This window comes from Halogranum amylolyticum (assembly GCF_900110465.1).
Lineage (GTDB): Archaea > Halobacteriota > Halobacteria > Halobacteriales > Haloferacaceae > Halogranum > Halogranum amylolyticum.
In genome coordinates this window covers 227,250-281,406 of sequence record NZ_FODV01000001.1, presented here as the reverse complement: position 1 = coordinate 281,406, position 54,157 = coordinate 227,250, and the positions used below count along the sequence as shown (strand labels likewise).

Here is a 54,157-nt window from a genome sequence, read left to right as displayed (position 1 = left end):
TGAACCCCGCCGTCGGGTTGACCTCGAGGACGTACCAGCCGTCGCTACCCTCGATGAGGTCGACGCCCGCGTAGTCGAGACCGAGCGCCGCCGTGGCGCTGCGAGCGACGGCGAGGAGGTCGTCAGTGACGCGGTCGCTCGCGTCCTCGACGTCGCCACCGAGGGCGACGTTGGTACGCCAGTCGCCCTCCGGCGCGTAGCGGAACATCGCCCCGACGACGTCGTCGCCGACGACGTACACCCGGAGATCTCGTGGACGATCTCTCGTTCCGATGAACCGCTGGAGGAACGCCCGGCGGTTGCCCACCTTGGCCGTGTAGACGTCTCGGTCCTCGACTCGCCACGCCCCGCCGCCGTTGGTTCCGACAGCCGTCTTGTAGACCGCGTCGGGACCGAAGTCGGAGCGGAACTCGGACAGACGGTCGCCACCGAGAGCGAACACCGTCTCCGGCGTCCTGATACCCGCCCGGGCCAACGCGGCAGCCGCTGCCGTCTTGTGGGTCGCCCGGATCGTCGAGTCGGGAGCGTTGAGCGTCGGTCGGAGCGCTTCGAGCGTGAGCGCGACGCCGTGGTCCTCCAGCGGCTGGTCGGTCTTCGAGAGGAGCAGTCGGTTGACGACGACGTCGATGTCCGGCCGCAGGTCGACGCCCTCGTCGGCGAAGTGGAAAACCAGGTTCTCCTCCCGGAGCCAGACGGGGGTGTGACCGAGCGCTTCGACCGCGTTGAGGATCGCCTTCGTCTCCTTGCTGCTGTGCAGGCTCAACACCCCCACTCGAACGCGATTTCGTTCCATCCTATAAGTAGTCGACAGAGCGTAGAAAGGGTGTCGCTCGCCGAGCGGGGTCGTCTCGCCTCTCGAATCAGTGGGCCGCCTCGACCAGTTCGACGAGTTCCTCGGTCCCGTGGTAGCCGAACCACTGTTCGACCAGTTCCCCGTCGCGGTAGAGCAGGAGGGTCGGGACACCTTGCATCTCCAGCTCCTCGACCAGATCGAGCGTGTACGAGGCGTTGATCATCGCGACCGTGACGCCGGTCGCACGGGCGACGTTGCCCAGGATCGGCTCCTGCATCTTGCACTTGCCACAGCCCTCGGTGTAGAACTCGACGAGGAGGTCGTCGTGTTCGTCGATGGCGGCGTCGAGTGCGGTACGGTCGTCGAGGCGGATCGGTTTGGAACTGAGGCGGGTGTCGCTCATGGTGTCTCGTATCGGCGGTAGTGGGTTAGCTGTTGATGGGTCGTGCGCGGTGCGCTCACGACGGGTGTCGTCGCGTCTCTCGGCCCGAAAGACGGCGACTACGCGTACTGGCGGATGAGGGCGGCGTACTGGTCGGCCTGTTTGACGCCGACGAGCGACTCCTGGGGTTCGCCGTTCGCGTAAAGAACCGTCGTCGGGATGCCGCGGACGCCGTGTTGGGCGGCGAGCTGCTGGAACTGGTCGGAGTCGACTTTCAGGACGGCTGCTGGCGTCTCCTGTGCGACCGTCTCCAGAATCGGCTCGAGCATCTGGCACGGACCACACCAGTCGGCGTAGAAGTCTACGAGGACGACGTCGTGGTCGGCGACGACCGTCGCGAAGTCGTCGCTAGACTCCAGGGTGATCGGGCTGGTCGGTGTAGTCTTCGTCGCTTGTTCGTCTGTCATCACACTCGATACGAACCGTACCGACATAAGGGTTGTGTGTAGTTGGTCCAATACTACACAACCATTCGTCTGCAGCGGGAGTCGTTCACTGGAGTCGGTCGGCGAACGCGTACGGCAGTGCGGTGTAGACGAACGCGTTTCCGGCGAGCGCGTCGACGGTAGTGTATTCGTCGACGGCGTGGACCGTATCCGTCCCGAGCGCGAACTCGACGGTCGGGATGCCGGCGTTTCTGAGCTGTTTCGCGTCTCCACCGCCGGTCGCACTCCGCCGGTAGACTCGTTCGCCGGTGGCCTCACGCGCGAGCGCGGTCGTCGCAGAGACGATGGGCTCGTCCACGTCGACGAACGTCCCGACGCTCCGGCGACTGTCGGTGAGTTCGACGTCGTCGAACTCGTCCAGACGGCTACGAACCTCCGCGAGGATGGCTCGGGTGTCGACGCCGGGTGAGACACGGACGTCGAGCCGAGCGGTCGCCAGCTCGGGGACGCTGTTGATCGCCTCGCCGCCGTCGAACGTTCCGAGGTTGACCGTCGGATACTCGAACAGCGTGCGGGCCTCCCGCTCGCCCATCTGGGGCGCGTAGTAGTCAATCGACTCCTCGACGGTCGCTCGGACGTCGTCGTCGAGGCGGAGCGGCCGCGCTTCGAGCAGCTCTCGGATCGCCGTCACCGCATCGTACAGTCGGTCGATGGCGTTCGTCCCGAGCATCGGCCGCGACCCGTGAGCCGCCGTTCCCCGTGCTTCGAGAGTGAGCCAGAGACTGCCACGGTCTGCGACGGTGACGGAGTGACGGCCCCGTTCGCAGGTCGTCTCGCCGATGACACAGCCGTCGGCGGCGAGATGACCCCCCTCGACCAGCGCCGGTAGGCCGGCAGCACCGCCGGTCTCCTCGTCGCTGACGAAGGCGAACGCGAGCGAGACGGGGGGCGTCGTCTCGGTCTCGGCGTACGCTCGGGCGGCCAGAAGCATCGCGGCCAGCGGTCCCTTCATGTCTGTCGCTCCCCGGCCGTAGAGCCGCTCGCCGACGCGTTCTCCCAGCGGGTCGTGGACCCACGTCGTCGCGTCGAAGGGGACGGTGTCGACGTGCCCGTCGTAGAGGAGCGTGTGCTCGGACGCGCCCGAGAGTCTCGCGACGAGGTTCGGTTTCGTCTCGTCGACGGCGATGCGTTCGGTCTCGAGCCCGGCGGTACGGAGCGACCGCTCCAGCCACGCGATCAAGTCAGCCGTCTCACCGGGCGGGTTCTGCGTGTCGAAACTGAGGAGTTCGAGCGCCGTCTCGACGAGTCGCTCACGACTGTCGTCGAGAAACGCCGAGAGCGGGGGAGAGAGCGACGACATGGCCACTCACTCGTCCGCCGTCGACGTCGACGGTTCGGTCGCGTACGTCTCGCGGAACTCGTGGACCAGTTGGCCCATCTCGGCGTACCAGTCGTTGAGCGTCCGTTGGAGGTCGTCGGCGATCGCCTCCGAATCGGCCAGCCGGTAGACGTGACAGTAGCCACCGGTCTCGTAGGACTGCTGTTCTTTCTCGACGAGTCCACTCTGACACAGTCGCTGCACGGCGCGGTACGTCGTCGAGCGCTCGCGGTCGACCGCGGCCGCGAGGTCGTCGACGGTCATCGGACGCGACTGTTCGACGAGCGTCCGGAAACAGCGCTGTTCGAGGTCGCCGAGCCCGTGAATACACTCCAAGAGCCCCTCACACGCCATATCCTGCCGGAGGTGGTCGCGCATCGAGTTTCCCATACTCACCCTTCGGCCTCTGCCGCCAAAACAGTTGTGTGAATATTGTGCAATTAGAACTACACAGACGACTGTTGTCGCTCGACTCGACGCTGTCGGAGTTCCCGAACGCTGTTGTAGACGACGGCGCCGCTGACGAGCACTGCCGATCCGACGATGATGACGAGACTGACCGTGCTCAGCACGTCGATACCGTAGCTGTTTCCGACCTGTCGGACGGCGACGGCGATCGCACCGCCGACCAGCATCAGCCCGAAGTAGATCTTGATACCGTCTTCGTCGACCAGACTGGTCGCGGCGGTCCCGAGTCGTGCGCCGAGTGCGCTCCCGGCGAGGAGCGGAGCGACGATACTGAGGTCGACACCGCCCGACTGGGCGTACAGGAAGCTCCCGACGCCGCCGGAGACGGTGATCTGGAGGATGTCGGTGCCGACGGCGACGGCGGCCGGGACGCCGAACCCGTACATCATCGCGGGCATCAGGAGGAAACCGCCACCCACGCCCAGGAAGCCGGCGAGCACGCCGACGACGAGGCCGACCGCCAGAATCACCCACAGCGACACCGACGGTCCCCCCGTCAGCGACACCATCGGCGGGAGGCGAATCCCGGTGAACAGTCCCGTCGGTCCCTCTTCATCCGCTGTCTCGCCGCTCTCGCCGCTCTCGTTGCCCTCCTCGGTGGACGTCTGCCACGACTCGTAGACGACGAACGCGCCGACGAGACCCAACAGTCCGACGTAGGCGACGGAGATGATCATGTCGGCGAGTCCGAGCGACTCGAGGCCCAGGACGACGGTCTTCCCGGCCTCGATGCCAGCGGTCACGCTGAGCGTCATCAGCGCCGCGAGTTTGTAGTCGACCTGCCCGAGCGAGCGGTGTCTGAGCGCGCCGATGACGGACGTCCCGAACACGAACGCGAGGCCGCTGCCGACGGCTACCCGCGTGGGATACCCCATGACGATGAGCGCCGGCGTGACGAGAAAGCTCCCCCCCATCCCGAAGAACCCGAACAGGATGCCGATGAGCACTCCGAACCCCACGAAGAGCACGAGGAGAGCGAGACTCATTCCGAGTACCTCCACGACTACTCACCACCGAGTGCGTCTATCACCGTGGGACCCACCAGTCGGACGAGCCCTCCGTAGCCGACGTACAGCACGATCGCCTCGACGAGCACGAGTCCGACGAGTGCGGCGGCCTGAGCCGTTCCGGACAGCGTTTCGATTCCGAACATCGATCAGCGACCCCCGATAGTGTATGGTTTTGTACGAATCATACTATTCTGTCTACTGCACCATACCCGGCAGGGAAACTTAACAGTTTTGGGAACGAGATACAATACTGACCCCCAATTCTCGATCGGCCTCGACCGTCGGTTCCGTCAGAACGGTCCGGCCGCCGAGGGAGGCAGTCGACGACGTCTCCGCCTCGTCTTCGATTCGGCGGGACGACGTCTCCAGGCGATCGATATACGGCGGAACGGTTGGCGCGGCGGCTGGTCGGGTCCGAGAGAAATCGAGAGAAGTCAGCTCAGTTCTCGATCGACACCGACTGCGTGGACTGCTCGGACTCCGGATACTTGTCGCGGAACTCGTGGATGAGCTGTCCCATCTTCGCGTACCACTCGTTGAGCATCGTCTGCATCTCGTCTGCGATCTTCTCCGGGTTCGTCGGTCGGTAGACGTGGTAGTAACCGCCCTGGTCGTAGTTCACCTGCTCCTTCTGGATGAACCCGGTCTGCAGCAGCCGCTGGACGGAGCGGTACGCCGTCGACCGCTCGCGGCCGACCTGCTCGGCCACCTCGTCGACGGTCAGCGGTTCGGCGCTCTCGGTGAGCACCTGGAAACAACGCTTGTCGAGTTCCTTCAGCCCGTGCATACACTCCAGCAGCCCTTCACACTCCATATCCTGCTGGATCAGTTCGCTCATCGAGTTAGCCATTGTTCTTGTGTGATATATTGGTCTGCTTCGATAAAAGGTTGTCTAGTTCATGCACAATCGCGCACAGCCGTTCGGCCGTCAGTCGGCCCCGACGGCCGCCGTCGAGTCGTCTGTCATCCGGGCCCGGAGATACCCCTGAGCGTACGCGCCGAGGAACATCCCGCCGATGGCCCACAGGATCGGGAGGTTCCCGATGCCGAGACTCGCGTAGGCCGCACCCGGGCAGATCCCCGAGACCCCCCAGCCGACGCCGAAGATCGATCCGCCGAGGAGGACGTTTCGGTCCATCGACTTCAGTCGACGGGTGTACGCTCGGCCCGTCAGCGGTGCGGTCCGGTCGAGGCGGGTCGCCACGAAGAACGTGACGCCGGTAACGACCGCGGCACCCCCCATCACGAAGAGGAGCCCAAGATCCTCGAACTGGAGGAAGTTCAACACGACCTCCGGCTGTGCCATCTCACTGAAGCCGAGTCCGAACCCGAAGATCAGGCCGCCGACGAGGATCAGCGGCATGAAAAGCGGGTGGCGGTCTTCGGCACCGCTCATGGCGTTACCCCCAGTGCCTGGATCAGTTGGGCGGTCCCGATGGCGACAGCCATGAACGTGACGACGTTCGCGATCGACGTCGAGGACGCCGAGCCAACCCCGCAGACGCCGTGGCCGGAGGTACAGCCCTTACCGAGGCGCGTCCCGACGCCGACGAGGAACCCGCCGCCGAGCAGTCGCCACCACTGGACGTCGGTGGTGAACCACGCGTCGAACAGCAGTGCGTAGACGGCCGCGCCGCCGACGATGCCGAGAGTGAACACGACCCGCCAGTCGCGCGAGCGGAGGTACTTCGCCTGGTTGAATCGGGGAAGCCGCGACACGTAGGACAGCGTCGACTCGAAGAACGTGCTCGCGCCGGCGATGATGCCCGTCCCGAGGTAGATGACGGCTGCCCCGACGCCGATCAGTAGTCCACCGATGGCGTATTGGGCGACCCCGTTCGGAAACAGCGCTGCAATGTCCAACATCGTCGATCAGTTGGTCAGCGCGTCCTGGCTGGCGGCGCAGTTGTTCGGACCGAGCTCGAGCTCGAACGCCTCCTCGTCGGAGGCGTCGGACTGGCCGAGGTTCGTCGCGATGATCTCCTCGTAGTTACTCGGCCGCGGCGGCATGTCCGAGAGGATGAACTCGACGAACTCGTCTCGCTCCATCGTGAGCGCGTCCATCCGCGACTTCAAGTCGCCGAGCGACGCCACGTACGTCCCGTCGTCGCGAGGCGTCGCGGCGTCGCTGAAGTGGGCGGGAGCGACGAGCGTCTCGTCGGGGAGCGACAGCACCGTGTTCTGCAGGGTGTCGTAGAGCAACCCGGCGGCGTCCTCGGCACCCTCGTCGCCCTCTTCGAGGTCGGGGCGCGCGACGCTCTCGGTGAACAGTCCGTCGCCGGTCGCGAGCACCTCACCGTCGATCAGATACGAGGTCATCCCCGAGGTGTGCCCCGGCGTGTGGAGCACCTCGACGTCGACGTCGCCGACCGTCAGCACGTCGCCGTCGGCGACCGTCTCGTAGTCGCTGTCGTAGTCGACGCCGCGGGCGACGGCGGGTTCGGGCAGGACGGCCGTCGCGTCCGTCTCGGCGGCGAGCGTCCGGACGCCCGAGATATGGTCGGCGTGGACGTGCGTGTCGACTGCGTACTTCAGATCGGCACCGAGCGTGCGGGCGTCCTGCACGTACTCCGAGGTGAACGCACGGAGCGGGTCGATGACTGCCGCCTCGCCGTCGGAGACGACGAGGTAGGCGAGACAGCCGCTCGAGGGGCGACGGTACTGGGCGATCGTCGCCTCGGAGTCGACGTCGAGTTCGGCGTACTCGTAGATCCGCGCCCAGCCTTTCATCCCGCGTTCGAGGTTCGTCGCGTCGACGTCTTCCTCTTTCAGGAGTCCGGCGATGTACTCGCTGGAACCACCTTTCGCACAGACGACGACGACCGGCTGGTCGTCGGGGAGCCGGCTCAGGAGCTCGTCGTCGACGCCTTCGAGGAGCTCGAAGTACGGGACGTTGATCACGTCGATGCTCTCGCCGTCGATGCTCCACTTCTCGAACTCGTTCTCCGCACGGACGTCGAGGATGGTCAGCGGCTCACCGGCGTCGATCTTCGCCTTGAGATCCACTGGTTGGATAGCCTCGACCGCCACGTCCGGTTCGGGGAACTGTGAATCACTCATCTTCAACCCATACTACCGGGTCGTTCGCCTTAAGGGTTTGCATAGTATTTTGAATACTACGCAATACCGCTCCCTTGAGTTGTATCGGGTCTCCATCGAGACGCCGAGATAGCTCCGACGAGCGACTGCTCATTACCTAGTTTCACCGTGTGTACGAGCGTCTACGCGAAACGAAGATAATGTGCCTCCGTCCCACGGACCGACACACTTTTACAGTCGAAGGCGGTATTGTGGAGTAAGTCCAATAACGGACATACTAACCATGAGCAACGAGATAGACGCAACCGAGACGCTCGACGTACAGGGAGCCAACTGTCCGATGCCGGTCATCAAGACGAAGCAGGCCATCGACGGACTGTCGGCGGGCGACGTCCTCGAGGTCGTCGCCACCGACTCCGGCAGCATGAGCGACATCAAAGGCTGGGCCGACTCGACCGGTGGGGTCGAGCTCGTTGACCAGGTCGAAGGTGACGGCGTCTACACCCACTACGTCCGCAAGACGGAGTAATCCATATGAGTACTGATACAACAGACACGTCCGAGCAGGCGACTGACGGACCGGACGCCGCCACCGTCGCCGAACTCGAGTCGCGGATCGAAGAGCTGGAGGCCGACCTCGCGGCGGTCAGCGACGACGACGGACCCACGAAGATGTCCATCATCGCGACGAAAGGAACCCTCGACATGGCGTACCCGCCGCTCATCCTCGCCAGCACCGCCGCCGCCTTCGGCTGGGAGGTGCAGGTGTTCCACACCTTCTGGGGGCTCGACGTGCTCCACGAGGAGCGCTCGAAGAACCTCAAACTGAGCGCCGTCGGCAACCCCAACATGCCGATGCCGAACGCCGTCGCCGCCCTCCCGGGGATGGACTCGATGGCGACCAAGATGATGCAGAAGAAGATCGCAGACAACAACACCGCCTCCATCGAGGAGCTCATCGAGACCTCCCTCGACATGGGCGTGGAGTTCCAGGCCTGTCAGATGACCATCGAACTGATGGGATACGACGAGGACGACTTCTACGACGGCGTCACCACAGGCGTCGGGGCCGCGACTGCACTGCAGTTCATGGCCGACGCGGACGTCCAACTGCTCGTCTAACCGTCCCGTTCCGCGCCGGGCCGAGACCGGCGCACCAGTTTTCGACACCCAACCGACCAGATACAACCTTAACAGATCGACACGCGTACTTCAGAGCATGACAGACGCTATCACAGCCGCCGAACTCCGAGACCGTATCGACGACGGAACCGACTTCGAACTCGTCGACACACGCCCGAAAGACAACTACGAGTCGTGGCACATCGACGGTGCGGTGAACTACCCGTACAAACCCGACGACGAGTTCGACCCCGAGACGTTCGAAGCGGAGACCGGCGTCGAGGAAGACGACACCGTCTACACCATCTGCGCGAAGGGCATCTCCTCGGACGACTTCGCCGACGAACTCCGCACACACGGGTTCGAGGACGTCACCGTCGTCGGCGACGGGATGGAAGCCTGGAGCGCTGTCTACGACGTCGTCGAGATTCCGACGGTCTCGGAGGCCGTCGAGATCCTCCAGATCCAACGGCGCGCGAAGGGCTGTCTCGGCTATCTCGTCGGGTCGACGGCGACCCGCGAGGCGGCCGTCGTCGACGCCTCTCGTCACACCGACGAGTTCGTCGCCGCCGCCGACGAGCACGGCTACACGATCACGGACGTCTTCGACACGCACGTCCACGCCGACCACGTCTCCGGGGGGCGGGAACTCGCGGACGCAGTCGGGGCGAGCTACCATCTCGGTGCCGATGCCCGCGAGCGCGGCGTCGAGTACGAGTACGACGCGCTGACAGCGAACGACGTCGTCCGCGTCGGTGACGTCGACGTGAAGGCACTGTCGACGCCTGGCCACACCTCCGAGATGGTGAGCTATCTCGTCGACGCCGAGGCGGTGCTGACGGGCGATACGCTCTTCGTCGGCTCTGTCGGCCGGACGGAGCTCCAGTTCGGTGGCGGCGGGGCCGCCGACGGGGCGCGACTGCTCTACCGGTCGCTCCACCGGACGCTGCTCGCCGAACCCGACAGCGTCACCGTTCTCCCCGGCCACTTCGCACTGAGCAACGAGGGCGAGGCGAGCGACGGGACGCCGGGCGAGCCGATCCTCGCCAGCGTCGGCGACCTCCGACGCGGACAGGAGCTGCTGCAGGTCGACGAGGAGACGTTCGTCGACCGACTCACCGACCGTCTCCCGGAGAAGCCGCCGAACTACCAGCGAGTCATCGACGTCAACACGGGTCGCCGCCGCCTCGACGAGGGGGAGGCGACGGAGTTGGAACTCGGCCCGAACCGGTGTGCGGCGAGCGACTGACGCCGCTGCCGCCGCCGCTCAGCGACCAGCTATCGACTCGACGCTCGGCGTCTCGTCGCTCGAGACGTGGTCGAGCGCGACGGTCATCACCGGGACGGGTGCGGCGGTGACGACGCGCTGGGCGGCGCTGCCGAGCATGTTACGGCGGAAATCCGCACCGCGCGTCCCCATCATCACGAGATCGACGCCGTTCTCCTCGACGTAGCCGAGGATCTCGTCGCTCGGACTCCCAGTCCGGACGTCGGCGACGACGTCGACCCCGGCCTGCCGGAGCAGCGCCGCGGCCGTGTCGGTCACCTCGCGCCCCTCGGCGTCGAGTTCGGCGGCCACGTCGCCGACGAGGTCGTCGCTGAGCGTCAGGAACGCGCGGTCGTCGACGACGTAGAGGACGTGGACCGTCGCGTCCTGCCAGTCGGCGAGGGCCGCGACGTGGTCGACGAGCGCGTCGGTCGTCTCGCTGCCGTCGGTCGGAAAGAGAATCGTGGAGTACACAGGAAGAGATAGTCGGGCAACGGCTAAGATCGTCCGGTCGGTTCCCACGACCCGAGAACGATCGACAGCCGGAGTGCCGTCGATCGAAGACGGCGTGTCGCTCGTTCGGCAGACGTTCACTCGGACGCTCGCTCGTTCGTCTCGAACTCGAAGGCGCGGACCGCCTCGAGCGACGGGATCGACGACTGAGCGCCGGCCGTCTCGATGCTCAGCGAGGCCGCCACCGTCGCGGTCTCGACCGCCGCACGGAGCGACGCGCCGCGGGACAGTTCGGCGGCGAGATAGCCGTTGAACGTGTCGCCCGCGCCCGTCGTGTCGACGGGTGTCGCCGGCGGCGGGGAGACGGCGAACGTCTCGTCGTCCTCGACGAGCACGTCGTCGGGGCCGCGCGTCCGGACGACCGTCCCGTCGAAGTCGGCGAGGGCGTCGCCGAGTGCGGCGTACTCGTGTTCGTTCGGTCGGACGACGTCGACCGCCGGGTGGACGACGAGTCGCTCCGCGCCGTCGACGGGCGCGGGGTCGACGATGACGGTCGGCGACTGCTCGCCCGCCGCGAGCAGGTCGAGGAGTGCGACGACCGGCGCGACCGGGATCTCGTTCTGCAGGAGGAGACAGTCCGCTCGTCGCACCCGCCCGACGTGGGCCTCGACGTAGCGTCGGTCGACCTGTCCGTTCGCCCCCTCGACGATGGCGATCCGGTTCTCGCCGTGTTCGTCGAGGAAGATGTAGGCCTTCCCGGTCTCGCCGTCGCCGACGTGGACGTGCGAGACGTCGACGCCGGCGTCTCGGAGGCCGTCGAGGACGCCGAAGGCGTGTTCGTCGACGCCGACCTTCCCGAGCAGCGTCGTCTCCGCGCCCCCCCGGGCGGCTGCGACCGCCTGGTTAGCCCCCTTCCCCCCGTGGAACACGTCCTGCGTGAGGTCGGCGACCTCGTCCGGCACGTCCGTCACCCGGACGGTCGACCCCGAGGCCGGAAACCACTCGTACGTCTCGACCAGTCGGTCCAGTGCGGCGGTTTCGAGGCTACTGACGAGGTCGACGTTGACGCTTCCGAGACTGACGACGGAACCCATTCGCTCTAACCGCCGGTGCGTCGGCCCGTAATCTCGTCGATGTCGAGGCGGACGCCGACCGGTTCGAGGTCGTCGATGGACTCGCCGAACACGCGAAGCGGCGCGTAGTCGCGGTCTCGCTCGTCGACGGCGGGCACCTCGTCGTCGCCGACGCGGGACAACGGTCCGCGGACGACGACGCTCCACGAGGTGTCCGCTTCCGAGTCGTAGTCGTAGACGAGCAGACACCCCCGTTCGGTCGTGTCGAGGAACGCCATCTTCTCGCTGCCTTCGTGCTCGCCGAGACGGAAGTAGACGACGCCGTCTTCGTAGTGGTACGCCACGGGTATCGCGTAGGCCTCGTCGCCGTCGGCCAGCGCGAGCGTCCCCGTCCCGTGGGTCCGGAGGAGTTCCTCGAGTTCTGTCTCCTCCATGCCGAACGTGTACGTGTACTCGATGTCTCTCATCGGTGGGTGTACGACGGCCGGGAGAAAGACTCTACTGGCGTGTGAGGCTGGACCCGCTGCTCGGTCGGCACAAATCGTCAGTACCGTCGTCGTTCGTCTCTCCCGTCGACAGACTGTCGTACTGGACCGACGCCGCAGAACGGACAGCTGCTCGGGCCGCCTGTGTGTGTGTCTGTCTCGGTGGCGCTCGTAGACGTGCAGTTCGTGCTGAGACGTCAAAATCGCTCTGCCACATATAAATGGTGGGGGAGAAACCGCAAGACGGCGTTGGGGCACAACTGCGCTCCCAAACTGTTTGGGAACGAGGTTGAATAGGGATAGGTGTCTTGAACAGAGTACGCAGAAGGAGTCCGAGACTATGAGCACGGTGGGAACACAACAACACGAGAGCAAGGGGAACGCGGTCGACGTCGACCCGGAGGACGACGTCGAAGAGGAGACAGAGCAGCAGGAGCTGGAGACCGACGACCTGTTCCACATCCTGCAGAACCAGCGTCGCCGGCGCGTCCTGAAGTTCCTTCAGGACTACGACGAGGGCGAGCAGGTCGACATGCGCGACGTCGCCGAGCAGGTCGCCGCCTGGGAACACGAGACGACCGTCCAACAGCTCAGCTCCAACGAGCGGCAGCGCGTCTACATCGCGCTGTACCAGAGTCACCTGCCGAAGCTCGACGAGAAGGGCGTCCTGGAGTACAACCAGAGTCGCGGCATCGTCGAGCGAACGCCAGTCGCCGACCAGTTCGACCCGTATCTGGACGTCGACGGCGCCGACGACGAGGAGACGCCGGCGACCGCCGACGAACCCGTGACGACCGAGGCGACGGCCGAACCGACGACCGCCGGTCGGAGTTCGACGAGCTACTACAGCGGCGCGACGGCGCTCGGCCTCGCGCTGACCGCGATGTCCTGGGTCGGCGTCGCACCGACCGCCGTGACGAGCTACCTCGCGACGTTCATCACCGGGATGTTCGCCTTCATCACCATCGGTCTCAACTACCAGCGGTACGCCTGAACCGAGCCGACACCGTCGAGTAGCCCCACCCGGACCGCAGTCGACGGGTGGACGCAGAAGAGTCAGGTTCGTTCACCTCCTATCGTCCGTCATGTCCAGCACTGTCCTCGTCGCAGGGGCCAGCGGCGGCACCGGCCGACGTCTCCTCGAACGGCTCGCCACGACCGACGTCCGCGTCCGTGCGCTGACGCGTTCGTGTCGCAAGGTCGACGACCTCGAAGCGCTCGGCGCCGACGAGGTCGTCGTCGGCGACCTCCTCGACCCGGCGGACGCCGCGACGGCCGCGAAAGGCTGTGACGCGGTGCTCTGTGCGGTCGGGACGACGCCCGGCCTCGCCGACCTCTTGGGCGAACCGGTCGTCGACGACGCCGGCGTGCGGAACCTCGTCAACGCAGCCGTCGCCGCCGACGTCGACCGGTTCGTCCTCGAGAGCTCGCTCGGTGTGGGAGACTCCCGAGAGCAGGCACCGCTCGGCCTCCGCCTCGTCCTCTGGCGCTATCTGGCCGCGAAGAACCGCGCCGAGGCGTGGCTCCGCTCGTCGGGACTCACCTACACGGTCTTCCGTCCCGGCAAGCTGACGGACGACCCGGCCTCCGGCGACGTGCTCGTCGGGGAGGGCGGGGCCACGGTCTCCGGAGCCATCTCCCGCGACGACGTCGCCCGACTGATGGTCGCGGCGCTGTCGACGCCCGAGGCGGCGGACCGGACGTTCGAGGTGGTCGAACACGGTCGGAGCCACGGCCCGACGCGCGGGTTAGTCGACGTCGACTGGCAGTTCGCGCCGGAGCCGACCGACTCCGATATCGGGGTTGACTCCGACTCCGACGGCCCGATCCGGATCGAGGTCACCGAAGCCGAGTCCGACGAGAACGAAGATAGCAACGTCGACGACTCAGAGGCGTAGCCGAGGGGACTATTCGAACTCGGGCGCCCACGTCCCCTCCAGCTCCTCGTCGCTGCGGCGTTGTTCGACGTAGTAGACTCGCGTGTCGCGGATCCGCCGCAGCAGGTTCATCCCCTCCTCGTCCTCGTCGAATCGGACCACCCAGTAGCCGGTGTCGGCGTCGAACCAGAGGCTCTCCTCCGGCAGGTCTTGCAGCCGCTCGACGCCGTCGGGGCCGTCGTACACGATCTGTGCCATTCGTTCACGTAGGTCACGCGAGTGAATAAGGGTTGGCGTGATGGCGTGACACGGCGCGACAACAGCTATGTCGCTCGCTCCCCTCAGTTCCTGCATACGACGCGGCAGTCGTGTCGACAGCTATGTCCGACCTGACACTCCCTGCGAAGCGCGTCCACGGCGGGACGGTCGCCGACCGACTCACCGACACCGTCCGGACGCGCGTGCTCCCGGCCCGCTATCTGCGGCGCAACGCGACCGGCGACGTCGTCGAGACGCCGGCGGAACTGTTCGACCGGGTCGCGACCGCCGTCGCGGAAGCGGAAGCCGCGTACGGCGGCGACGTCGACCACTGGACCGACCGCTTCGGCGAGCGACTCGCCGGCCTCGAGTTCGTCCCCAACTCGCCGACGCTGATGAACGCCGGTACCGACGGCCAGCTGTCGGCCTGTTTCGTCATCTCGCCGCAAGACTCGCTGGACAGCATCTTCGCGACGCTCGGACGGGCCGCGAAGGTGTTTCAGAGCGGCGGCGGCGTCGGCTACGACTTCTCGCGACTCCGGCCGCAGGGCGCCCCCGTCCGGTCGACCGGCGGCGTCGCCAGCGGCCCCGTCTCGTTCATGCAGGTGTTCGACACGATGTGCGAACAGCTCCGACAGGGCGGGCGTCGCCGCGGCGCGCAGATGGCGATCCTCCGCGTCGACCACCCCGACGTCGGCCGCTTCTGCGTCGCCAAGCGAGCGGAGAACGAGCTCGCGAACTTCAACGTCTCGGTCGCCGTCACCGACGCGTTCCTCGCGGCCGTCAGGGCCGACGAGGACTACCCGCTCGTCGACCCTCAGACGGGGGAGCGACACGTCGCCACCGACGCCACCGTCGCCTTCTACAGCCCCGCGTTCGCCGACGCAGCGCCCGAACGCGTCGACGCGAACCTCTGGCGCGACTACGCGGCCGCGGTTCCGGGGCTCGACGCCTACCGCGACCGACTCGACGTCGCCGTCGGCGACCCGCTGTCGTTACCGGCCGGTCTCGTCTGGACGCTCGCCGTCGACGGCGCGTGGCGAAACGGCGAACCCGGCCTGTTCGCACTCGACACGACCAACCGCGACCACTCGTTCGACGTCGACCGGTTCCCGACGCACCGGATCGCGGCGACGAACCCCTGCGGCGAGCAGCCGCTGGAGAACTTCGAGGCCTGCACGCTCGGCCACGTCAACCTCTCGCTCGTCGTGAACGAGGGCGTGACGCCGTGGTTCGAACGCGACCGGGCGAGCGAAGACGGGAACGACGAGGAGACCACCGGGGACGGAGCCGCCCTCGCGGCCGACGTCGAGCGGTTGCTCGCCGACGCCGTCGACTTCGACCGTCTCCGGGACGTCGTCCACGACGGCGTCCGCTTCCTCGACGACGTGCTCACCGTCTCGACGTTCCCCGTCGACGAGATCGCCGACGCCGTCCGCGACGGCCGGAAGATCGGTCTCGGCGTGATGGGGTTCGCCGAACTGCTGATCCAACTCGGCGTCCGCTACGGGTCGCCGGCGTCGGTCGAGGTCGCCCGGCAGGTGATGGCGTTCGTCGACCGCGAGTCGAAACTGGCGAGCCACCACCTCGCACTCGAACGGGGGACGTTCCCGACGTGGAGCGAGTCGAAGTGGGCGACGCCGACGCGGTATCCCGACTGGTTCCGCCGACACGGCGGTCTCGACCCCGACGACTGGCCCGACAGGTTCCCGCTCCGGAACCACAACACGACGACGGTCGCCCCCACGGGGACGACGGGGATGATCGCCGACACCACCAGCGGTTGCGAACCGCTGTTCGACGTGGTCAACTTCCGGAACGCCGACGAAGACGTCCAGGGTGCAGAGCGCCTCGTCGAGGTCGACTCGTACTTCCTCGACGTGCTCGCGGCGAACGGGTACGACCCCGAGGCGGTCCGCGCGGAGGCGCTGTCGCTGCTCGAGGCGGGGCGCTTCGAGGGGCCGTCGAGTCTCTCGGTACCGCCGGCGCTCGCGTCGCTCTTTGTCACGGCCCACGCGATCCCCCCGGCGGAACACGTCCGGGTACAGGCGGCGTTCCAAGAACACGTCGACAGCGGCGTCTCGAAGACGGTGAACCTCCGGGAGACGGCGACGCGTGACGACGTCGCCGCCGCGTTCGAGTTGGCGCTCGCGACGGGGTGTAAGGGTATCACCGTCTACCGCGACCGGTCGCGGCGGACGCAGGTGCTGACGACGCGGCCGACCACTCGCGACGAGAGTTCAGACGTTGGCCGCGACCGTGACCGCGACGTCGCGACGGGCGACGACCGCCCCGCCAGCGAGCGGTGGTGTCGTCGCTGTTGACCGGCTCCTCCCTTCTTATTCCTCCCACGTCGCTGCGGTCACTCGGAGCAGGCCGTCGTGGTACGACGCCTCCACCGACCGGTGGTCGATGGGGTCGGGGAGGCGGACGACCCGACTCACCTCGCGACGTCGCGTCGGGAGGAACCGTCGCTTGCGGTCCGGGACGCTCGCGGCGATCCGGATCCGGCGGCCGTGGACCGAGACGTCGATGTCCTGCGTGCGGAGTCCAGGAAGGAGCGCGGAGACGACGTACTCGTCGCCGAACCGTTCGACGTCGACGGGGAGTGACCCGTCGCTTCCGGGCGTCGTCGGGAGGTCGTCGAGCGATGCGTCGCCGCTCTCGTCTGTGGTTGCCATGGGTTCGCACCTCGAACGGAGAACTACGACGAGCGAGCTGATAACGTCGCGTGTCGCAGTCCCTTCCTTCTTCAGGCGGTCGCGCTCGACCCGTCGTTCCTCTGCTCGCCGCTCTCGACGTCGAGCACGAGCGACTCCCCGTCGCGACCGAACTGTGTGCCGAACGCCGCCGACAGGTCGACCATCCGGTCGCGACTCCACTCCGCGACGTGGGCGGGCGCGGGGTCAACCGAACAGTTCGCGATCTCGGTCGGGGAGAGCCGAACCGACTCCACGTCACCGGCCGTCGTCACGACCACCTCGAACAGGAAGCTCCGGTCGTTCCGGAGGTCCGGGTCGACCGCGTAGTCGTCGACGAAGTCGCCCGTGTCGTAGAGGATGGGGACGCCGCGGTACAGTTCGACCCCCTGGAAGACGTGCGCGCTGTGGCCGTGGACGAGGTCGACGCCCGACTCGACCAGCCAGTGGGCGAACCGCTGGAACGACTTCGGCGGACGTTCGACCATGTTCGGCCCCCAGTGAAGCGAGGCGACGACCAGGTCGGGGTCGCTCTCGTGGGCGGCGGCGAGCGCTCGCTCGACCCGCGAGCGGTCGTCTTCGCGAGCGACGTCGAAGTACGCCGTCCCCGGGGAGTCGTCGGTGGCGGCGAACTCGGGAGTGTTGTCGGTGAACCCGACGAGCGCGACGGTGAGTTCGCCGACGTCGACGACGGCAGGTTGCCACGCGTCGTCCTCGTCGACGCCGGCACCGCAGAAGGGAATGTGTGCGTCGTCGAGCGCGTCGAACGTGTCGTCGAGCGCGTCGGCCCCGAAGTCGAGCACGTGGTTGTTCGCCAGCGTGACCCACGAGACGCCGGCGCGGGTGAGCGCCGGCAGCGCCCAGTTGGGGTCCGCACGGAAGTGATACGGGTGGTAGGTGACGGCCCACGGCGACCCGCGGGTGGAGAGACAGCACTCGAGGTTGACGAACAGCCCGTCGAGCGCGCGCAACCGGTCGTACGTCGACCCCCAGACCGCTTCTGGCGGCCGCCGCTCGGCGCGCTGACGGTCGTCGACGTTCCGCCCGAGCATCACGTCGCCGGTGAAGCCGAGATGGAGGCGGTCCATGCGTAGAGAGACGGGCCCCAGCGGAATGGCCGCGTCGCTCGTATCGACGGACAGTCCGCCCGCCCGACGCGTCCGGCGGAACGCTCATGTCGCTGTCCGCTGTGCGTTCGGTCGATGCGAGAGATCGACGGCGGTTCGGGCGGCGGACAGATACTCCGCACGGCGCTGGCGCTGTCGATGCTGACCGACACCCCGGTTCGACTGACTGACGTCCGGGGGTCGCGGTCGACGCCCGGTCTCCGACCCCAACATCTCGCCGGGGTCCGCGTCGCGGAGGCCGTCAGCGACGCCTCGGTGTCGGGTGCGGAGGTCGGCGCGACCGAACTCACCTTCGCTCCAGACGAGGTCACCGGCGGCAGTTACCAGTTCGACATCGGGACGGCCGGCAGCGTCACGCTCCTGTTCGAGACGCTGCTCCCGCTGGCGACGGCGCTCGACGAACCGCTCTCGCTGTCGGCGACGGGCGGCACCGACGTGAACTGGTCGCCGTCGATGGCCTATTACGAGCGGGTGAAACTCCCGCTTCTCGCCCGGTTCGGCCTCGACGCCGAGGTGACGCTCCACCGCAGCGGGTTCTACCCCGCCGGCGGCGGGCGGGCGACGCTCCGTCTCGGTCCGTCGTCGTTGTCGAGGGTCGATCTCACCGACCGCGGGCCGCTCGACCTGGTCGTCGTCCACTCGAAGGCGAGCACGTCGCTGGAGAACAAGTCGGTGGCGACGCGGCAGGCCGACGCCGCCACCGAGTCGCTCTCGGAGCGCGACGTCACACACGCCGTCGAGGAACCCGCCTACGTCCCGGCCACGTCGTCGGGGTCCGCCCTCCTGCTCGAGGCGCGCTACCGCGAGAGTCTGGCCGGGTTCGACGCGCTGGGCGAACGCGGCAAGTCCTCGGAGGCGGTCGCCGAGGAGGCGGTCGCCGCGTTCGAGGCGTTCGAGTCGACGACCGCCGCCGTCGACGTCCACCTCGCGGACCAGCTGGTCGTCTTGCTGGCGCTCGGCGGCGGCCGCGTCCGGATCCCCCGGATGACCTCCCACGTCCGGACGAACCTCGACGTCGTCGAAGCGTTCGGCGGGTCGGTGACCTGCATCGACGCGGCCGACGGGACGGTGCTGGTCGAGGTCGTCGACCGGATCGAGTGAGCGAACGTGTGATAAGTCAACACATCACTTAGTACTTGCTCTCGGAGCGCGTACTCTCCGACGATGTCCTCCGACACCGAAATCGCCCTCATCGACGCCGTCCGCACGCCGCACGGAACGCTCCTCGGACCGCTGGCCGACCACTCGGCGGTCGACCTCGGGACGGTCGCAGTGGAGGGGTTGTTCGAGCGAACTGACGTCGACCCCGACCTGATCGACTGGGTCGGCCTCGGCCACGCGCTGCAGGCCGGTCTCGGACAGGTCCCCGCCCGACAGGTCGTGTTGAACGCCGACCTGCCGCCGTCGACGCCGGCGACGACGATCAACGAGGCGTCGGGGTCCGGTCTCCGGGCTATCGCCCTCGGCGTCGACCGGCTGCTCGCCGGTCGTCGAGAGTTCGCCGTCGCCGGCGGGATGGAGTCGATGTCGAACGCGCCGTACCTGCTCCACGAGCTGCGGCGGGGTCGACGCTACGGTGACACGAAACTGGTCGACTCGATGATCTACGATGCGCTGTGGGACGTCACCGAGGACGCCCACATGGGCGAGTTGACCGAGGCGCTGGTCGACCGCGTCGACATCAGTCGCGAGGCACAGGACGAGTACGCCGCCCAGAGCCACCAACGGGCCGTCGACGCCAGAGAACACGGGACGTTCGACGACGAGATCGTCCCCGTCCCCGTCGGCGACGACGTGCTCGACGAGGACGACGGTCCACGGGCCGACACGACGCTCGAGGGACTCGCCCGACTGTCGCCCGCGTTCGTCGAAGACGGGACGATAACCGCCGGGAACGCCTCCGACCTCAGCGACGGCGCGGGTGCGGTCCTGCTCGGGTCGGAGTCGGCGACGCTCGACGCCGGTTTCGACCCGTTGGCGTGGATCGTCGACTACCACGTCGCCTACCGCGACCCCAAGTGGTTCGGGATGGCCGTCGGCGACGCGGTACAGGGGCTGTTGCGAGCGAACGACCTCGCCGTCGACGACGTCGACTCCTTCGAGTTGAACGAGGCGTTCGCCGCCCAGATGGTGTACGTCCGCGAGCGCTGCGGTATCCCCACGGAGAAACTGAACCCGAACGGCGGCGCGATCGCGCTCGGTCACCCCATCGGCGCCAGCGGCGGGATGTTGACGACGTCGCTCGTCCACCGGATGGTCGAGCGCGGTTCGACCTACGGCGTCGTCGGGATGAGTGTCGGCGGCGGCGGCGGCATCGCCATGCTGTTGCGACGGTAACCCGGCGGGTCGGTCCGTCGTTTCAGACTGACTCTCCGGTCGGGAACAGCCGTTTTTGCGCTCTGCGGGCGTAGTGATACGGATGAGCGATTCGAGTAACTCGACCGATTCGACCGATTCCGAACGGGCCCCAGCCGACGACGTGGACGGCCTCCCGGCCGTCACGCGCCTCGAAGAGAACGTCTACGAGATCGAACGGTCGGGCGAGATGCGCGTCCCGGCGCGCATCTACGCTTCGGAGAAACTGCTCGAGGAGATGCGAGCGCCGGGCGACCTAACGCTGAAGCAGGTACGCAACGTCGCCACCCTGCCGGGCATCCAGCGGTTCGCCGCCGTGATGCCCGACGGCCACCAGGGGTACGGGTTCCCCATCGGTGGTGTCGCCGCCGTCGACATGGAAAGTGGCGTCATCAGTCCCGGCGGTATCGGCTTCGACATCAACTGCGGCGTCCGCCTGTTGCGGACGAACCTGACGTACGACGACGTTCGCGGACTGGAGAACGACCTCGTGGGAGCACTCTACCGACTGATTCCGACCGGGACGGGAAAGGGTGGCGTCGTCTCCATCGGCCTCGACAACTTGGAGGGAATCTTGGAGAGCGGGATGATGTGGATGCGCGACCACGGCTACGCCACCGACGCGGACCTCGAACACTGCGAGGAGAACGGCCGGTTGCCGGGCGACCCCTCGAAGGTCTCGGAGATGGCGAAACAGCGCGGCGTCAAGCAGTTGGGGTCGCTCGGGTCGGGCAACCACTTCCTCGAGGTCCAGCGCGTCGCCGAGATCTACGACGAGACGCCGGCAGCCGCGTTCGGCCTCGAACTCGATCAGGTGGTCGTGATGATCCACTCGGGGTCGCGCGGACTCGGCCACCAGACCTGCACCGACTACATCCGGAGGTTCGAGAAGGCGTATCCGACGGTCGCCGCGTCGCTCCCGGACCGCCAACTCATCTACGCGCCCCTCGCCGACTCGCTGGCCGACGACTACCGGCTGGGGATGTACGCCGCCGCCAACTTCGCGTGGGCGAACCGGCAGGCGATGACGGACGCGGTCCGGCAGGTGTTCGCCGAGTTCTTCGACGACCCGACGGTCGAGCTGGTGTACGATGTCTGTCACAACGTCGCAAAGGAAGAGCCCCACGAGATCGACGGCCGTCGGAAGACGGTGCTCGTCCACCGAAAGGGGGCGACCCGGGCGTTCCCCGCGGGTCGCGAGGAGGTGCCGGTCGCCTACCGGGACATCGGCCAGCCGGTGTTCATCCCCGGGAGTATGGGAACTCACTCGTACGTTCTCTGCGGCGGCCCCGAGTCGTTGGAACGCAGTTTCGGGTCGACCGCTCACGGCGCCGGACGGCTAAAGTCGCGGACGCAGGCGAAGAAGGAGTACCGCGCGGGCGACCTACAGCGCGAACTGCGCGAGCAACAGATCTACGTCCGGGCGCGGTCGGGGGCAACCGTCGCGGAGGAGGCACCCGGCGCGTACAAGGACATCGACGAGGTGGTCCGCGTGAGCGACGCGCTCGGTATCGGGACGACGGTGGCGCGGCTGCGACCGGTCGTGAACATCAAGGGGTGAGGTTCAGAGCAGCGCGACGCCGATAGCGTTCGTGGAGGGCATCGTCACTCGGATTCGTGGGCGTCTGACAAGTCAGCTCCGCCTGCAGTCGTCGGGGCGGCACGTGGTCGAACGGTTATCCGTCTGGTGTCCGAACGGCCGGTATGAGTCGGAACCACGACCGGACGACCGTCGCCGTCGTCGGCGTCGGTGCAGTCGGGTCGACGACGGCGTTCTCGCTGATGACCCGCGGCGTCGCCTCGGAACTCGTGCTCGTCGACGTCGACGAGGCGCGGGCGACGGGCGAGATGATGGACCTCAGCCACGGAGCGTACTTCACACCGCCGGTCGACGTCACAACTGGCGGGTACGAGGAGTGTGCGGACGCGGACGTCGTCGTCGTCACCGCGGGAGCAGCACAGAAAGGAGGAGAGACGAGACTCGAGCTGCTGGAGCGGAACGTCGATATCTTCGAGGAGATGATCCCGCAGATCGCCGAGGCCGTCGACGACGACGCCGTCCTCCTCGTGGTCACCAACCCCGTCGACGTGCTCTCCTACGTGACGTGGGAGCTCGCGGACCTCCCGCACGAGCAGGTCGTCGGGTCGGGGACGGTGCTCGACACCTCCCGGTTCAGACACGTCCTCAGCGACCTGTGCGACGTCGACCCGCAGAACGTCCACGGCTACGTCGTCGGCGAACACGGCGACAGCGAGGTGCCGCTGTGGAGCTCGACCAACGTCGCGGGGATCCCCATCGGCGAGTTCCTCGCCCAGCGCGGCGAGACGCTCGACGACGAGAACCGGGCAGCGCTGACCGACCAGGTTCGAGAGGCGGCCTACGAGATCATCGAACGGAAGGGCGTGACGAACTACGCCATCGCGCTGGCGGCGACCGAGATCGTCGAGGCGGTCGTCCGCGACGAGCGGTCGGTGTTGCCGGTGTCGACGCTCGTGACCGACCAGTACGGCGTCGACGAGGTCTATCTGAGCCTCCCCTGCGTGCTCGGCCGTGGCGGAGTCGAGGCGGTCGTCGACCCGGTGCTGTCCGAGACGGAACGCGAGCGGCTGACCGAGTCGGCGACCGTTCTCGCCGAGAGCCGGCGGCGACTCGGCCGGTACGGCGAGTAGCTCACTCGACCGTCCGGAGCAGTTCCAGTAGTTCGTCCCGGTAGCTCGACGGGTCGACGCCGAGCGACGTCCGCTCGTCGTCGGTCAACGCGTCCCCGAACGATGTCGGATACGCGCCGCCCGCCAGTCGGAACTCGCGGCCCTCGGCCCACACGGCGAGCCACCCTTCTGTCGGGAGCGCCACCTCGTCGCCGTCGCGTTCGATGGGGGAGTCGGCGGTGAACTTCGTCAGGCGGGCGCGCGTGCCCGACGCGGTGCGCATGCGCTGGCCGCGGTGACGCTCGACGTTCTCGAAGCCGCGGTCGCGGAGATCGTCGGCGAAGCCGTTACGGGCCTCGGCGGCGACGGTGGGGTACCAAGCCGCCGTTCCGACACCCGGTGGCGGGGGTGGCGAGACTGTCAGCCGGGTGACGAAGCAGAACCGCCACACGCGGTCGAGTGCCCCGTCCGTCGCCTCGCTGATCGCGGCTCGGAGACCGGCGTCCTCGTAGACGCGGGTGTGTTCGTTCACCTCGGCGGTCGGGAGACTGAACACCGCACCCGAGGACTGCTCGTACAGTTCCCAGTCGTCGGTGTCGAGGGCGGTCGGCGGCGACGGGAGTCGCTGATCCATAGTCGTCGGTTGGGCGAGCGGCCGAATCAGTCTGTCCCCGAGAGTGTCGGCACTGACCACCGAAGCCGTTTATCTCCGTGCATGTGCTATGTTAACACGCCATGAGCGTTCGATGTCGGCTGTGCCGCCACGAGATCCACGACGCGGACGTTCGAGTCTGCTGTCGCTGTGGCTGGGTGATGGACAAGTGGTGCGCGGAGAACCACCGGCCGTGGTGTCCGCGACTCGGGGCAGAGTCGTGGCTGGGGGCGGTCGAGATATAAGAGGAGACGAACCGATCCGACTACGCGACGACGTGGTACCGCTCGCCGTCGCGTTCGACGAGCCCTTTCTTGGACAGCGTCTGGAGAATGGGGTAGAGGCTGATCGTCTGCATGTCGAGCGACTCACGGAGTGTCGAGACGTCGCCGCCGTTGATCGCATCGAGGTAGAGGTAGACGAGTTTCGACCCCGTCGATTCGAGGTCGGTGGGGACGGTGAACGCGGTGGGGTCTGCGGTGGTCGTCGAGTCGGTGCTGGTCTGTTCGGTGAGTTCGAGTGATTGCTGGTTCATGTTGTTATGTTGTCTTCTTTGAGTGACTTAAGTCGTTCGCGAGAGTCGATACCACGTCTGTCGTTACCACTCCATGCCGCCGTTGACGCCGAGGATCTGGCCGGTCATGTAGGACGACTCCTCGCTGGCGAGGAACCGGACGACGCCGGAGATGTCCTCGACGGTGGCGAAGCGGTTGAGCGGAATGCGCTCTTGGATCTTCTCTTGGATCTCCGGGGAGACCTCCGCGAGCATGTCGGTCTCGGTGAACCCCGGGGCGACGCAGTTGACCGTCGACCCCGAGTTCGAGAGTTCGAGCGCGAGCGTTCGAGTGAAACCGAATAGGCCGCTCTTGGTCGTCGCGTAGTTGGCCTGCCCGTAGTTGCCCTGCTGGCCGACGACGCTGGAGATGTTGACGAGTCGGCCGTGTTCGGCCGCCTTGATGTCGTCGTAGAACGCTTTCGAGGCGTTGAACACGCCACCGAGGTTGACGTTCATCACCTTGTCCCAGTCGTCTCTGGTCATGTTTTTGAACGTCTTGTCGACGGTGATGCCGGCGTTGTTGACGAGCACGTCCGTCCCGCCGAAGACCTCCCGGACGCGCTCGGCCATCGCGTCGACCTCGTCTCTGTCGCAGACGTCCGCCTGGACGGCGATGGCGGTGCCGCCGGCGTCCTCGATGGCGTCGACGACATCGTAGGCTTCGGCTTCCGAGGACCGGTAGTTGACGACGACGTTCGTGTCGTTCTCACGGCCGAGTTCTTCGGCGATGCCACGGCCGATACCTCGGGAGGCACCAGTGATCACACAGGTTCTGTTTTGGCTCATGATTGGCTTAGGTGAGGACCGGAAGCGAGAACCCGGCGGAGCGGGTCTTGCCGACCCACGCGACTCGGGACCGTCGTAGCGACCCTCACCGTTCAGTCAGAGAATCAACAACCGAGTATATAGAAATTGCCTATTACGGAATATTTTGAGTATAAGGTAATATTAGGACGCGTCTCGGACGCCGAGACGGCCGTCGAGAGACGTCCTCGAAAGAACTAGAGTAAATCTATCACGAGTGTACTATATAGATTCTCGAACGGCGTCAGTTTCGGCGACGGCAGCGGTGTCACTACTGACCAGACGGTGACACGAACGGCGTCTCCCGACTGTTACGTTTCGACCGTGGGGTCGTCACTCGGGAGGACGGCGGGAGGGGGGGAGAACGATGATTCGCCGACCCACCGGCGGGATGGGTCTACGACGGACCGAGCGTCGCGTCGAAACTCAGGGTTCGGGTGCGTCGTCGATGAGGACGACCGCCTCGCCCTCGATGATCTGCGTCCCGTCGGCGTTGTGGACGTCCGTCGAGAGGAGATACCGTTCGTTGCCGAGGCCCTCGACCACTTCGACGGTCGCCGTGAGCCGGTCGCCGATGTCGACCGGGCCGACGAACTCGACGTCCTGCGAGAGGTAGATAGTCAGCCCCGGCAGGCGCGCGAGCGCGGCGCTGATCAGCCCCGAGACGAGCGTCCCGTGGGCGATGTTCCGACCGAACCGGGTCTCCTCGGCGAACTCGGGGTCGAGATGGAGTCGGTTCGTGTCGCCGCTGGCGTTGGCGAACGTCAGGACGTCCTCCTCGGAGATCGACTTGGTGAACGTCACCCGGTCGCCGACGCTGATATGCTCCGGCCGGTCGACGGTCCGTTCGGTCTCCCAGTCCGTCCTGTTGTACGCGACCGACTGCGTTCCGGCCTCGACGTCGTCGCCGTCGATGAGACCGAAGGCGGCGAGCGTTGCGCGGTTGGCTTCGACGACACTGTTCATCAGATGGCCCGACGCCCGTACCCAAGCTTGCGCGAGATTGGAGCCGACGCCCCCGTTAGCGCTCGATTGTCGATTACTCATCGTTGAAAAGTCTCTTACCGTTGTTCCTCGGTAACATCCAGTAATATGGCTTTCGATACATATATGTCCTATGAGTTGACGAAACGCTTCGTCGGCTGAAGGGATCGTCCGCTGATTCCATTTGATACCATTGCTTACCAACTGAGGGTAACGAGGGGAAGATATTTGTATGTGCCGGCGGTTATGACTAGTCGAGATGACGAACGAGTCTGACGAGATGCCGTGGTCGCCTGCGTTCTTCACCGAGCAGATGCAGAAGGCCAGCGAGGAGTTCACCGACCAGCAGATGAAGCTGTTCAGCCAGATGCTGTCGGCGAGTAGTGGGGCGAACACGGACGGTTCGTCGTCGAAGAACCCCTTCGGCGACTTCACGAACTTCGGCAACTTCGGTAACTTCGGTCCGATGGGTGCCGCCGTGTTCAAGACGCGCGTCCAAAGCGGTGGACGCATCAGCATCCCCGACGCAGAGCGTGAAGCCCTCGACATCGAAGAGGGTGACATCGTCCAGACGTTCGTCGTCCCGATCAAACGCAACCGTAGTGATTCCCAATGAGTGAAACTTCCAACCCGTTCGCACAGATGTTCGAGATGCAGCGCCGCTCGATGGAACAGAGCCAGAAACTGTTCCACCAGAGCCTTGATTTCCAGAAGCAGTCCGTCAAGCTGTTCCGTGACAGCATGCAGTCGCAGAAGTCCGTCCAGCAGAAGGGGATGGACGTCTCGCAGACCGCTGTCGAGGCCTACCTCGACATGCTCGAGGCGACCGTCCCGGGCGACGAGAAGGCCTACGACAACCTCCACGAGGCCGTCGCCGACCAGTTCGAGGCGTTCCACGACGTGAACGAGGAGAGCTGGGCCGCGCTCCAGGAGACCCTCGAGGAGAACGGCGACGCCTACGACGAGTTCGTCGACCAGTACGCCGAGTACGTCGACGACTCCGTCGACGCCTACGTGCAGGCACTCGGTCAGTTCGAGGAACAGACCGAGGCCGTCACGGTCGAACTCGACGAGTAACTTCCGGACAACCTTTTGTACCCTTCGCGCGAGGCCCTAGATATGTCAAACCAGAACTCAGAGATGTACGACCCGGAGAAGTGGAGTGCGTTCATGGAGAACATGAACGAGACGTTCCTCGACCAGCTCGAACAGAACGTCGAGGCGCAGGCGAAGTTCGTCGAGACGTGGATGGACGCGATCGACGAGACGGCAGCCGACGACACCCTCACCGAGGGGCTCGAGGGGTACGCCCGCGCCTACGAGGTGTGGATGAACGCCGCCGAGACGCAGTTCGAGCGCGCCAGCGACGTCATCGAGGGCGAGGACGTCTCCGCCGAGGAGTTCCGCGACATCTGGCTCAACGCCGCAAACGAGTCGTTCAAGGAGGTCATGAGCACCTCCGCGTTCGCCGCGATGACCGGCCAGACCGTCGAGGACGTCCTCGAGTTCCAACAGGAGGTCGACAAGCAGGCCCAGGAGACGCTCCACCAGCTCGGCTTCGCGACCGAGGGTGACATCGCCGAGGTCGGCGAGCGACTCGTCGAACTCGAACGCCGCCAGCACAACGTCGAGGAGAAGCTCGACCGCGTCCTCGAGGCGCTCGAAGAGGACGAATGAACCCGTTCGTCCGCGCGCTGGACATGCAGCGCAAACAGTGGGAGCGGTCGACGGAACTCGTCGAGAAGGCGACGGCCACGCCCGACGGCGTGGAGACGATGAGCGAGGTCGACGTCGGACAGACGCCGAGCGAGGTCGTCTACGAGGAGAACAAGCTGCAGCTCCTCCACTACGAGTCGATGACCGAGGAACAACACAGCGTTCCCATCCTCGTCGTCTACGCGCTCATCAACCGACCGTACATTCTTGATCTCCAACCGGACCGCAGCGTCGTCCGCACGCTCTTGGAGAACGGGTTCGACGTCTACCTCGTCGACTGGGGGGAACCGTCGCGACTCGACGCCTCGCTCACCCTCGACGACTACGTCAACCGGTACATCGACAACTGCGTCGACGTCGTCCGCGAGCGCTCCGGTCAGGACTCGATCAACCTGCTCGGCTACTGTATGGGCGGGACGATGAGCGTCATGTACTCGGCACTCCACCCCGAGAAGGTCCGCAACCTGGGGCTAATGGCCGCCGGACTCTGTTTCGCCGGCGACAGCGGCGTTCTCGAACTCTGGGGCGACGACGACTACTACACGCCGGAGGCCGTCACCGACGCCTTCGGCAACGTCCCCGCGGAGTTCCTCGACATCGGCTTCGCGCTGATGGACCCCGTCGACAACTTCGTCACGAAGTATCTCCGCCTCTACGACAACATCGAACGCGAGGAGTTCGTCGAGAACTTCTCGCGGATGGAGCAGTGGATCGGCGACGGGATCGACGTCGCCGGGACGACCTACCAGCAGTTCCTCGAGGAGATCTATCAGAAGAACAGCCTGATGGAGAACGAACTCTATCTGGACGGGAAACACGTCGACCTCGCGGAGATCGACATGCCCGTCCTGCAGATCATCGGCGAGTACGACCACCTCATCCCGCCGGAGTCGTCGAAGGGGTTCAACAGCGCCCTCGACACCGAGGTGACGACGATGGAGTTCCCGACGGGACACATCGGCCTGTCGGTCTCCTCGAAGTCCCACGCAGAACTCTGGCCGCAGGTGTGTGAGTGGTTCGAGGAACGCTCGGTGGTCGACGAGGCGGAGGCCGAGGAGGTCTCCGAACAGGCTCAACTGCCGTCAGACGAGGCCGTCGAGGCCGAAGAGGCACCGGACGAGGTCGAGGAGGCCACGGAGGACGCCGGCGAAGACGAGTCCGTCGACGTCGAGGGAGCCACCGACGAGGCCGAGAGCGACGAACCCGACGAGGCCGACGAGAGCGAGCCCACGCTCGAGAGCGTCAGCGGCATCGGACCGAAACGGGCCGAACGGCTGCGCGAGACTGGTGTCGAGTCGCTCGACGATCTCGCGGACGCCGACGTCGAGGCGGTCGCCGACGCGGTCGACGTCTCGCCGGAGCGTGTCGACGACTGGCTCCAGCAGGCGAGAGAGCTGCTCGACCGATAGGTCTGCGAGCACGACTCTCCGTTCGGGGATCATAACAATCGTTCGTCGAAAATTTCATTACGATTTCACGAGGTTGTAGAGGTAATCGGGGAGTGACGGCTGGCGCGACCGTCCCGGAAGTTCGGTCGCCGTCCCGTGTCGCTCTCCGACCCCACAGCTATGAATCTCCAAGATCGGACCTGTGTCGTCACGGGATCGTCACGAGGTATCGGCCGCGGCATCGCCGAAGACCTCGGAGAACACGGCGCGAACGTCGTCGTCAACTACCGGTCCTCGGAAAGCGAGGCCCACGATGTCGTCGACGCCATCGAGGACGCCGGCGGCACCGCCATCGCCGTCCAGGCAGACGTCTGTGACAAAGCCGAGGTCGAGGCGATGGCCGAACGGGTACAGGACGCCTTCGGCGGGACGGACGTACTCGTCAACAACGCCGGCATCACCGTCGACAAGAAGTTCGAGAACATGACCAGAGACGACTGGGATAGAGTCGTCGACGTCAACCTCGGCGGCGTGTTCAACTGTACCCACTCCTTCTTCGACGACCTGAAAGAGGCCGAGAACGGCCGTCTCGTCAACATCTCCAGCGTCGTCGGCCAGCAGGGCAACTACGGGCAGGCCAACTACGCGGCGACCAAGAGCGGCCTGTTCGGCTTCACCCGGACCGTCGCGCTCGAACTCGCGAACCACAACACCACGGCCAACTGTGTCGCCCCGGGGTTCGTCCAGACCGACATGCTGGAGAAGGTCCCCGAGCGCGTCCAGGAGAAGATTCTGACTCGGATTCCGCTCGATCGCTTCGCCACCGTCGAGGACATCTCCGGCATCGTCCGGTTCGTCGCCAGCGAGGAGTCGTCCTACATGACCGGCCAGATCCTCGGCGTCAACGGCGGCATGGAGTGGTAGTCAGACCGGCAACACGGGAACGTTCGCCAGTCTGAGGACGCGGTCGGTACAGCTTCCGATGTGGTGGTGCCGATGGTCGGACGCCCCGTGTTTCCCCATGACGATGAGATCGATGTCGTTCTCGTCCGCGTAGTCGATGATCTCCTGGTGAGGGTTTCCGCGGACGCACTCGGAGACGACCTCGAGGCCTCGTTCGGTCCCTGCGGAGACGACTTCCTCGCAGGTGGCCTCGCCGTCCTTCTCGAGCTCTTCGAGGAACAGTTCGTCGCCGCTCAGCGCCGGCGTCGCGTAGACGGTCTCGTCGACGACGTACAGCGTGTGGATGCGCGCGTCGTACTTCTCGCCGAGGTCGAGCGCGTGTTCGATACCGCGTCGAGCACCCTCGCTGCCGTCGGTCGGGATCAGGATCTCTTTGAACATCACAGCTACCCATACGTCGGGAAACGACATGAAGACGGGCCCGAGTACCGTGGGGTGACAACGCGGAAAGAGGATAAGAGCCTCGCTGTCGTACCCCTCGACGATGGATTGGCACAGCGTCCCGACCGAGTCGGTGCTCGACGAACTCGACACCGACGCGACGGGGTTGACGAGCGAGGCGGTCGACGACAGAGTCGCCGAGTACGGACCGAACGAACTCCGACGCGGCGAAGGTGTCTCGCCGCTGGCACTGTTCGTCTCGCAGTTCCAGGACGCGCTCGTCTACCTCCTGTTCCTCGCGGCGGCGCTGTCGTTGGCGGTCGGCTTCCTCCCGGGAGAGGAGCCAGCGTACGTCGACGCGGCGCTCATCCTCACGATCCTGCTGGCCAACGGCGTCTTCGGCTTCGCACAGGACTACCGTGCCGAACGGTCGATCGAGGCGTTGCGCTCGCTGTCGACACCGACGGCGACAGTTCGCCGCGACGGGCGGACTGTCGAGATACCCGCGACCGAGCTAGTCCCCGGCGACGTCGTCCTCCTCGAGGCTGGCGACGCGGTCCCAGCCGACGCTCGGCTCCTCGAGGTGGCGACCCTCGAGACCGACGAGTCGGCGCTGACCGGCGAGAGCGCGAGTGCCGTCAAGGAGGCGACCGTCCTCGACGAGGCGACGCCGCTGGCCGAGCGTCGGAACCTCGTGTTCATGAACACCACCGTCGTCCGCGGCCGGGGACGAGCGGTCGTCGTCGAGACCGGGATGGACACCGAGGTGGGTGCGATCGCGACGCAGTTGGAGACCGCCGAGGACCGCGAGACCCCGTTCCAGCGCGAAGTCGACAGACTCGGGCGACGCCTCGGAGCCGGCGTCGTCGCCCTCATCGTCCTCATCGCCGTCACCCAACTGCTGATCACACAGACTTCGCCGACGCTCGTCCTCCTCGTCGCCATCACGCTCGCCGTCGCGGCCGTCCCCGAGGGGCTCCCGGCGGTGGTGACGCTCACGCTCGCGTTGGGGTCGCAGAAGATGCTCGAGCGGAACGCGCTCGTCCGCAACCTCCCGGTCGTCGAGAGCCTCGGTTCCGTCGACGCCATCGTCACCGACAAGACGGGGACGCTCACGGAGAACCGGATGACCGTCACGCGCGTGCTCGCCGGCGGGACCGTTCACGAGTTCGCGACGGAGGACAGCCCCGTCGACGACAGCGAGACGACGCCCGAGGAGGGAGAACGGCTCGCGACCGACGGCGACGGCGGCCCCGACCGGAGCGCGCTCGAAGCGCTGCTCACCTGTGGCGTCTTCTGTAACAACGCCGAACTCGACCCGGCAGCGGCGACGCCGCCCGACCCTGCGACGGACGGCGAGCGAGGGTCGGCGGCCGACGACGGCGGCGACGACTTCCGCGGCGATCCGACCGAGGTCGCGCTGCTGCGCGCCGCCCGACGGGCCGACGTCGAGCCGGCGGGCGAGCGACTCGCCGAGTTCCCGTTCGACTCCGAGCGCAAGCGGATGACCGTCGTCGTTGCCGACGGCGAGGGCGACGGGCGCGAACCGACGGCGTACACGAAGGGGGCACCCCGGGTCGTGTTGGACCGCTGTGACCGCCTCCTGCACGACGGCGAGGTCGTCCCGTTGACCGACGAGCGACGCGAGGAGGTGTTGGCGGCGACCGACGAGTTCGCGGGCGACGCGCTTCGGGTCTTAGGGTTCGCTCGACGTACCGGGATCGACGCCGACGCCGACGCCGACGACGTCGAACGCGAGATGGTGTTTCTCGGCCTCCAAGGGATGATCGACCCGCCCCGACCGGAGGTCGAGGCGGCCATCGCCGACTGCCGGGGGGCCGGTATCGGCGTGGTGATGGCGACCGGCGACAACGTCGAGACGGCGAAGGCGGTCGGCCGACAGTTGGGGTTCGACGCGACGACGGCGGCGACCGGTGCTGACGTCGAGGCGGCGACCCCCGAAGAGCTAGCAGATATCCTCGAGTCGGTGGAGATCTTCGCCCGGGTCGACCCCTCGCACAAGGTCGACATCCTCCGGGCGCTCCAGGAGAGCGGCCGGACCGTCGCGATGACTGGCGACGGCGTCAACGACGCACCAGCGCTCCGGAACGCCGACGTCGGCATCGCGATGGGTATCCGAGGGACGCAGGTCGCTCAGCAGGCGTCGGACATGGTGCTCCGCGACGACAACTTCGCCACCATCCGCGACGCCATCGCCGAGGGACGCGGTATCTTCGACAACATCCGCAAGTTCGTCAACTTCCTGCTGTCGGCGAACGCGGGAGAGGTGCTCGTCGTCTTCGCCGGCGTCCTCCTCGGCGCGTTGTTCTTCCCCGAGGCGTTCGGCGGCAACGAGGAGGCGCTCGTGCTCACGCCGGCGATGATCCTCTGGATGAACCTCGTCACGGACGGGCCGCCGGCGCTCGCACTCGGCGTCGACCCGAAGACCGACGACGTGATGTCGCGCCCTCCACGCGGTAGCGACGCCTCCGTCATCGACGTTCGGATGGCCGGGTCGGTTCTCAGTACGGGCGTCCTACTGACGGTGGTGGGGCTCTGGCTCTTCTTTACCAGCATCCAGGAGACCGGCGAGTTGGTCGTCGCACAGACGGTGCTGTTCACGTTCCTCGTCGTCGCCGAACTCGTCCGTGCGTACCTCATCCGCCGCCACTACGGACTCCCCGTGCGGTCGAACCCCTGGCTGTTGGCGGCGGTCGCGACGTCGTTGGGGTTGCAGTTGGCCGTCCTCTACACGCCGCTGGCGACCGTGTTCCGCGTGGTTCCGCTCTCGGCGACGGGGTGGGAGACGGTCGCCCTCGCGGTCGGGGTGTTCACGCTCGTGAGCCTGACGCTGTCGGTCGTCGTCGAACGAGTCGCCCCGCGGGTCACGCAGACGGCCGAACCGTGAGGACGGGGACCCCCGTCGTGCGGACAACTCGTTCGGTGACGCTGCCGAACACCACCCGTTCGAGACCGGTCCGACCGTGGGTCCCCATCACCACGAGGTCGACGCCCGCTTCGTCGACGTACTGGCAGATCTCGTCGGCTGGCAGGCCGACTCGAACCGTCCCCGTCGACTCGACGCCCGCTTCGGTCGCTCGCTCGGTGAACGCGTCGACGGAGTCCCGTGCGTAGGTCTCGAGCGTGGTACGGATGCTCGGGAGCGCGGGTCCCGACTCGAACCCTCCTGCGATCGCCCGCGAGTCGACGATAGAGAGCACGTGGAGTCGGCCGCCCGTCGCCGTCACGACGTCGAGTGCGTGCGTGAGCGCCGTCGTCGCCCCCTCGCTTCCGTCGGTCGGCACCAACACGTGGTCGTACGACGGGACGGTTCGCTCGTCGTCGAGATGGACGGTCGCGACCGGCACCGGTGCCTCCCGGAGCACGCGCTCGGCGACGCTCCCGAGGAAGAACCGCTGCAGTCCGGTCCGTCCGTGGGTTCCCATCACCACGAGGTCGACGTCGTGGGCGGCCACGTAGTCGATGATCGCAGTGTGGGGTATCCCCTGTCGGACGCTGGTCTGGACGCGACAATCCGCCTCCTCGGCGAGTTTCCGGACGTGGTCGACGGCCGCGTGGGCGCTCTGTTCGGCTACCGACATCCCCTCCTCGCGGTCGGGACCGACCAACTCGTCTTCGAAGTGTCGGAGGTCGACGACCGAGAGCACGTGAACGGTACCGTCCCCGAGTCGAGCGAGCGCGAAGGCGTGTCTCGCCGCCGAGATCGCCCACTCGCTCCCGTCCGTCGGAAGCAGGATACGGTCGTACATGAGATGTGTTACGTGCTCGAACCGCTTGACGACTCGCCCGCGGGAACTTGCAGTTGCAAGTATGGGATACTTCCCTCCGGCCTTCGTTTACGAACAGGCCGGAATGCCAATCCACAGTCAACCACTACCGCGGATAGCGGAGGGTGTCGGATGAGGAATCGACTCCGTCGGCTTCTCTCCCGTCTCCTCGGCCGCGAACCGGAGGTACAGATGCGAACGGACGGGAACGGGGAACGTCGCCGTGACACGTCGACCAACGTCACCGTCGGCGCACGACCCTCGAACGGGAGTCGCAGCGAGGCAGATCTGTTACTCGAAGACGGCGTACGCCCGAGAGAGCGGTTCGTCGACCTGATGGAGGCCAACGACGGGTGGCTCCGTCAGCAGACGCTCGTCGAGGCGACACAGCTCTCGCAGGCGACGGTGAGCCGGACGCTCACGACGATGGAAGAGGAAGGGGTTGTCACCCGCCGTCGCGTCGGCCGCGAGAACGTCGTCTATCTCTCGGGTCGCGAACCGAGCGACCTCGAGACCGAACTCGACGCCGGAACGGACGGCCGAACGCCGACGTAGTCGCGAGTTCCCCGACCGGACCGCCCCCGACTGCGCGCTATCGCACCACTCGTCGTAGCCGCGCACAGGTCGATCCCGACCGATATCTCCTCCCTACCGTGACCGACTAGGCAGATGCTACGTCCGCCTCGCCGCCACAACAGTCTGAAACTCATCGAAACGGTGTGTATGTGCTTTAGCCGCATGGAACGTCTACTCTGTCAATGGCCGCACAAGGACGTTCGGGTACGAACCGTGACCGAGTCCAGCGCGTGCAAGAGGTTCTGAGCGATCCCCGTCGGCGGAGCATCCTCCAAGAACTGGCGGCACTCGCAGACGAGGAGGTGAGCTTCGAGACGCTCGTCGACCGCGTCGCGAAGCAGGAGCCCGTCGACCGCGACCGACTCGCGAGCGACCTCCACCACATCCACCTCCCAAAACTGGCCGATCTAGGCGTCATCACCTACGACGCACAGAGTCGAAACATCACTCACCACACCTGTCGCGTGGCGGACGTCCTCGCGCTCGCCAGCGAGGCGCTGGAGGACCGTCGATGACGGGCTGTCCACGGATCGACTGGGCCTCCCCGCTCCGTGACCTCCTGTCGGTCGTCGCCGAGCGCCCCGACGGAACGGACGCCGGTTACTTCTGTCGGGCCTGCGGGACGACGCTTGAGGCCCACCAAGCGACGTGTCCCGACTGTGGCAGTCGTATGCTCGAACCCACACACGACACCGAGACTCGGCGCGGCTGACGCGTCTCGCCGCCTCGGACGCGACGGCTCTTTTCGAGACCGCTCACCGACGGAGCCACCACCACGCCGCACCGACGACGACGACGGCGACGACGGCGACGAGCGCGACGACGGGGACGGTCGTCGTCGGTTCGACGATCTCCAGTCCCACCACCAGCGGTGCTGCGGTCCGCGAGACGCCCCGCTCGTCCTCGTAGGTCAGCGTCATCGTCATCGGATGCGTCGTCGCGACGGCGTCGTCGTCGACGGTCACCTGGACGGCGACGCTCGTCGACTCCCCGGGCGCGAGCGTCCCGACGAACGCCGCCGGCGCGTCGCTCGACAGCGGGTCGACCGGGTCGACGGACGCCCGGACGTCCGTGAGCGTCTCGTCGCCGACGTTCGTCACGAGGAGTTCGAGGCGATTGTCGGAGTCGATCTCGACGGTCGAATCGACCGCCTCGACCGTGAGGACGTCCCGCCGCTCGCCGACGGCGCGCGAGATGTCGATCCGGTCGCTGACCACGTCGTAGCCCCCGCTCGTCTCGTACTCCACGTCGAACCCGAAGCGCCGCGGGCCGGGATCGGCGTCGTTGGGGACGGCGACGGTGAACTCGAAGGGGACACGGTCACCGGGGGCGAGGTCCCCGAGCGGGTACTCCCGTTCGAGGGCCGTGAACGACTCGGGGGGCGACCGGACGACGAGGACGGCGTCGGTGACCGATCGGGTGCCGGTGTTGACGAGTTCGCCAGCGATCCGGCCCGTCGCCTCGACGCGGAGCGTATCGTTCACCTCCTGTATCGCGAACGTCTGCTCGGGGTCCGGACGGAAACTCAGCGTGAGGACGCGCGAACGACGGTCGACACCCCGAACGTCACGGTAATCGACGACGGCACGGAGCGGGTACTCGCGTTGTGCGGCGTCGGGGGCGACATCGACGACGTACTCGGCACGTCGGGTCTCACCGGGTTCCCACGATCCGACGAACGCCTCGGCACGCGTGGCGTTCTCCGCGAAACGGACCTCGGGGTCCGTGGCGGTGACCGTGACGACTGTGTCGCGAGCAGTCTGGACTCCGTCGTTCGTCATCGAGACAGTGACCGTCCCACGACTACCGACCTGGACGTCGCTTTCGACGTCGCCGACCGAGAAACGCGGGCGGTCGTCGACCTTGACGACGAGCGTCAGCCGCCGCGTCACGTCCCAGTCGCTGAACCGCGGTTCGCGGTCGGGGTTGTCGGCGTCGTACCGAACGATGTGGGTGTAGGTGTACGTCACGACGACCGGGAGTTCGTAACGGCCGGGTTCGGCGTCGTCGTCGGCGATGACGGTGAACCGGTAGGGGCCGTGCGTCCCGGTAGGCAGCGTCCCGGCGGGATACCGGCCGGTGTCGACGGTGACAGGTGCCCTCCCAGGTCTGAGTTCGAGCGTCGTCGCTCGCGCGGTCGTCACCCGGTCCAGATAGGAGGCGGGACCGCCGCGGTCGACCGACCCGGTGTTGGCGACGTACACCTCGACGACGTTCTCCTCACCCGGAATGAGGAGGTTGTCGGGGGCGAACAGCGCCAGTTCCGGGTTTCCGACGACGCTCTGGTCGTCCTGTGCGGTTGCGGGGAGGGTGACCGACAACAGGAGCAGCCCCACGAGGAAGACGCGGAGGGCGGGGCGCATAGCGTTAGATACGGTCGTTACGACGATATATGTTCTCTCGACGCCTATCTCGTAGGTATGCCAGCATCCCCGGCGATCGAACTGTCGGGTCTCACGAAGTACTACGGCGACGTCTGTGGCATCGAGGATCTGACGCTGACCGTCGACCGCGGCGAGATATTCGGCTTCCTCGGGCCGAATGGGGCCGGGAAGTCGACCGCGATCCGGACGTTCCTCGGCTTCCTCCGACCTACCGCGGGCGAGGCGTACCTGCTGGGAACGCCCGTCTCCGATCGTCGCGCGCTCATCGAGGTTAAACGCGAGATCGGCCACATCCCCGGCGACTTCGCGTTCTACGACTCGCTCACCGGTCGCCGTCACCTCGACTACTTCGAACGCCTCCGCGGCGGCGATCGTCGCGAGGAGCTGGAGCGACTGTTTCCCGCGCCGTTCGACCGGAAGGTCCGGACGTACTCGCGGGGGAACCGGCAGAAACTCGCCATCGTCCAGGCGTTCATGCACGACCCGACGCTCGTCGTCATGGACGAACCGACCGCCGGACTCGACCCGCTGGTCCAACAGACGTTCTACGAGTTCCTAGAGGCCGAGCGCGACCGCGGCGTGACGACGCTGTTCTCCTCGCACGTCCTCAGCGAGGTGCGTCGCGTCTGCGACCGCGTCGCCGTCATCCGCAACGGACGGCTGGCTGCCGTCGAGGAGATCGACGCGTTGTTGCGGAAGAGCGGGAAGGTCGTTCGCGCGTCGCTCGCCGAACGGCCGCCGGTCGAGTCGTTCGACCTCCCCGGCGTCGTCCGCGGCGAGTACGAGTCGGGAGGCGTCCTGCGACTCGTCGTCAACGGCGGCTACGACGAACTGCTCGACCGCCTCGCCGGTTACACGGTCGAGGACGTCGAGATACGGGAGGCGTCACTGGAGGACGTGTTCATGCACTTCTACACTGGTCAGGACGTCGACAGCGCGGGCGACGGGACGACGCCGGACGTCGCCTCGGTCACGGAGCCGACCGATGTTTGAGATCACCGCCTTCGAGACGCGGCGTCGCGGCCGACAGACGCTGCTGCTGTCGACGCTGCTGGTGGTGACGATCGGCCTCGTCGTCGGTCTCTACCCCTCCATCGCCGCCTCCGGCGTCGACTTCGAGGCGTACGTCGAGTCGTTCCCCCCGGAGGTGCGCAACGCCTTCCTCGGGAGCGTCGAGAACATCGGCACCGTCGAGGGATTCCTCGTCACGGAGCTCTACCAGTTCGTCTGGGTGCTGCTCTTGGGGATCTACTTCGGCTACGTCGCCGCCGGGACGATCGCTGGAGAGATAGAGGGCGGTTCGGTCGACCTCCTGCTCGTCAACCCCGTCTCACGGTCGCGTCTCGTCGTCGGGAAGTTCTGTTCGCTGCTCCCCGTCGTCGTCGTCGTCAACGCTGTCGCGTGGTTGGCGGTACTCGTCGCTGTCGCGCTCGTCGACGAGACGGTCGATCCGGTCGACCTGTTCGTCGTCCACGCGCTGTTCGTCCTCTATCACGCGGCATCCGCGTCGGTCGGCCTGCTCGCGTCGGTTGTCGTCGATCGGGTGCGGGTGGCACAGGGAATCGCCATCGCGGTCCACTTCGGGCTTTATCTCGTTGACAGCCTGACGCTCGACACCGACTACGAGTGGCTCGGCGACCTCGCGCTGTCACGCCACTTCGACGTCGGCGAATTACTCGTCGCGGGCGACGTCGACTGGGCCGGACTCGGCTACCTCGTCGTCGTCACTGTCGTGCTCGTGGTGGCGAGCGCCGAACTGTTCGAGCGGACGGACGTCACTGCTTAGGCGGTCAGATCGATCGCCCGCATCTGCTCTTGATAGCGAGTTCGGATGGTGACCTCGGTGACGTCGGCGACGTCGGCGATGGCCGACTGCGTCTCCTTCTCGCCGCAGAGCATCGAGGCGAGATACACCGCCGCGGCGGCGAACCCCGACGGCGACTTCCCGGCGTGAATCCCCTCGGCGGTCGTGTCGGCGACGATCTCCTCGGCCTTCCGCTCGACGACCGGCGAGACGTCCAGTTCCGAGCAGTACCGGGGGACGTACTGGCTGGGGTCGGTCGGTTCGACCTCGAGTCCGAGCTCCTGTGAGAGATGTCTGTAGGCTCTCCCGACGCGGTCGTGGTCGACACGTGCGACCTCGGCGACCTCGTCGAGCGTCCGGGGGATCCCCCCACGCCGCATCGCCACGTGGAGCGCTCCTGTCGCGACACCCTCGATCGAGCGGCCGCGGATGAGGTCCTCGTCGAGTGCGCGGCGGTAGATGACCGCGGCCATCTCCTGGACGCTCTCCGGCGCGCCGAGCGCAGAGACCATCCGGTCGATCTCGCTGAGTGCGAACTGGAGGTTGCGCTCGCCGGCCTCGTTGGTGCGAATCCGCTGTTGCCAGGTCCGGAGTCGGTTCATCTGTTGGCGCTTCTCGCCCGACAGCGAGCGACCGTTGGCGTCCTCGTCTCGCCACCCGATCTCGGTGGTGAGTCCCTTGTCGTGCATCGCCGGCGTCGTCGGCGCGCCGACGCGCGACTTCTCCTCGCGTTCGGACTGGTTGAACGCGCGCCACTCCGGCCCGCGGTCGATGTTCTCTTCCTCGACGACGAGCCCCGTCTCCTCGTGGATCAGCTCGCCGTCCGCCGTGCGGACGAGTTCGTCGTCGTCGACCTCTTCGGGGTCGAGCCGTTCGTCCGTCTGCGTCTTCGTCTCGGTGTCCGACGGCTGGTCGTGTCGTGCTGACCGCGGACGGGCTGAGTGCTGCGTCATACGGCCGGGGTGACCCGTTGCTCACCTCGCTCGTGAGCCCCCGTCGAATGAGACCCGACACTGTCGATCGCTAACTGCGTATGGCATTCCGGCATGGACTTCTGATAGATTCCACAACTCAAAAGAGCTTTTGGCTAATAGATTTTCAAGAAAAGAAGCTCTCGAGTGTCCGAAAAAGGAACGAAAATCTCTCCCCGAGATTTTATTCCGAGCCTCGTAGTTTCGGCTCTGAAGGTGACGAGGTTCGAATCTCGGCCGGCGCAGCTCCTCGGCTTGAGTGGACCGGCCGAGCGGCGACCGTGTCGACCGGTGGGGTCTGCCGCTTCGACGAAACGTTCAATTCGTCGGACGGTGTCTCTCTCCGACAGTGAACGTCAGCATCATCGGCAGTGGCTACGTGGGGACGACGCTCGCGGCGTGTCTGGCGGAGCTCGGCCACACGGTCACCGCGATCGACGTCGACGAGTCCGTCGTCGACCGGCTCAACGCCGGCGACGCGCCCATCCACGAACCGGGTCTCGCCGACCTGCTCGCGGAGCACGCCGGTACCCGCCTCACGGCGACCACCTCCTACGACGCCGTCCGCGACACCGACGTCACCTTCCTCGCGCTCCCGACGCCGTCGCGCGAGGACGGCAGCATCGACACCGGCCTCGTCGAGCAGGGGACGGAGTCGCTCGGTGCGGCGCTCCGCGAGAAGCAGGGCTCACATCTCGTCGTCGTCAAGAGCACCGTCGTCCCCGGGACGACGGCCGACCGCGTCGCCCCACTGCTCGAGGAGACGAGCGGGAAGCGACTCGGCGAGGGGATCGACGTCGCGATGAACCCCGAGTTCCTCCGCGAGGGACACGCGGTCTCCGACTTCCTCGACCCCGACAAACTCGTCTTCGGCGCCGAGCGTGAAGGGCCGATCTCGACGCTCCGGGAGCTCTACCGACCGCTGACGGAGCGCGGGGACGTCCCGGTCGTCGAGACGGGTCTCCGCGAGGCCGAGATGATCAAGTACGCCAACAACGCCTTCCTCGCGACGAAGATCAGCCTGATGAACGAACTCGGGAATATCTGCAAGGAGTACGGCGTCGACGCCTACGAGGTCGCAGACGCCATCGGGTTGGACGACCGCATCGGGTCGCAGTTCCTCGCCTCCGGCGTCGGGTGGGGCGGGTCGTGCTTCCCGAAGGACGTCGCCGCGCTCGTCGCCGCCGCCGACGCGGCGGGCTACGACGCGGGGCTCCTGAAGGCCGCCGTCGACGTCAACGACCAGCAACCGAGGCGTCTGCTCGCGTTGCTGGACGACCACGGCGACGTCGCCGGCGAACGAGTGGCCGTCCTCGGGCTCGCGTTCAAGCCCGGCACCGACGACGTCCGCGAATCTCGGGCGATCCCCGTCATCCAGGGGCTGCTCGACCGCGGGGCCGACGTCGTCGGCTACGACCCCGTCGCGACCGACCGGATGCGCCAGCGGTTCCCGGAGATCGAGTACGCCGACAGCGCCGCCGCGGCGCTCCGCGGTGCACACGCCGCCGTCGTCGTCACCGACTGGGACGAGTTCGCCGCGCTCGACGAGGAGTTCGAGGCGATGGCTCGTCCGGTCGTCGTCGACGGCCGACGCATCGTCGAGCGACGAGACGGTCTGACCTACGAGGGGCTCACCTGGTAGCTCGCCGTCACAACGAGCGCGAGGAAGCAGTAGGCGAGAGCGACGAGCACGTTCCGTTTCGGGGCCGTCGGTGCGAACCCGGGGGACGTCGTCGAGAGCGGTCGACCCGCCCGAACACGATCACGTCCGTTCGTCGATCGAACGGTGGACCGCCCGACGGATGCATCCCGTCGATCGTACCAGGTCAGTTACGACTGTTGCGACGCCGGGAGACCGCCACTTCCTCGACGGGAACCCCGTTCCGGTCGTTCGGTTCGCTCGACACGTCGGCGCGTCCGACTGTCTCGATATACGTCTCGTGAATCTCTGTAGAATCCATCGACCACCCGGAGCCGATTCGGTATCGCTCCCGGTCGCTGCCCGAGACTGACCCCCGAACGCCCGGAGCGTTCCACATGACAGCCATCCCGAGTAGTCGCCCGTGCGATCTCGACCGAACCCGCGCGACGGACGTCGATTCTCGTCTCTCCCCCGACTTCTGTGTTCCTGGGTATGACAGAACTTATACTCCACGAGTTGCTAGTCTCTGTTGTTCCGGGCCCCGCAACAGCTCGGTTCGCGTGCCAAAACGACCGGCTTGCGACCCGGAACCTTCTGCCGACCGGAGACGACCGAGGAGCGACGGCTCCGTCGAGACGCTCTCCCGCGTTCGTCGGTCGAGATGGAGCGTGGGCGTCCTCACCGCCGGAGCAGCCGGAGCGCCGACACCGTCACCAGCAGACCGACGACGAGAGTCACGAGGACGGCGCTCGGTCCACCCACAGCCCCGGCGGGTTCCGCGGAGGTGTCGACGGCGGTGTTCGCGACGTCGTCCAGCGCAGACGCCGGGGTCTCCATCCCCGGTTCTGCGACCGCCGGCGTCGGTTCCGGCGGCGACGCCGACACCGGCGTCTGGCTCTGGGGAGACTCCCGCGTCGGTGTCCGCTCCGGGGCGGGTGTCGGAGTGGGCGTCGACGCCGGGTCGACAGCCACCGCGAACGTCGAGAACCCCGGTGTGGTGGCGGCGTAGCGACCGTCTCCGAGTTCGGTCGTCTCGAGACGATGCCATGAGCCGTCGTACCGCCACAGCGACACCGTCAGGTCGTCCCGGTCGGTGAGCGTCTCCTCGTCGACGACGAAACGAACCGTGGCGGTGTCGACAGCCGTGCTCTCGATGCCGTCTGGCGTCACCGAGACGTACGCGAGCGGTTCCGCGGCGGCGAGCTCCGGAACCGACTCGGCGGTCTCGAACGTCGAGACCGTGATCGTGTACCGGTTCGTCGCCGACTGCGTCTCCCAGTCGAGGCGGAGGACGCCGACTCCGCTCGACTCCACCGACCGGGGGAGGTCGACCGAGAACGACGTCGCCGTCGAACCGCGCTGTACGTCGACGAGTACCCCGCCCCGTCGCTGTGTAACGGAGATTTCGGGTTCCGAGGAGGCGTCGGCACCTCCACTGTTCGCGCTCCCGCTCCCTCCACCGCCACTGGACGGTCGGGACGGTTCGGACACGGGGGTTCGAGTCGGTGTCGGTTCCGGTGTCGCCGTCGCTTCCGGCGTCGCCGTCGGCGACGGGACTGGAGTCGACGTGGGGGCCGGTGTCGGTTCAGGCGTCACGGTGGGCGTCGGCTCGACGACACGGAACGTCACGTCCCCGTAGACGTCGACGCCGAGCTCCACTCCCGTCGGGTCGGCCAGTTTCGTCTCCGACCCGACGAGTCGTGCGGTCGTCTGCGTCCCACCCGCTCCGACGAACTCGAACGTGAGTTCGGCGAGCGCCGGTCCGTCGACGCCGCCCTCGCGGAGTTGGTTGAACGTGACCGACCCCTCGTCGTCGACGTTGACTACCGGCGTCTCGAAGTCGTCCGTCCCCTCGACGGATCGAACCCGGAGGACGCTCGGGTCGAACGCGACCGTCGCCTGGTAGCCGCCGACGTCCCGGGCGTCCGTCCACACTACGACCGTCGCCGTCTCGCCGGGTTCACCGTCGAGCGTCCCGCCCTCGACACCCGCCGTCTCGCCGACGCCGACCGTCGTGGTCTCGGCGACCGCGACGCCGACTGTCTGCATCGATCCCACCGTCACGAGGAGAACGAGCACGACGGAGAGTAGTCGGCCGAGTGAGGCGTTACGCGTCATCTAACGCTCCGTTCCGATCCTGTTTCGGATCGCGATCGCGTCGGCGATGTCGACGTCGCCGTCGCCGTCGACGTCCGCGGCAGTCTCGTCGACATCGTCATCGTAGCGCGCGATCCGTCGCTGGACGAGTCCGACGTCGTCCGCGTCGATGTCGCCGTCGCCGTCGACGTCGCCCGCGAGCGTCTCGTCTTCGGGATCGTCCTCCTCGCCTTCGCCGTCTCCACCGGACGGCGCGAACCGCTCGGCAAACCGAAGGTCGAACCCGAACTCGCTGTCGGCGTCGGTCTCGAACACGCCGAGCGACGGGGAGTAGGTCCGGACCTGGATGCGGTCGTCGCCGCCGGCACCGTCGCCGGGGAGAAACGAGACGAGTCGCAGCCACCCCTCCCCACCCCGTCGCCGTCGCTGGTAGTCGGCCATGATCTGGTAGACGGGTAGTCCGTCGTCGTTCTCCGACACCCGGAAGCTCTCCCCGCCGTCTCTCGAGAAGTGGCCGTTGAACACCGCGAAGATCTGGCTGTTCGTCCTGACGAGTTCCCGCCACGTCGTCTCGCCGGCGTTCCCCGTCGCTCTGTTCGGGTCGGGGTTGCCGTCGACGGTGGTCTCCCCCCAGTCGCCCTGGACACGCTCCATTCGGTCACCGTCGTCTCTGAGATACGAGTGCGTGGTGACGATGGTCGGACGGTCGGCGTACCGGCGGAGCAGCTGTCGTGCCCACCCGAACGGGGTAGCCGGGTCGTCCGCGCTCCCCGGGACCTCCCACTCGAGACCGAGATGGAGGAACTCGTAGCCGCCGGCTGCGAAGAACTGGTAGTGACTCAGTCCGTCGGGACCGCTACCGCCGTACCAGCTCCGTCCGTCGTACCGTGCGGGGCCGAAGTACGACCGGTAGTGCTCGATCGACCGCGGGTCGAACCAGCCGACCCAGTCGTGGTTCCCCGGCACCGTCGAGTATGGGACGACGCCGTCCAGTCTGGCCATCACCTCGTCCATCCGCTCCCACTCCGTGCGCTCCTCGGGGTTCTCGACGACGTCGCCACAGTGAGTGACGAAGCGAACGTTCTCCGCCTCGTGGTTGTCGACGACCCACCTCGTCTGGTCGTGGGCGTACGAGACGAGCGACGAGTTCTCCGCGTACTTCTGGGTGTCCGAGAGGACGACTACCGTCCACGACTCCGAGGCCGCGTCCGCCGTGGAGGCCACGCCACCGACGACGAGCGGGGCAGCCACTCCGACGCCGAGCGCCTTCAGCACCGCTCGGCGTCGGACCGAGCGGCGGTCACTCCGCATCGCCGTCAGGTCGGTTCGGTCGGATGTCGTCTTCCCCGCACCGGGTCGGCGTCGGGCGGGGGAAGCTGTTGACGTTCATAGGTACATTCTCCGACGAACGTATGTGTGTTACGTGCAAAAGTTATGCTTCGAGTAACGATTAGCGTCTCGCAACCGCCGGCGTTTAACGTCCGGCTGTCTCCGAGTTCGGTCCACCGCGACGGCCGGACGGGGTCCGTCTCCGGTTTGTAGTGACTCTCACCGGAGCGTGTCGAAACCTGTCGTTTGCGTTGTGTTGGTGGGACGAGCCGGTAGGTATCGAGTCGATTACTAAGTTCGTCGCCACCTTTGTCGGACGGTGACTATGCAACCGCTCCGACGAGTTCCCTACACGGCGGGTAAACGACAGTCACCGCACCGACCCGTCCACGGGAGAGCTTTGCGACGACGCGATTCGACCGATCGACCCCACCCGAGTACCGTCCCGGGGACCCCGACATGAGCTACTACAACTTCTTCGACAGCTATCTCGTCGAAGTGCGCGGAGAGGGTGGACGGGCGGTCGACCAGCACCGGCAGATGTACGACCACTTCCGCGAGCGAACGCCGACCCGCGAACCGGATCTCGTCGTCGAGCTGGCGACGGAGTCGCCCGACCCCGACACCGTCCTCGGCACGCCGGGGTCGCACTACGGACGCGACGGCGACCGGTTCGTCGTCCGGAAGGGGTCGAACTACATGACCGTCGACGCCGACTGGACCCACATCACGGTCTCACCCAACTGGGAACCGTTCAACGTGGTCTATCCGCTGGAGTACGAACTCAGACGCCGGTTCGTCGAGCAGGGGTTCGCTCTGGTCCACGCCTCCGGCGTCCAGCGCGAGGGGACGACGTTCGTCTTCCCCGCTTGGCGGAGCGCCGGCAAGACGAACACGCTCCTCTCGTTGCTCTCTTCGGGTGGCGACTATCTCGCCGACGACCGCCTCTGGGTGAGCGCCGATGGGTCGGTCCGCGGCTACCCGCTCGGCGTCAACATGCAACCGCACAACGTCGAGTCGTTCGGTGGCGTGACCGACACCGACCGCGAGGACGGGGATCTCAAGTCCCGGATCGCCACGCTGGTCGAACAGTACGCCGACCGGACCCGTTCCGTCGTCGACGAGGGACTGCTCTTCCTGACGAGACGGTTCCTCGACGACGGCCGCCGAACCTTCGCGAGTCTGAGCGACGTGCTACCCGGGTCGGCGTTCGTCGACAACGCGACACTCGACAACGTCGTGGTGCTCCGTGCGGCACCGACGAGCGAGACAGTCTCGATGGCGTCTATCAGCCCGGAGGACGCACTGACCGAGACGACGACGATCAACGAGTACGAGTGGAACACGCTGCTCCGGGAGTACTTCGCCGCCTTCGACACGCTGTTCCCCGAGGCCGAGAAGTCCGCCGAGTTCGAGTCGGTACTCGCGACCGAACGGCGGATCCTCTCGGAACTGTTCGAGACGGTCCCCACCTACCGGATGCTCGTCCCCCGCACCCGCGACTGGATCGAGACGGGTATCGCGGACGACCTCGTCGACAGCCTCTCGGAACTGGACCAGCGGGTCGAGACCGCGCCGTGACCTGCTGTCGAAGCCTACTCGAAACGACCCCGTCTTCGCTCTCCCTCGTCGACGAACCCACCCGGTAGTCGGTTGCTACCGGACCGTCGTGCGTCTCGCCGTTCCGTTAGTGACTGCCGAATTATTGCACTCGCTCCCGTGTGTGGAGACAGCCTATGGCCCGAGACATCGTCTGGATCACGCTCGAGAGCGTCCGACAGGATCACACCTCCCTCGGCGAGTACGACCGTGACACGACACCGTTCCTCCGAACGCTGTCGGCCCGTCCCGACAGCGCCGCGTTCACGAACTGCTTCTCGCACGACATCTGGACGCGCTCGTCGAGCGCGTCGATCCTGACCGGACTCGCGCCGTCGGCACACCGGACGTGGAGCGAGGACGCTCGACTCTCCCGCGACGTCCCGACGCTCCCCGAGGCGCTCCGGGACGCTGGCTACCGAACGGCGTGTGTCTCGCCGAACCCACAGCTGAGCGACGTGACGGGGCTAGCCCGTGGGTTCGACCACTTCCACTACCTCGGCAAGCGCACGCTCCTCCGCGAGGCCGGGGTCGTGACGATGGCCCGGTATCTCGCCGGGCTCAACCGTCACTCCGCGGGGTACACGCGGGACACGCCGAAACACTCCATCGGCTACCTCAACGCCGCACTCGCCCGGCGACACGTCGACACGGCGGTCGACGAGGGCCAACCGCTGTTCCTCTACGTCCACCTCGGCGACAGCCACCACCCGTACTACCCGCCGAAACCGTATCAGCACCGCTTCGCCGACGGGTTCGAGCTGTCGGTCGACGAGGCGCTCGACGTCTCGATGGACATGTCGGCAGACCTCCACGGCCACATCGCTCGCGGCGTCCCGTTCGCAGACGACGAGTGGAACGCCATCCACGCGATGTACGACGCGGGCGTCTGTCACGTCGACGAGACGACACGGCGGATAATCGACTACGCCGAGACGCGACTCGACGACCCCATCGTCGTCGTCACCTCCGACCACGGCGAACTGCTCGGCGAGCGCGGTCTCCTGGCGCACATGATCGCCGTGAACGACGCCGTCTCGCACGTCCCGCTCGTCGTCGCCGGCGTCTCGGGACTCTCGGGGTGGCACGACGGCGTCGTCCAGCACGCCGACGCGATGCGGACCGTCCTCTCCGAGGCGGGCGTCGACGCCGACGTTCCGGTCGGCCTCGACCTCCGCGACGAGCGTCGGGAGTTCGCGGTGACGCAGCGCGGCGGTGATCGCGCCGCCGGGAAGCTGGCAAAAATAAGCGAGCACGACCCCGGGTTCGACGCTTCGCAGTACCACGTCGGCAACCTGACGAGCCTCCGCACTCCGGAGTATCGCTACTCGCAGAGCGACTCCGGCGTGGAACTGTTCGAGCTCCCCGACGAGACGTACGACCTGCACGAGGAGCGACCGGCGGTGCGTGACGACCTCGCCGCGCGCTGTGAGTCGTGGCTGGCCGAGTTCGGTGCTCCCCGCTCACGGCGGGAGGAACGCTCGGAGTTCGACGAGTCGATGAGCGCCCACCTGCGGGATCTCGGCTACCTCTGAGTCTCCTTTTTTGGGGCCGTTCCCCATCCGTGAGTGGAGCGGGTCGGTGAGTGGAGAGCGTCGCCGGTGAACGGTGACTACCGAACGCGACTCGACGACGCGACAGCGTACGCTATCGACTCCGGTCTCACTCGGAAAAGTGCTCGCTCGAAACGGTGGGCGGCGTCCGTCGCGCTCGCTCTACACCTCGACGTAGTCGAACCCGGCCGCCCGCCACCGCTCGGCGTCGAGACACGCGAGCGTGTCGACGACCAGCGGACGGGCGACGAGGTCGCGGACGCGTTCGGGGTCGAGGTCGCGGAACGCGTCGTGTGCGGCGGTGACGACGACCGCGTCGGCGTCTTCGAGCGCGTCGTCGAGGGCGACGAGGCCGAGCGTCCCGTCGTGGTCGTCAACGTAGGGGTCGGAGAGGCGGACGTCGACGCCGTCGTCCGCATCCGTCTGTCCGCCGTCGGTCGCCGTCGCCTCGAGTTCGGTCTCCGAAGTCGCCTGGACCGCCCGGAGTCGGTCGGCGAAGCGCAGTCCGGGGCTGTGACGGCTGTCGTCGACGTTCCCCTTGTAGGCGACGCCGAGGACGGCGACGCTCGCCCCGGCGAGCGCGCCGAGCTCGGCTTCGAGGAGGTCGGCGACGAAGTCGACCATCCCCTCGTTGACGCGGCGGGCGCTCTCGACGAGGTCCAGCGAGTCAGACGACTGCCCGAGGAACCACGGGTCGATGGGGAGACAGTGACCGCCGACGCCGGGACCGGGGTTGAGGACGTCGACTCGCGGGTGGACGTTCGCGAGTGCGATGGCGTCGCGCGACCGGATGCCGTAGTCGTGGGCGACGCGCGCGAGTTCGTTCGCGAAGGCGACGTTGACGTCGCGGTAGGCGTTCTGCGCGAGTTTCGCGAACTCCGCGGTCGTCGCGTCGGGCGCACGGTGGATCGCCCCCTCGACGAGCGGTTCGTAGAGCGCGACTACGCGGTCGGTGGACGCCCCGTCGACGCCGCCGACGATGCGGTCGTTGTGGACGATCTCGTACGTGATGTTGCCCGGGAGTACCATCTCGGGGCAGTGTGCGAGCGCGAAGTCGACGCCCGCCGTCAGCCCGGACGTCTCGAGGAGCGTCGCGAAGACGCCCTCGGTCGTCCCTGGGGGGACGGTCGACTCGAGGACGACGAGGTCACCCGGCCGAAGTAGGTCCGCGACGGTCCGCCCGGCGGCCTCGACGTAGGTGAGGTCCGCCCGTCTCGACTCCTCGTCGTAGGGCGTCGGCACGCAGACGAGGTGGCAGTCGGCCTCGACCGGTTCGGTCGTCGGTTCGAACTCCCGGTCGAGTGCCTCGAGCACGAACGCCCGGAGTTCGTCCTCCGTCGTCCGAGGGTTGTCCGCTCGGAGTTCCGAGACGAGTCGTTCGTCCGGGTCGTAGCCGACGACCTCGTGGCCGGCGTTCGCGAAGAGCGCGGCCGTCGCCAGTCCGATGTAGCCGATGCCGTGGACGCAGAGCTTCATTGGAGCGTCTCCGTCGCCGTCGTCTCGGTCGGCGTCACTGTCGCCGCCGCCGTGTCGGTGTCCGTCTCGACCTCCGTCAGCGCGTCGAGGATCCGCTCGGCGGCCCGTCCGTCACCGAACGGAATCGTCCAGTCGGGCTGCTTGCCGAGCATCAGCGACCCGGCGGCGACGACGTCGGCGGGGTCGAGTCCCGCGAGACAGTTCGCGCCGACGTACACCGTCTCGGGGCGCTCGGTGGTGTAGCGCAGCGTCACGCAGGGTGTTCCGAGGATACAGCACTCCTCTTGAACGCCGCCGGAGTCGGTAAACGCGAGCGCGGCCGTCGACTCCAGTCGAAGAAAGTCGAGGAAGTCCAGCGGGTCGATCACCCGAATCTCGTCGGGGACGTCGACGCCGAACTCGTCGAGTCGCGACTGTGCGCGCGGGTGGATCGGATAGACGACCTCGTGTCCGGTCAGGTCTGCGAACTGTGCGACGCCGGCGAGCAGCGACCGAAACCGGTCGGGGTGGTCGACGTTCTCGGCGCGGTGCGCCGTGAGAAGGCAGAACTCGCCGGGAGAGAGCTCGAGATCGTCGAGGACGGTACTCTTCTCCGCGGCGACGTCGGCGTACTGGTAGACGGCGTCTACCACCGTGTTGCCCGTCACGACGACCTGCCCGGCGACCCCCTCCCGTTCGAGATACAGCCGCGTCTCCTCGGTCGGAGTGAACAGGTACTCGGCTACGTGGTCGACGACGACCCGGTTCGTCTCCTCGGGCATCTCGCGGTCGAAGCTCCGGAGTCCCGCCTCGACGTGTCCGACGTCGACGTTCAGCTTCGCGGCGGCGAGTGCGCCGGCGAGCGTCGAGTTCGTGTCGCCCTGTACGAGCACGACGTCCGGTTCGACGTCGACCAAGACGTCCTCGATTCCTTCGAGCATCGCGGCGGTCTGCCGCCCATGAGAGTCGGAGCCGACGTCGAGATGGACGTCCGGCGCGGGGAGGTCGAGCTGCTCGAAGAACACCCGGTCTAACTCCCGCGAGTAGTGCTGTCCCGTATGGACGAGTGTGAAGGGGACGTCTCGAGCGAGACACTCGCGTATCACCGGTGCGAACTTGATTATCTCCGGCCGCGTCCCGAGTACGACGACGATGCTTTCGGGCGTCTCGCGGGCCGTCATCGCTCTTCTCCACGGTCGTCCGCCGTCGGTGTGGCACGTTGTACTGTCATATGGCCGACTCACTGTGTCGTACCTGGTCCGGGACGCGCTTTGTTATAGAGCGCCTGGCAGTACCGTGTCACGGTGACTCACGAACGGGCCGGACGCCACGTCGCCGTCCCGTCGGATAGGCCGAAATTAACCGCTCTATTACAATGCATCGAGCGGTCGTTCTCTCGTCGATGGAGTCCCAACACCGAACCGAGTCGTCACTGACGTTCCGCCACGAGACCGTCGACCCCGCCCCCCCGTGCGCCCGTCTCGGCTTCTGTCTCGCCACCGACCTCACCGGCAACGGCCGCGACGACGTCATCGTCGGCGGTGCGGGCAAACCGTACCCCGGCAAGCAGTACGTACTGAAGGCCAAGGAGAGTCGACTGCCGACGTTCGACGCGCTCCGAACCAGACTGGGGTTCGAGGAGATGCATCTGTTCTGGTACGAGAACCCCGGCTGGAAGCGTCACAAGATGGCTATCGCTCCCCATCTCGACGTCGGCGGCGCGCTCGGCGACGTCGACGGCGACGGCCGTCTGGACGTCGTCGCCGGGCAGGGGATCCACCACGACGCCGTCTACTGGTTCGAGCAACCGGACGACCCACGCGAACTCTGGACGAAACACACCATCACCACCGACTTCGAGAAGTACCACGACGTGGTCGTCGCCGACGTCGACGACGACGGCGACGTCGAAGTGGTTGGGCTCTCACAGGAGAGTCGCACCATCTTCTACTACGACGTCCCCGAGAACCCGTATCGGTCGCCGTGGCCCGCCTCGCACTGTCACATCGTCGACGACGACGTCCGCGTCGAGGGGGTCCAGATCGTCGACGTCGACGGCGACGGCTCCACTGAGATCGTCGCGGGGACGCACATCTATCACCGGAACGACGACGGGACGTGGCACCGGGAGGACGTCCTCACCGACTGGGACGACGTCCGCGTCGCCGTGGGCGATCTCGACGACGACGGCGAGTTAGAGATCGTCTACTCGGAGGGCGACTCCCCGAAGTACGGCTCCCACCCCGGTCGTCTCGCGTGGGTCGACGGCCCCGACTGGACGCCGACGGTGCTCCGCGACGACCTGTTCTGTCCGCACACGCTCCAGGTGGCCGACTTCACGGGGAGCGGTCGCCTCGACGTCTACGTCGCCGAGATGGGGCTCGGCACGAACGACTCGCCGCAGCAGCTCGTCTTCGAGAACCTCGGCGACGGGGAGTTCCGCGAACACGTCGTCGAGACGGGCGTCGCGACGCACGAGGCGAAGGTCGCCGACCTGACGGGCGACGGCCGTCCGGACGTCGTCGGCAAGTCCTACGGCCCCGACCACCACGTCGACGTCTGGTACAACGAGGGCTGATCACGCCGTCTCCGCCACGTCTCCCCCGCTACCGGCGGACGACTCGTCTCCACATGGTTTAGTGTGGCCGGGTGAGTCTCTCTTCTCATGGACAAGTGGCGGCGGCGCACGGTCTACTACTCGATTCTGCTGACGGGACTGATGCTCGGCTACGCCGTCCTCTATCACCACGGGATGCGCATCTTCGAGGGAGACGACATCACGTTCCTCCACTCGCTGCAGGTGGTCGTCGAGACGTTCACTACGACCGGGTTCGGCTCCGACGCTCCCTGGCAGAGCCCGGAGATGAACGCCTTCGTCATCCTGATGGACCTGACGGGCGTCGCCGTGATCTTCATGGCGCTTCCGGTGTTGGTGTTCCCCCTCCTGGAGGACGTCTTCTCGACGACCGTCCCGAAGTCGATCGAGAACGGGCTCTCCGACCACGTCGTCATCTGTTCGTACACCCCCCGAACCGACGCACTCATCGCCGAGTTGGACTCGTGGGGCGTCGGCTACGTCCTCGTCGAACCGGACCGGGAGCGGGCGACCGAACTGTACGAGGACGACTACACGGTCATCCACGGAGACCCGGAGTCGACCGAAGGACTCGAACGGGCGGGACTCGTCGAGGCGCGGGCGCTCGTGGCCGACGTCTCCGATCAGGTCGACGCCAGTATCGTCCTGACCGCCCAGGAGGTGGCAGAGGAGATACCGATCGTCAGCGTCGTCGAAGAGCCGAACCGGACGGCGTACCACCGTCTCGCGGGTGCCGACACGGTGCTCTCTCCTCGGCCCCTCCTCGGGAAGAGTCTCGCCTCCAAGGTGACGACCTCCGTGACGAGCGATCTGGACGGCGCTATCGACATCGGTGGCGACATCGAGGTCGCCGAACTCCCCATCCACCGTGGGAGTCGACTCGCCGGGACGACGCTGGCCGAGAGCGGCATCCGAGAACGGGCCGGGGTCAACGTCATCGGCGCGTGGTTCCGCGGCGAGTTCGAGAGCCCACCCGCCCCCGAGGCGGTGCTCACGAACGGGACCGTGCTACTCGTGACCGGCCGGGAGGACCAACTCGCGCGGCTGAAAGAGCTCACGCTCTCGGAGATCAGACGGCTCGAACACGGCGAGACCATCGTCGTCGGGTACGGACAGGTCGGACGGACGATCGCCGGCGCGCTGGCCGAGGCGGGGTTCCCCTACACGGTCGTCGACCGGACGGCGATGGAGGGGGTCGACGTCGTCGGCGACGCGACCGACCCCGAGACGCTGGAAGCGGCCGACATCGACGAGGCTCGGTCGATCATCCTCGCGTTGCCCGACGACACGGCAGCCGAGTTCGCCACGCTCGTGGTCCGAGATCTGAGCCCGCAGACCGAGATCGTGGCTCGCGTCGAGGAGGCCGCCAGTACTCAGAAGATGTACCGGGCTGGCGCGGACTACGTGCTCTCGCTCGCAACCGTGAGCGGTCGGATGATCGCGTCGACGATCCTCGAGGACGAGGACGTGCTCTCGCTCGATCAGCAGGTCGAGGTCGTCCGGACCTCCGCACCGAAGTTGACCGGGCAGACGCTCGGGGACGCACAGGTCCGTTCGGAGACCGGGTGTACCGTCGTCGGCGTCGAGCGCGACGGCCGGGTCGTCACGGATCTCGGGCCGGAGTTCCGTATCGAGTTGGACGACGAGGTCATCATCGCGGGAACGGACGAGGGGATCCAGCGGTTTACCGACTTCGCTCACGACTGAGTCGGAGCGTAGCGATCTTCAATACCGCCAGTACGACGGTGTCAACAGCACGAGCACCGGGATGATCTCGATGCGACCGACCCACATGAGAAACGTCATCAGCAGCTTGGACGACTCGGGGAACGGGTCGTAGCTCTCCATCGGTCCGGCGACCCCGAACGCCGGGCCGACGTTGAAGAACGTCGCCGCGGCGGCGCTCATCGCCTCGAACTCGGAGATCGCCAACTCGATTCGCGAGCCGTCGACGACGATCACGACCGTCGCGGCGATGAAGAACACGAGGCTCACGAGGGTGTACGCGTAGATGTCGCGGATCGTCTCCTCGTCGACG

58 protein-coding genes (2 of these 58 only partly in view) are annotated in these 54,157 nt (G+C 66.8%); 27 read left to right on the top strand and 31 right to left on the bottom strand.

Annotation, left to right across the window (positions count from 1 at the left end; all coding sequences use genetic code 11):
• From BSG17_RS01310 to BSG17_RS01265, 11 genes are all read right to left on the bottom strand, one after another.
• Positions 1-793, bottom strand: partial view of an ATP-grasp domain-containing protein gene (locus tag BSG17_RS01310; RefSeq protein WP_089820662.1) — the 5' portion only. The gene continues 539 nt to the left of window position 1, outside the view; 793 of the gene's 1,332 nt are visible here — the first part of the coding sequence; it begins with the start codon at positions 791-793; the stop codon falls past the left edge of the window.
• A gap of 67 nt (positions 794-860) precedes the next feature.
• Positions 861-1,196, bottom strand: a complete 336-nt coding sequence (locus tag BSG17_RS01305; RefSeq protein ID WP_089820661.1) for a thioredoxin family protein — start codon at positions 1,194-1,196, stop codon at positions 861-863.
• 98 nt (positions 1,197-1,294) lie between these two features.
• Positions 1,295-1,642 carry a thioredoxin family protein gene (locus BSG17_RS01300; RefSeq protein ID WP_089820660.1) on the bottom strand — a complete coding sequence of 116 codons (348 nt, stop codon included), beginning with the start codon at positions 1,640-1,642 and terminating at the stop codon, positions 1,295-1,297.
• Positions 1,643-1,727: 85 nt separating this feature from the next.
• Entirely contained in the window at positions 1,728-2,981 is a 1,254-nt protein-coding gene (locus BSG17_RS01295) for a M20 family metallopeptidase (RefSeq protein WP_089820659.1), read from the bottom strand.
• A 6-nt stretch (positions 2,982-2,987) separates the two neighbouring features.
• The gene (locus tag BSG17_RS01290) at positions 2,988-3,389 is read right to left on the bottom strand and encodes a helix-turn-helix domain-containing protein (protein ID WP_089820658.1); all 402 of its coding nucleotides are present in this window, start codon (positions 3,387-3,389) and stop codon (positions 2,988-2,990) included.
• Positions 3,390-3,445: 56 nt separating this feature from the next.
• Positions 3,446-4,453, bottom strand: a complete 1,008-nt coding sequence (locus tag BSG17_RS01285) for a sulfite exporter TauE/SafE family protein (protein ID WP_170864681.1) — start codon at positions 4,451-4,453, stop codon at positions 3,446-3,448.
• Positions 4,454-4,470: 17 nt separating this feature from the next.
• Positions 4,471-4,620, bottom strand: a complete 150-nt coding sequence (locus BSG17_RS26695; protein WP_170864680.1) for a DUF7512 family protein — start codon at positions 4,618-4,620, stop codon at positions 4,471-4,473.
• 296 nt (positions 4,621-4,916) lie between these two features.
• Positions 4,917-5,327 (bottom strand): helix-turn-helix domain-containing protein, encoded by a 411-nt coding sequence (locus BSG17_RS01280; RefSeq protein ID WP_089820656.1) that lies wholly within the window; start codon positions 5,325-5,327, stop codon positions 4,917-4,919.
• A gap of 78 nt (positions 5,328-5,405) precedes the next feature.
• Entirely contained in the window at positions 5,406-5,873 is a 468-nt protein-coding gene (locus BSG17_RS01275; RefSeq protein WP_089820655.1) for a DUF6691 family protein, read from the bottom strand.
• Positions 5,870-6,343 (bottom strand): YeeE/YedE family protein, encoded by a 474-nt coding sequence (locus BSG17_RS01270; RefSeq protein ID WP_089820654.1) that lies wholly within the window; start codon positions 6,341-6,343, stop codon positions 5,870-5,872. Before BSG17_RS01270 ends, BSG17_RS01275 begins: the two co-directional genes overlap by 4 nt.
• 6 nt (positions 6,344-6,349) lie before the next feature.
• Complete coding sequence (locus BSG17_RS01265) at positions 6,350-7,537, bottom strand: MBL fold metallo-hydrolase (RefSeq protein WP_089820653.1); 1,188 nt, start codon at positions 7,535-7,537, stop codon at positions 6,350-6,352.
• Positions 7,538-7,799: 262 nt separating this feature from the next.
• Between BSG17_RS01265 and BSG17_RS01260 the strand changes: the two genes are divergently transcribed.
• From BSG17_RS01260 to BSG17_RS01250, 3 genes are all read left to right on the top strand, one after another.
• Entirely contained in the window at positions 7,800-8,045 is a 246-nt protein-coding gene (locus tag BSG17_RS01260) for a sulfurtransferase TusA family protein (RefSeq protein ID WP_089820652.1), read from the top strand.
• 5 nt (positions 8,046-8,050) lie between these two features.
• Positions 8,051-8,638: a DsrE/DsrF/DrsH-like family protein gene (locus BSG17_RS01255; RefSeq protein WP_089820651.1), complete on the top strand. Its 588-nt coding sequence runs from the start codon at positions 8,051-8,053 to the stop codon at positions 8,636-8,638.
• A gap of 97 nt (positions 8,639-8,735) precedes the next feature.
• Positions 8,736-9,887 (top strand): MBL fold metallo-hydrolase, encoded by a 1,152-nt coding sequence (locus tag BSG17_RS01250; protein ID WP_089820650.1) that lies wholly within the window; start codon positions 8,736-8,738, stop codon positions 9,885-9,887.
• Positions 9,888-9,905: 18 nt separating this feature from the next.
• Here the strand turns inward: BSG17_RS01250 and BSG17_RS01245 are convergent, their stop codons facing one another.
• From BSG17_RS01245 to BSG17_RS01235, 3 genes are all read right to left on the bottom strand, one after another.
• Positions 9,906-10,379, bottom strand: coding sequence for a universal stress protein (locus BSG17_RS01245; RefSeq protein WP_089820649.1), 474 nt, complete (start codon positions 10,377-10,379; stop codon positions 9,906-9,908).
• Between the two features lie 116 nt (positions 10,380-10,495).
• On the bottom strand, positions 10,496-11,452 hold the full coding sequence (locus BSG17_RS01240) for a ribokinase (protein ID WP_089820648.1): 957 nt from the start codon (positions 11,450-11,452) through the stop codon (positions 10,496-10,498).
• Between the two features lie 5 nt (positions 11,453-11,457).
• Entirely contained in the window at positions 11,458-11,898 is a 441-nt protein-coding gene (locus BSG17_RS01235; RefSeq protein WP_089820647.1) for a pyridoxamine 5'-phosphate oxidase family protein, read from the bottom strand.
• A 358-nt stretch (positions 11,899-12,256) separates the two neighbouring features.
• On the opposite strand from BSG17_RS01235, the gene BSG17_RS01230 reads away from it, so the two are divergent.
• Both BSG17_RS01230 and BSG17_RS01225 read left to right on the top strand, forming a co-directional pair.
• The gene (locus tag BSG17_RS01230) at positions 12,257-12,910 is read left to right on the top strand and encodes a DUF7344 domain-containing protein (RefSeq protein WP_089820646.1); all 654 of its coding nucleotides are present in this window, start codon (positions 12,257-12,259) and stop codon (positions 12,908-12,910) included.
• Positions 12,911-13,001: 91 nt separating this feature from the next.
• Positions 13,002-13,814, top strand: a complete 813-nt coding sequence (locus BSG17_RS01225; RefSeq protein ID WP_089820645.1) for an SDR family oxidoreductase — start codon at positions 13,002-13,004, stop codon at positions 13,812-13,814.
• Positions 13,815-13,823: 9 nt separating this feature from the next.
• On the opposite strand, the gene BSG17_RS01220 is transcribed toward BSG17_RS01225, so the two are convergent.
• On the bottom strand, positions 13,824-14,051 hold the full coding sequence (locus tag BSG17_RS01220) for a hypothetical protein (RefSeq protein ID WP_089820644.1): 228 nt from the start codon (positions 14,049-14,051) through the stop codon (positions 13,824-13,826).
• A 122-nt stretch (positions 14,052-14,173) separates the two neighbouring features.
• Between BSG17_RS01220 and BSG17_RS01215 the strand changes: the two genes are divergently transcribed.
• The gene (locus BSG17_RS01215; protein WP_089820643.1) at positions 14,174-16,375 is read left to right on the top strand and encodes an adenosylcobalamin-dependent ribonucleoside-diphosphate reductase; all 2,202 of its coding nucleotides are present in this window, start codon (positions 14,174-14,176) and stop codon (positions 16,373-16,375) included.
• Between the two features lie 15 nt (positions 16,376-16,390).
• On the opposite strand, the gene BSG17_RS01210 is transcribed toward BSG17_RS01215, so the two are convergent.
• The gene (locus BSG17_RS01210) at positions 16,391-16,732 is read right to left on the bottom strand and encodes an Hsp20/alpha crystallin family protein (protein ID WP_089820642.1); all 342 of its coding nucleotides are present in this window, start codon (positions 16,730-16,732) and stop codon (positions 16,391-16,393) included.
• Positions 16,733-16,803: 71 nt separating this feature from the next.
• Positions 16,804-17,838, bottom strand: coding sequence for a CapA family protein (locus BSG17_RS01205; protein ID WP_089820641.1), 1,035 nt, complete (start codon positions 17,836-17,838; stop codon positions 16,804-16,806).
• A gap of 114 nt (positions 17,839-17,952) precedes the next feature.
• Between BSG17_RS01205 and rtcA the strand changes: the two genes are divergently transcribed.
• The 4 genes from rtcA (at position 17,953) to BSG17_RS01185 (ending at position 22,902) form a co-directional block, all read left to right on the top strand.
• Positions 17,953-18,978 (top strand): RNA 3'-terminal phosphate cyclase, encoded by a 1,026-nt coding sequence (gene rtcA / locus BSG17_RS01200; protein WP_089820640.1) that lies wholly within the window; start codon positions 17,953-17,955, stop codon positions 18,976-18,978.
• Positions 18,979-19,041: 63 nt separating this feature from the next.
• Entirely contained in the window at positions 19,042-20,214 is a 1,173-nt protein-coding gene (locus BSG17_RS01195) for a thiolase family protein (RefSeq protein ID WP_089820639.1), read from the top strand.
• 82 nt (positions 20,215-20,296) lie between these two features.
• Positions 20,297-21,793 carry an RtcB family protein gene (locus BSG17_RS01190; protein ID WP_089820638.1) on the top strand — a complete coding sequence of 499 codons (1,497 nt, stop codon included), beginning with the start codon at positions 20,297-20,299 and terminating at the stop codon, positions 21,791-21,793.
• A gap of 143 nt (positions 21,794-21,936) precedes the next feature.
• On the top strand, positions 21,937-22,902 hold the full coding sequence (locus BSG17_RS01185) for an L-lactate dehydrogenase (RefSeq protein WP_089820637.1): 966 nt from the start codon (positions 21,937-21,939) through the stop codon (positions 22,900-22,902).
• Between the two features lies 1 nt (position 22,903).
• Here BSG17_RS01185 and BSG17_RS01180 read toward each other — a convergent pair whose 3' ends face one another.
• Positions 22,904-23,515, bottom strand: a complete 612-nt coding sequence (locus tag BSG17_RS01180; protein ID WP_089820636.1) for a DUF6517 family protein — start codon at positions 23,513-23,515, stop codon at positions 22,904-22,906.
• A 101-nt stretch (positions 23,516-23,616) separates the two neighbouring features.
• Between BSG17_RS01180 and BSG17_RS26690 the strand changes: the two genes are divergently transcribed.
• Positions 23,617-23,778, top strand: a complete 162-nt coding sequence (locus tag BSG17_RS26690; protein WP_170864679.1) for a hypothetical protein — start codon at positions 23,617-23,619, stop codon at positions 23,776-23,778.
• Between the two features lie 20 nt (positions 23,779-23,798).
• Here BSG17_RS26690 and BSG17_RS01175 read toward each other — a convergent pair whose 3' ends face one another.
• The 3 genes from BSG17_RS01175 to BSG17_RS01165 form a co-directional block, all read right to left on the bottom strand.
• A complete protein-coding gene (locus BSG17_RS01175) occupies positions 23,799-24,068 on the bottom strand; it encodes a TrmB family transcriptional regulator (RefSeq protein WP_089820635.1) in 270 nt (89 codons plus the stop codon).
• A gap of 63 nt (positions 24,069-24,131) precedes the next feature.
• Positions 24,132-24,875 carry a beta-ketoacyl-ACP reductase gene (locus BSG17_RS01170; RefSeq protein ID WP_211609040.1) on the bottom strand — a complete coding sequence of 248 codons (744 nt, stop codon included), beginning with the start codon at positions 24,873-24,875 and terminating at the stop codon, positions 24,132-24,134.
• A gap of 444 nt (positions 24,876-25,319) precedes the next feature.
• Positions 25,320-25,859 (bottom strand): MaoC family dehydratase, encoded by a 540-nt coding sequence (locus tag BSG17_RS01165; protein WP_089820633.1) that lies wholly within the window; start codon positions 25,857-25,859, stop codon positions 25,320-25,322.
• Positions 25,860-26,136: 277 nt separating this feature from the next.
• On the opposite strand from BSG17_RS01165, the gene BSG17_RS01160 reads away from it, so the two are divergent.
• The 5 genes from BSG17_RS01160 (at position 26,137) to BSG17_RS01140 (ending at position 29,905) form a co-directional block, all read left to right on the top strand.
• Positions 26,137-26,493: an AbrB/MazE/SpoVT family DNA-binding domain-containing protein gene (locus BSG17_RS01160; RefSeq protein ID WP_089820632.1), complete on the top strand. Its 357-nt coding sequence runs from the start codon at positions 26,137-26,139 to the stop codon at positions 26,491-26,493.
• Positions 26,490-26,954: a hypothetical protein gene (locus tag BSG17_RS01155; protein WP_089820631.1), complete on the top strand. Its 465-nt coding sequence runs from the start codon at positions 26,490-26,492 to the stop codon at positions 26,952-26,954. The genes BSG17_RS01160 and BSG17_RS01155 overlap by 4 nt, the downstream gene beginning before the upstream one ends.
• A 42-nt stretch (positions 26,955-26,996) precedes the next feature.
• Complete coding sequence (locus tag BSG17_RS01150) at positions 26,997-27,554, top strand: poly(R)-hydroxyalkanoic acid synthase subunit PhaE (protein ID WP_089820630.1); 558 nt, start codon at positions 26,997-26,999, stop codon at positions 27,552-27,554.
• Complete coding sequence (gene phaC / locus BSG17_RS01145; protein WP_089820629.1) at positions 27,551-29,002, top strand: class III poly(R)-hydroxyalkanoic acid synthase subunit PhaC; 1,452 nt, start codon at positions 27,551-27,553, stop codon at positions 29,000-29,002. Before BSG17_RS01150 ends, phaC begins: the two co-directional genes overlap by 4 nt.
• 159 nt (positions 29,003-29,161) lie before the next feature.
• Positions 29,162-29,905, top strand: coding sequence for a beta-ketoacyl-ACP reductase (locus tag BSG17_RS01140; protein ID WP_089820628.1), 744 nt, complete (start codon positions 29,162-29,164; stop codon positions 29,903-29,905).
• Here BSG17_RS01140 and BSG17_RS01135 read toward each other — a convergent pair whose 3' ends face one another.
• On the bottom strand, positions 29,906-30,355 hold the full coding sequence (locus tag BSG17_RS01135) for a universal stress protein (RefSeq protein WP_244531461.1): 450 nt from the start codon (positions 30,353-30,355) through the stop codon (positions 29,906-29,908).
• A 73-nt stretch (positions 30,356-30,428) separates the two neighbouring features.
• On the opposite strand from BSG17_RS01135, the gene BSG17_RS01130 reads away from it, so the two are divergent.
• On the top strand, positions 30,429-33,233 hold the full coding sequence (locus BSG17_RS01130) for a cation-translocating P-type ATPase (RefSeq protein ID WP_170864678.1): 2,805 nt from the start codon (positions 30,429-30,431) through the stop codon (positions 33,231-33,233).
• Here the strand turns inward: BSG17_RS01130 and BSG17_RS01125 are convergent.
• A complete protein-coding gene (locus BSG17_RS01125) occupies positions 33,211-34,095 on the bottom strand; it encodes a universal stress protein (protein WP_089820625.1) in 885 nt (294 codons plus the stop codon). The genes BSG17_RS01130 and BSG17_RS01125 overlap by 23 nt on opposite strands.
• A 150-nt stretch (positions 34,096-34,245) precedes the next feature.
• Between BSG17_RS01125 and BSG17_RS01120 the strand changes: the two genes are divergently transcribed.
• From BSG17_RS01120 to BSG17_RS01110, 3 genes are all read left to right on the top strand, one after another.
• A complete protein-coding gene (locus BSG17_RS01120) occupies positions 34,246-34,668 on the top strand; it encodes a helix-turn-helix transcriptional regulator (RefSeq protein WP_089820624.1) in 423 nt (140 codons plus the stop codon).
• A gap of 251 nt (positions 34,669-34,919) precedes the next feature.
• Positions 34,920-35,204 (top strand): DUF7344 domain-containing protein, encoded by a 285-nt coding sequence (locus BSG17_RS01115; protein ID WP_139246539.1) that lies wholly within the window; start codon positions 34,920-34,922, stop codon positions 35,202-35,204.
• Positions 35,201-35,401, top strand: coding sequence for a hypothetical protein (locus BSG17_RS01110; RefSeq protein ID WP_089820622.1), 201 nt, complete (start codon positions 35,201-35,203; stop codon positions 35,399-35,401). The genes BSG17_RS01115 and BSG17_RS01110 overlap by 4 nt, the downstream gene beginning before the upstream one ends.
• Before the next feature lie 43 nt (positions 35,402-35,444).
• Here the strand turns inward: BSG17_RS01110 and BSG17_RS01105 are convergent, their stop codons facing one another.
• The gene (locus BSG17_RS01105; RefSeq protein ID WP_089820621.1) at positions 35,445-37,052 is read right to left on the bottom strand and encodes a COG1361 S-layer family protein; all 1,608 of its coding nucleotides are present in this window, start codon (positions 37,050-37,052) and stop codon (positions 35,445-35,447) included.
• Between the two features lie 57 nt (positions 37,053-37,109).
• Here BSG17_RS01105 and BSG17_RS01100 point away from each other — a divergent pair, with 57 nt between their 5' ends.
• Positions 37,110-38,066, top strand: coding sequence for an ABC transporter ATP-binding protein (locus tag BSG17_RS01100; RefSeq protein ID WP_089820620.1), 957 nt, complete (start codon positions 37,110-37,112; stop codon positions 38,064-38,066).
• Positions 38,059-38,859, top strand: coding sequence for an ABC transporter permease (locus tag BSG17_RS01095; RefSeq protein ID WP_089820619.1), 801 nt, complete (start codon positions 38,059-38,061; stop codon positions 38,857-38,859). Before BSG17_RS01100 ends, BSG17_RS01095 begins: the two co-directional genes overlap by 8 nt.
• Here BSG17_RS01095 and BSG17_RS01090 read toward each other — a convergent pair.
• Complete coding sequence (locus tag BSG17_RS01090; protein WP_089820618.1) at positions 38,856-39,830, bottom strand: transcription initiation factor IIB; 975 nt, start codon at positions 39,828-39,830, stop codon at positions 38,856-38,858. The genes BSG17_RS01095 and BSG17_RS01090 overlap by 4 nt on opposite strands.
• A 367-nt stretch (positions 39,831-40,197) precedes the next feature.
• Here BSG17_RS01090 and aglM point away from each other — a divergent pair, with 367 nt between their 5' ends.
• On the top strand, positions 40,198-41,490 hold the full coding sequence (gene aglM, locus BSG17_RS01085; RefSeq protein WP_089821005.1) for a UDP-glucose 6-dehydrogenase AglM: 1,293 nt from the start codon (positions 40,198-40,200) through the stop codon (positions 41,488-41,490).
• A 184-nt stretch (positions 41,491-41,674) separates the two neighbouring features.
• Here aglM and BSG17_RS28175 read toward each other — a convergent pair whose 3' ends face one another.
• From BSG17_RS28175 to BSG17_RS01070, 3 genes are all read right to left on the bottom strand, one after another.
• Positions 41,675-41,809 carry a hypothetical protein gene (locus BSG17_RS28175; protein ID WP_280141147.1) on the bottom strand — a complete coding sequence of 45 codons (135 nt, stop codon included), beginning with the start codon at positions 41,807-41,809 and terminating at the stop codon, positions 41,675-41,677.
• Positions 41,810-42,168: 359 nt separating this feature from the next.
• On the bottom strand, positions 42,169-43,608 hold the full coding sequence (locus BSG17_RS25845; RefSeq protein ID WP_139246538.1) for a PGF-pre-PGF domain-containing protein: 1,440 nt from the start codon (positions 43,606-43,608) through the stop codon (positions 42,169-42,171).
• Complete coding sequence (locus BSG17_RS01070) at positions 43,609-44,898, bottom strand: metallophosphoesterase (protein WP_089820616.1); 1,290 nt, start codon at positions 44,896-44,898, stop codon at positions 43,609-43,611.
• Positions 44,899-45,375: 477 nt separating this feature from the next.
• On the opposite strand from BSG17_RS01070, the gene BSG17_RS01065 reads away from it, so the two are divergent.
• Positions 45,376-46,497, top strand: a complete 1,122-nt coding sequence (locus BSG17_RS01065) for a hypothetical protein (RefSeq protein WP_089820615.1) — start codon at positions 45,376-45,378, stop codon at positions 46,495-46,497.
• A gap of 155 nt (positions 46,498-46,652) precedes the next feature.
• Complete coding sequence (locus BSG17_RS01060) at positions 46,653-48,050, top strand: sulfatase (RefSeq protein WP_089820614.1); 1,398 nt, start codon at positions 46,653-46,655, stop codon at positions 48,048-48,050.
• A gap of 180 nt (positions 48,051-48,230) precedes the next feature.
• Here the strand turns inward: BSG17_RS01060 and BSG17_RS01055 are convergent, their stop codons facing one another.
• Positions 48,231-49,544 carry a nucleotide sugar dehydrogenase gene (locus tag BSG17_RS01055; protein WP_089820613.1) on the bottom strand — a complete coding sequence of 438 codons (1,314 nt, stop codon included), beginning with the start codon at positions 49,542-49,544 and terminating at the stop codon, positions 48,231-48,233.
• A complete protein-coding gene (wecB, locus tag BSG17_RS01050) occupies positions 49,541-50,704 on the bottom strand; it encodes a non-hydrolyzing UDP-N-acetylglucosamine 2-epimerase (protein WP_089820612.1) in 1,164 nt (387 codons plus the stop codon). The genes BSG17_RS01055 and wecB overlap by 4 nt, the downstream gene beginning before the upstream one ends.
• 221 nt (positions 50,705-50,925) lie before the next feature.
• Between wecB and BSG17_RS01045 the strand changes: the two genes are divergently transcribed.
• Together BSG17_RS01045 and BSG17_RS01040 are read left to right on the top strand one after the other, a co-directional pair.
• On the top strand, positions 50,926-52,101 hold the full coding sequence (locus BSG17_RS01045; RefSeq protein WP_089821003.1) for an FG-GAP repeat domain-containing protein: 1,176 nt from the start codon (positions 50,926-50,928) through the stop codon (positions 52,099-52,101).
• Positions 52,102-52,188: 87 nt separating this feature from the next.
• Positions 52,189-53,826 (top strand): potassium channel family protein, encoded by a 1,638-nt coding sequence (locus tag BSG17_RS01040; RefSeq protein WP_089820611.1) that lies wholly within the window; start codon positions 52,189-52,191, stop codon positions 53,824-53,826.
• Positions 53,827-53,844: 18 nt separating this feature from the next.
• Here the strand turns inward: BSG17_RS01040 and BSG17_RS01035 are convergent, their stop codons facing one another.
• A protein-coding gene (locus tag BSG17_RS01035; protein ID WP_089820610.1) for a TrkH family potassium uptake protein crosses the window boundary here: on the bottom strand, positions 53,845-54,157 show its end. Its footprint extends 1,184 nt past the window's final position; the window shows 313 of its 1,497 coding nt (coding positions 1,185-1,497); the start codon falls outside the window, past its right edge; its stop codon occupies positions 53,845-53,847.

Bases quoted from the DNA above. Each gene is read 5' to 3' on its own strand.
- BSG17_RS01305 (WP_089820661.1), bottom strand. From the start codon at position 1,196: ATGAGCGACACCCGCCTCAGTTCCAAACCGATCCGCCTCGACGACCGT.
- BSG17_RS01300 (WP_089820660.1), bottom strand. From the start codon at position 1,642: ATGACAGACGAACAAGCGACGAAGACTACACCGACCAGCCCGATCACC.
- BSG17_RS01295 (WP_089820659.1), bottom strand. From the start codon at position 2,981: ATGTCGTCGCTCTCTCCCCCGCTCTCGGCGTTTCTCGACGACAGTCGT.
- BSG17_RS01290 (WP_089820658.1), bottom strand. From the start codon at position 3,389: ATGGGAAACTCGATGCGCGACCACCTCCGGCAGGATATGGCGTGTGAG.
- BSG17_RS01285 (WP_170864681.1), bottom strand. From the start codon at position 4,453: ATGAGTCTCGCTCTCCTCGTGCTCTTCGTGGGGTTCGGAGTGCTCATC.
- BSG17_RS26695 (WP_170864680.1), bottom strand. From the start codon at position 4,620: ATGTTCGGAATCGAAACGCTGTCCGGAACGGCTCAGGCCGCCGCACTC.
- BSG17_RS01280 (WP_089820656.1), bottom strand. From the start codon at position 5,327: ATGGCTAACTCGATGAGCGAACTGATCCAGCAGGATATGGAGTGTGAA.
- BSG17_RS01275 (WP_089820655.1), bottom strand. From the start codon at position 5,873: ATGAGCGGTGCCGAAGACCGCCACCCGCTTTTCATGCCGCTGATCCTC.
- BSG17_RS01270 (WP_089820654.1), bottom strand. From the start codon at position 6,343: ATGTTGGACATTGCAGCGCTGTTTCCGAACGGGGTCGCCCAATACGCC.
- BSG17_RS01265 (WP_089820653.1), bottom strand. From the start codon at position 7,537: ATGAGTGATTCACAGTTCCCCGAACCGGACGTGGCGGTCGAGGCTATC.
- BSG17_RS01260 (WP_089820652.1), top strand. From the start codon at position 7,800: ATGAGCAACGAGATAGACGCAACCGAGACGCTCGACGTACAGGGAGCC.
- BSG17_RS01255 (WP_089820651.1), top strand. From the start codon at position 8,051: ATGAGTACTGATACAACAGACACGTCCGAGCAGGCGACTGACGGACCG.
- BSG17_RS01250 (WP_089820650.1), top strand. From the start codon at position 8,736: ATGACAGACGCTATCACAGCCGCCGAACTCCGAGACCGTATCGACGAC.
- BSG17_RS01240 (WP_089820648.1), bottom strand. From the start codon at position 11,452: ATGGGTTCCGTCGTCAGTCTCGGAAGCGTCAACGTCGACCTCGTCAGT.
- BSG17_RS01235 (WP_089820647.1), bottom strand. From the start codon at position 11,898: ATGAGAGACATCGAGTACACGTACACGTTCGGCATGGAGGAGACAGAA.
- BSG17_RS01230 (WP_089820646.1), top strand. From the start codon at position 12,257: ATGAGCACGGTGGGAACACAACAACACGAGAGCAAGGGGAACGCGGTC.
- BSG17_RS01225 (WP_089820645.1), top strand. From the start codon at position 13,002: ATGTCCAGCACTGTCCTCGTCGCAGGGGCCAGCGGCGGCACCGGCCGA.
- BSG17_RS01220 (WP_089820644.1), bottom strand. From the start codon at position 14,051: ATGGCACAGATCGTGTACGACGGCCCCGACGGCGTCGAGCGGCTGCAA.
- BSG17_RS01215 (WP_089820643.1), top strand. From the start codon at position 14,174: ATGTCCGACCTGACACTCCCTGCGAAGCGCGTCCACGGCGGGACGGTC.
- BSG17_RS01210 (WP_089820642.1), bottom strand. From the start codon at position 16,732: ATGGCAACCACAGACGAGAGCGGCGACGCATCGCTCGACGACCTCCCG.
- BSG17_RS01205 (WP_089820641.1), bottom strand. From the start codon at position 17,838: ATGGACCGCCTCCATCTCGGCTTCACCGGCGACGTGATGCTCGGGCGG.
- rtcA (WP_089820640.1), top strand. From the start codon at position 17,953: ATGCGAGAGATCGACGGCGGTTCGGGCGGCGGACAGATACTCCGCACG.
- BSG17_RS01195 (WP_089820639.1), top strand. From the start codon at position 19,042: ATGTCCTCCGACACCGAAATCGCCCTCATCGACGCCGTCCGCACGCCG.
- BSG17_RS01190 (WP_089820638.1), top strand. From the start codon at position 20,297: ATGAGCGATTCGAGTAACTCGACCGATTCGACCGATTCCGAACGGGCC.
- BSG17_RS01185 (WP_089820637.1), top strand. From the start codon at position 21,937: ATGAGTCGGAACCACGACCGGACGACCGTCGCCGTCGTCGGCGTCGGT.
- BSG17_RS01180 (WP_089820636.1), bottom strand. From the start codon at position 23,515: ATGGATCAGCGACTCCCGTCGCCGCCGACCGCCCTCGACACCGACGAC.
- BSG17_RS26690 (WP_170864679.1), top strand. From the start codon at position 23,617: ATGAGCGTTCGATGTCGGCTGTGCCGCCACGAGATCCACGACGCGGAC.
- BSG17_RS01175 (WP_089820635.1), bottom strand. From the start codon at position 24,068: ATGAACCAGCAATCACTCGAACTCACCGAACAGACCAGCACCGACTCG.
- BSG17_RS01170 (WP_211609040.1), bottom strand. From the start codon at position 24,875: ATGAGCCAAAACAGAACCTGTGTGATCACTGGTGCCTCCCGAGGTATC.
- BSG17_RS01165 (WP_089820633.1), bottom strand. From the start codon at position 25,859: ATGAACAGTGTCGTCGAAGCCAACCGCGCAACGCTCGCCGCCTTCGGT.
- BSG17_RS01160 (WP_089820632.1), top strand. From the start codon at position 26,137: ATGACGAACGAGTCTGACGAGATGCCGTGGTCGCCTGCGTTCTTCACC.
- BSG17_RS01155 (WP_089820631.1), top strand. From the start codon at position 26,490: ATGAGTGAAACTTCCAACCCGTTCGCACAGATGTTCGAGATGCAGCGC.
- BSG17_RS01150 (WP_089820630.1), top strand. From the start codon at position 26,997: ATGTCAAACCAGAACTCAGAGATGTACGACCCGGAGAAGTGGAGTGCG.
- phaC (WP_089820629.1), top strand. From the start codon at position 27,551: ATGAACCCGTTCGTCCGCGCGCTGGACATGCAGCGCAAACAGTGGGAG.
- BSG17_RS01140 (WP_089820628.1), top strand. From the start codon at position 29,162: ATGAATCTCCAAGATCGGACCTGTGTCGTCACGGGATCGTCACGAGGT.
- BSG17_RS01135 (WP_244531461.1), bottom strand. From the start codon at position 30,355: ATGTCGTTTCCCGACGTATGGGTAGCTGTGATGTTCAAAGAGATCCTG.
- BSG17_RS01130 (WP_170864678.1), top strand. From the start codon at position 30,429: ATGGATTGGCACAGCGTCCCGACCGAGTCGGTGCTCGACGAACTCGAC.
- BSG17_RS01125 (WP_089820625.1), bottom strand. From the start codon at position 34,095: ATGTACGACCGTATCCTGCTTCCGACGGACGGGAGCGAGTGGGCGATC.
- BSG17_RS01120 (WP_089820624.1), top strand. From the start codon at position 34,246: ATGAGGAATCGACTCCGTCGGCTTCTCTCCCGTCTCCTCGGCCGCGAA.
- BSG17_RS01110 (WP_089820622.1), top strand. From the start codon at position 35,201: ATGACGGGCTGTCCACGGATCGACTGGGCCTCCCCGCTCCGTGACCTC.
- BSG17_RS01105 (WP_089820621.1), bottom strand. From the start codon at position 37,052: ATGCGCCCCGCCCTCCGCGTCTTCCTCGTGGGGCTGCTCCTGTTGTCG.
- BSG17_RS01100 (WP_089820620.1), top strand. From the start codon at position 37,110: ATGCCAGCATCCCCGGCGATCGAACTGTCGGGTCTCACGAAGTACTAC.
- BSG17_RS01095 (WP_089820619.1), top strand. From the start codon at position 38,059: ATGTTTGAGATCACCGCCTTCGAGACGCGGCGTCGCGGCCGACAGACG.
- BSG17_RS01090 (WP_089820618.1), bottom strand. From the start codon at position 39,830: ATGACGCAGCACTCAGCCCGTCCGCGGTCAGCACGACACGACCAGCCG.
- BSG17_RS28175 (WP_280141147.1), bottom strand. From the start codon at position 41,809: ATGGATTCTACAGAGATTCACGAGACGTATATCGAGACAGTCGGACGC.
- BSG17_RS25845 (WP_139246538.1), bottom strand. From the start codon at position 43,608: ATGACGCGTAACGCCTCACTCGGCCGACTACTCTCCGTCGTGCTCGTT.
- BSG17_RS01070 (WP_089820616.1), bottom strand. From the start codon at position 44,898: ATGCGGAGTGACCGCCGCTCGGTCCGACGCCGAGCGGTGCTGAAGGCG.
- BSG17_RS01065 (WP_089820615.1), top strand. From the start codon at position 45,376: ATGAGCTACTACAACTTCTTCGACAGCTATCTCGTCGAAGTGCGCGGA.
- BSG17_RS01060 (WP_089820614.1), top strand. From the start codon at position 46,653: ATGGCCCGAGACATCGTCTGGATCACGCTCGAGAGCGTCCGACAGGAT.
- BSG17_RS01055 (WP_089820613.1), bottom strand. From the start codon at position 49,544: ATGAAGCTCTGCGTCCACGGCATCGGCTACATCGGACTGGCGACGGCC.
- wecB (WP_089820612.1), bottom strand. From the start codon at position 50,704: ATGACGGCCCGCGAGACGCCCGAAAGCATCGTCGTCGTACTCGGGACG.
- BSG17_RS01045 (WP_089821003.1), top strand. From the start codon at position 50,926: ATGGAGTCCCAACACCGAACCGAGTCGTCACTGACGTTCCGCCACGAG.
- BSG17_RS01040 (WP_089820611.1), top strand. From the start codon at position 52,189: ATGGACAAGTGGCGGCGGCGCACGGTCTACTACTCGATTCTGCTGACG.